A 54,990-nucleotide genomic window follows, 5' to 3' on the forward strand; every position below is an offset into this window, starting at 1 on the left:
CATAGGCCTTGAAGTCACCGTAATACTTCGTGATCGCAGCCGTCAGCGTCGTCTTGCCGTGGTCAACGTGGCCGATCGTGCCAACGTTCACATGCGGTTTCGTCCGTTCAAACTTTGCCTTTGCCATTTCGCGGGCGCCTCATGGTCTGGGGAGGGCCGTGGCCCCCCGTGTCAACATCGGGCGCTGGGTATCGGCAGACAGGGGAAAAATCAAGCGCCTGTTGGCGTTCCGACCACCGGCGGCGCCCCTCGACGCCCGTGAAATGCGCCGGAGGCGCCGGCCTACACGGGCCACCTGCCTTGGAGGCCGCGCGGCGGGCCTCTATATTGTCCGGGAAAGGATCGCGACATGGACGGTTCCGAGACCATCGCCATACCCGCCCGGGTCCCCCTCGCCAACACGCCGCTCGGCGTGATGGCGAGCCTCAGGACCGGACGGCGCAACGTGCTGGAGTTGATCCCGGAGATCGCGACCCGCCAGCCGATGGTCTCGGGCCGGACGGTCAAGCGCTGGCACATGGTGATGGACCCCGGCGCAAACCGGCGCATCCTGAAGGACCGGGTTGAGGACTATCCGAAATCCGACGTCACGAAGCTGATCCTCAAGCCCGCGATCGGCGACAGCCTGTTCATCGCCGAGGGCGCGCACTGGCTCTGGCAGCGCCGGGCGGCGGCGCCCGCCTTCTCGGTCCGGCATGTCCAGGCGCTCGCGCCGGTGATGACGGCAGCGGCCGAACGCGCGGCGGAGCGCATCGCGGCGCAATTCGGGCGCGCGGCCGACCTCTTCGAGGAGATGGTGACGGCGACCTTCGAGGTGATCTCGGACGTGACCTTCTCGGGCGACGAGGCCTTCGACCGCGACGCGGTCCACGTCGCGATCGGCGACTACATCGCCTCGACCGCGCGCGTGTCGTTCCTCGACATCATCGGCGCGCCGATGTGGGTGCCACGCCCCTCGCGCCTTTTTGCCGGCCGCGCGATGCGCGAGATGAAGACGATGGCCGACCGGGCGATCGACAGACGGCGCGAGACCGGCGCGCGGCCCATCCCCGACCTTCTCGACCTGCTGCTCGAGGGCGAAGATCCCGAGACGAAGCGGCGCATGAACACCGCGGAACTGCGCGACAACCTGCTCGCCTTCATCGTCGCCGGGCACGAGACGACGGCCCTGTCGCTTGCCTGGTCGCTCTATCTCTGCGCCTTCGATCCGGCGGTCCAGGCACGGGCGCGGGAGGAGGCGCAGGCGGCGCTCGGTGGACGGGCTGCGACGGTCGAGGACCTGCCGAAGCTCGGCTACTGCCGGCAGATCGTCGATGAGGCGCTCAGGCTCTATCCGCCCGCGGCCTTCCTGTCGCGCACCGCAAAGGCGCATGATACGCTCTGCGGGCGCGAGGTCCGGCCGGGCGACACGGTGATGCTTCCGATTTACGCGCTGCACCGCAGCCACAAGCTTTGGCCGAACCCCGACCGCTTTGACCCCGACCGCTTCGCCGATGCCGGCGCGATCGACCGCTTCGCCTATCTGCCCTTCGGCGGCGGCCCCCGAATCTGCATCGGCGCCTCCTTCGCGCTGCAGGAGGCCGTGATCGTGCTCGCCACGCTGCTGTCGCGGTTTCGCTTCTCGCAGGTGACGGGGCGCGAGCCGAAACCGGTGTTGATCGTGACGCTCCGTCCGGAGGGCGGCGTCTGGTTGAACGTCGCCGATGCCTGAGCGGTTTAGCCAATAGTTCCCCTCAATCCGGCCCGGCCGCCAGCCTAGGCTACGGCATGTGAATCAACGGGATGGGAATTCGGTGTGAGTCTCATGGGAACGCTCGCGAAGATCGCCATTGGACTCGCCGTGGCCAAGGGTGTCGGCGGCATGCTGAAGCGCAGTGGCGGGGCCCTCGGCGCCGGAGCGGGTGGCGCGCAGCCCCCAGGCGGGCTCAAAGGCATTATGGTTGATATTCTCGGCGGCCGCGATGCGCGCCAGAGCGGTGGAACGGGCCGTGGTGATGGCGGCCTCCTCGGCAGTTCGGGCGGCGAGCTCGGCGATTTCCTTGATGAGCTCGGCGACCACGCGCCGGCGGCGGGACGACGACGCGCGGACGGGCGGACGGGCTCGACGATCTGATCGGCGGGCTCGGCGACATCCTCGGCGGGATTCTCGGCGGCATTGCCGGAGGCGCAGCGGGACGGCGCGGAAGCTTCGGCGAGATCCTGAACCAGTCGTTCGGCAGTCGCGGAGAGCCGAACGTCCGGCCCAAGCGCGAACAGGATGCGGCGGCCGGCCCAATGCTGAGCGCCATAATCCAGGCGGCGAAGTCCGACGGAAAGATCGACGCGGCAGAGCAGAAGAAGCTCCTTGGCAATCTCGGTAGCGTCTCGGCCGAAGAGTGGCGCTTCGTCGAAAGCGAACTATCCAAGCCGATCGACGTACAGGGACTCGCGCGTCAAGTCCCGCGCGGGCTCGAGGCGTAGGTCTATGCGATGTCACTCATGGCAATCGACCTCGATAACCGGAACGAGGCGCAATACCTCCATCAGCTCGCCGGCGCGATGGACCTCGACCAGCGGCAGGCGAACAACATCCATTCGCGTTTAGGGGTGCCGGCGCTCTATTCCTGAGGGTGCACGCGCCGGTGGCACGGTGTCACCCGAGGTGGGGTCGAGCCCACCCCACGATCCGCGAGGCAGTCGCCTGCGCGGGGTTCGATGCCCCGCGCGGGACGCGCTCATTCTCAGGTGAACCTGTTGTCGCGCGGAAAACCGTGCGGCGGTGACTTACCCACGCCCGCGCGGCGCGCGATCCAGTCCGCGATCCCGGTTTCGGTGCGCGTATTGCCGTTGGGCATCGTCCAACTCAGCCCCTCGGCCAACGTGAAGGTCGTGATATCGGAGAGCCCGCCGTCGAGTTCCAGAACACCCTGACGACCACGCGCCATGTTGTATTTCTGCAAGCGAACGCCCTTCCCACGCCCCATTTCTGGCAAGTCCATGAGCGGAAATGCAAGAAATTTGCGATTCCGGGATATCACGGCGACATGATCGCCGGTCACCTTTCGGCAGGCGATCATGCGAGCCTCGCCACCGAAATTCATCACCTGCTTGCCCGCGCGGGTCTGCGCGACGACCTCGTCCGCCGGGACAACGAAGCCGTTGCCATCGCTGGATGCAACGACAAATTTCTCGCCCGGACGGTGGATGATAAGCGTCGTGACGTCGGCCTCGTTCGGCAGATCGACTATCAGGCGCACCGGCTCGCCCATGCCGCGCCCGCCCGGCAGGTTTGCACCGAGCAGCGTGTAGAAGCGGCCATTCGAGCCCGCGAGCAGTATCTTGTCCGTCGTCTCCGCGTGGAAGACGAAACGGCCCTCGTCTCCGTCCTTGAACTTGACCTCGGCATCCAGCGGCTGGTGCCCTTTCATCGCCCGGATCCAACCCATCTTCGAGCAGATGACGGTGATCGGCTCACGCTCGATCATCGCCTCCAAAGGCACCTCCTCGACCTCGCCCGCCTCGGCGAAGGTAGTGCGCCGTGCGCCACCAGCGGCATCCTTGCCGAACTGCTTCTGCATCTCGCGCAATTCGCCCGCGATCTTCTTCCACTGAAGCCCGTCGTCATTCAGAAGGTCGTCGAGTTCCGCGCGCTCGCGCATCAGCGCGTCCTGCTCTTTTAGAAGTTCCATCTCCTCGAGCTTGCGCAAGCTGCGCAGCCGCATGTTAAGGATCGCCTCGACCTGCACCTCGGAAAGCCCGTCCTCGGAATGGGGCAGCGCCATAGGCGAGACATAGTCATGCTCGGATGTCGCGCGCGCCTGCTTGCGGCCCCAGTCCTCCGCCATGAGCGCCGCCTTGGGATCGGCGTCGTAGCGGATAATGTCGATCACGCGGTCGAGGTTCAGGAAGGCAGTGATGAAGCCTTCGAGCACCTCCAGCCGGTGGTCGATCTTGTCCATCCGGTGCTTCGAGCGGCGGATCAAGACGTCGCGTCGGTGATCGAGGAAGGCCCGCAGCACCTCCTTCAGCGAGCAGACCTTGGGCACCCGCCCATCGATCAGCACGTTCATGTTAAGTGAAAACCGCGTCTCCAGGTCGGAGTTGCGGAACAGCATCCCCATCAGCATTTCGGGATCGACGTTCTTCGACCGCGGCTCGAGGACGATTCGGATGTCGTCGGCGCTCTCGTCGCGGACATCGGCGAGAAGCGGGACCTTCTTGGTCTGGATAACCTCGGCGAGGCGTTCGATCAGCTTGGATTTCTGAACCTGGTAGGGAATCTCGGTCACGACGATCGTCCACGTCCCGCGGCCCTGATCCTCGACCGCCCAACGCGCGCGCGTCCGGAAGCTGCCCCTTCCGGTCAGGTACGCCTCGCGGATCGCCTCCTGCGGCTCCACCATCACGCCGCCGGTCGGGAAGTCGGGCCCTTTGACCATCTCGATGAGTGTGTCGTCCCGGACAAGCTCGGAGTTCTTCGCCTTCGCCAAATGGATGCAGGCCTCGACCAATTCGTCGAGGTTATGGGGCGGGATGTTCGTCGCCATCCCAACCGCGATGCCCGACGCACCGTTGGCCAAGAGGTTCGGGAAGGCGGCAGGCAGCACGATCGGTTCCTCGAGCGTGCCGTCGTAGTTCGGGCGGAAGTCGACCGCATTCTCCGCGAGCCCTTCCATCAGCGCCTCCGCGGCGGCGGTCAGCCGCGCCTCGGTATAACGGCTGGCTGCCGGGTTATCGCCGTCGATATTGCCAAAGTTGCCTTGCCCGTCGACAAGCGGGTATCGGACGTTGAAATCCTGCGCGAGCCGCGCCATCGCATCATAGATCGCGGCGTCGCCGTGGGGGTGGTAGTTACCCATCACATCGCCCGAGATCTTTGCGGACTTTCGGAACCCCCCGGTCGAGCTGAGCTTCAGCTCCCGCATCGCGTAGAGGATTCGTCGGTGAACCGGCTTCAGCCCGTCGCGCGCGTCCGGGAGCGCGCGGTGCATGATCGTCGAGAGCGCGTAGGTGAGATATCGTTCGCCGATCGCGCGGGATAGCGGTTCGGCCACAGTCTCAGGCTGAATGTTGCGGTCGTCGTTGTCACTGCTCATGGATGTGGTGTAAATCGCCCGCGTGTGCCGGTCCAGCCGGAATATGGCGCTCGGGGGAGAACACAGCCGGTTTTCCCCGTTCGGCGGGACTGTGGGTTGTGTATTAAAGGGGCGTCACAAGGGGGTTCTGATGTTCCGTGTAGTGGTTTTTGTGTCTCTAGTATTGGTGCTATTTCAGCTTGGCGTGAGCGTCAGGACCGCGCCTGTCTCCACCGCTCAGGCGCAGACCGCAAGCCTCTCCGAATAGTGTCCGGCGCGTGCGTTTGTCGCCCGTTAGTCCGTCCGGATTGCCAGACCAGCGAAAACCGCCTAGGCAGAGACCGAGGCGGGAGACGGCATGTCAAAAAGCATCCTGATCACAGGCTGTTCATCGGGCATCGGCTATGACGCTGCGCATGGTCTGAAGCGCGCGGGCTGGCAGGTCTTTGCCACCTGCCGCAAGGACGAAGACTGCGCGCGCCTGCGGGACGAAGGCCTTGAGAGTTTCCGCCTTGACTATTCCGACACCAACAGCGTCGCCGCCGCTTTCGAAGAAGCGCTGAGGCGCACGGGCGGCACGCTCGACGCGGTGTTCAACAATGGTGCCTACGGCTGTCCGGGCGCGGTCGAGGATTTGCCGACAGAGGCGCTGCGCGAAATCTTCGAGACGAATCTCTTCGGCTATCACGAGCTGACGCGCCGGGTGATCCCGATCATGCGCAGCCAAGGACACGGGCGTATCGTCAACTGTTCTTCCGTTCTCGGCTTCGTGCCGATGCGGTGGCGCGGCGCCTACGTGGCGACGAAATACGCGATGGAGGGGCTGACCGACGTTCTCAGGCTCGAAATGGCCGACACGCCGGTCCGGATTATCCTGATCGAGCCGGGCCCGATTACCTCGAGGATCCGAGTCAACTCTATCCCGCATTTCGAACGCTGGATCGACTGGAAGAACTCGCCCCGCAAAGAGCAGTACCAGAAGACCCTTCTGAAACGGCTCTACGAGGAGCGCCCACCGGACCAGTTCGAACTGCCGCCGGCAGCGGTCACGGCAAAGCTCATCCGGGCACTCGACAGCCCCAATCCGAAGCCGCGCTACTTCGTGACCCTGCCCACCTATTTCATGGACATCGCACGCCGCATCCTTCCCTTCCGCGCGCTCGACTGGCTGATCGCGCGCGGCTGAGCCCCGCAATTGTGATGGACGGCCGGATCGGCGTGCTGGCGTCCCGCGTGTCGGCACTGTAGAACCGCGTCAAGCAAGGGAGACAGGCATGACCAAGGACCCGCTATTCCTTATCGCGGCAGGCGCCTGCCTGGTCGTGCTGGTGATCCTGATGATCGGCATAGGTGGTTTCGCCAAGGGCGGCGACTTTAACCGCAAGCACGCCAACCGGATCATGCGCTACCGGATCATCGCGCAGGCGATTGCCGTGGCATTGATCCTGATATTTGTCATATTCTCGGGCCGCGGGGGCTAGGAATGGTCGTCCTGAACAAGATCTACACCAAGACCGGAGACGCGGGCGAAACCGCGCTCGGCGACGGAAAGCGGGTGGCCAAACATGCCGTGCGCGTCGCGGCCTACGGCACGGTGGACGAAACCAATTCGGTCCTCGGCCTCGCCCGGCTTCACGCGGAAGGCGAAGTGGATCGGGCGCTGGCGCGCATTCAGAACGATCTCTTCGACCTCGGCGCCGATCTCTGCCGGCCGGACATGGAGAACGATGGAGAGGCGGGATATCCGGTGCTGCGGATGGTGGACGCGCAAGTTGGCCGGCTCGAATCCGAGATCGACGCGATGAATGCAAAGCTGGAGCCGTTGCGCAGCTTCATCCTGCCCGGAGGATCGGCGCTTTCGGCGCATCTGCATCTCGCCCGCACCGTCTCTCGCCGGGCCGAGCGGCTGACGGTCGAACTTGCGAAGGGCGAACCAGTCAATCCCGCCGCGTTGAAATATCTCAACCGGCTGTCAGACTGGCTCTTCGTCGCCGCACGCATGGCGAACGACGATGGCCGCGCCGACGTCCTGTGGGTTCCCGGCGCGAACCGGTAGCGGGGCGGCACTCCAACGCCGCCCGGATGTCGGGGTTGGCCCTCAATCGTCTCATCCGTGCGCCGCTATCGGTACCCAGACTTCGAAGCCTCCGCCGCCGGTCTTCGGATCGAATTCCGGCCCGTACCGCTCAAGCGTCGCGCCTTCGGCCAGCTCGCGATCCCACGCCGCGATCCAGTCGAGGATGCCCGTCATGACCTGATCAATGGCGGCGATGTGCTCCTTCGCCGAAAAGACGGCATAGACGGCGGCCGGTACCGTAACGGCAGTGTAGCCGTTCGGCACGGGGATCGGCCGCTTCACCTCGTTGCCGCAGAGGTAGTTCCATTCGCCGTCATCTGTGAAGCCGTGCACCACGCCGTAGCCTGCGCCGGGCAGCTGTCCCTCGAACTCCGGATCCTCGGTGTTGAACCGCGCCCACTGGCCTGGGATTCCTGGCCGGGTGGCCGCCGAATAGCGTGCCTGCAGTCCTACAAAATGGCGGGCCGGGCAGGATTTCGTCACGGGGTCTGGCAGTTGAACCTGGGTGGTCATGTCGAAATCCTTCGGATCAAGCGCCGGCAGGTGGGCGCTATTGCCCAGAGCCTGCGCAGATGAGGGTGGCATGCCGAACTCGGAACGAAAGGCACGCGTGAAAGCCTCATGCGAGCCGTACCCCGCATCGAGAGCGACCTGCACCACGTTCCCCTCCCGCGCGGCAAGCCTCGCGAGTGCGCGCGAAAGCCGGCGCCGGCGGACATAGCGCAATAGCGACGTGCCGGTCGCGGCGACGAAGGCACGCGCCAGATGCGACGGGGTGACACCGTGAAGTCCGGCGATCCCCGCAAGGCTGAGGTCATCGTCCAGATGGCTCTCCACATACCAGATCACCTTCTCGACCAGCGCCATGGGGACCTCGTTACAAGTCGCGGCTTTCAGAATGTCACGGGCCGCATGCAGCGTCTTGATCGCAGTTGATCCAAAGGTGGTTCATCGAATTCGCCTCCGCTCAGGCTGGCTCCCAAAGCTCGATCGGATTGCCCTCGGGATCGTTTAGCCAGGCGAAACGGCCGTTCGGATAGGGCGAATCCGGGTCGCGGCGCACTTCGATCCCCGCCGCTTCAAGCTGGGCGATCATCGCGTCGAGGTCCTTGACGCGGAAGTTCAGCATATAGGCCTTCTCTCGGCTGCCGAAATATTCGGTGACCTTCTCGAACGGCGCGAAGACAGTCGCACCCGCCTCCTGCCGCCAGGGCGGCGTCTCGTAGTCCCCGGGCACGCGATCTATCCCAAGATGTTCAAGATACCAGGCCGCGAGGCGCTCCGGGTCCTCGGCCCGAAAGAAGAAGCCTCCAATACCGTTCACCTTTTCCATGATCGCTCTCCTTTGGATCTGACCGCGGATGTGCGGCGCGGCCCGATATGGCTCGGCGCCATGCGGCAACGTGGCGTCGGTGCGACAAACCGCGTCGATTTTACACTGTTTTCGCCGCCGCAGAACCGCTAAGGGGACACCCGAGAGATTGTCTTGCCGCCCTCGCGGGGCGGTGTAGGTTTGAGGGAGATCGCGAACATGAAGGTGCTTGTGCCTGTGAAGCGCGTGATCGACTACAACGTGAAGGTCCGCGTGAAGGCGGACGGATCGGGTGTCGATCTCGCCAACGTCAAGATGTCGATGAACCCCTTCGACGAGATCGCCGTCGAAGAGGCGATCCGGTTGAAGGAGAAAGGCGCGGCGGAAGAAATCGTCGTGGTCTCGATCGGCGTGAAGCAGGCGCAAGAGACGCTTCGCACCGCTCTGGCGATGGGCGCGGACCGCGCGATCCTGATCGTCGCGGCCGACGACGTGCATAGCGACATCGAGCCTCTCGCTGTTGCGAAGCTTCTCAAGGCGGTCGTCGATGAAGAGAAGCCGGGCCTCGTGATCTGCGGCAAGCAGGCGATCGACAACGACATGAACGCGACGGGCCAGATGCTTTCGGCGCTTCTCGGCTGGAGCCAGGCGGCCTTCGCATCCGAACTTAACCTCGAAGGCGACCACGCGGTCGTCACGCGCGAAGTCGATGGCGGACTGCAGACGATCAAGGTCAAGATGCCGGCCGTCGTGACCGTCGATCTGCGCCTGAACGAACCGCGCTATGCCTCGCTGCCGAACATCATGAAGGCGAAGAAGAAGCCGTTGGACGAGAAGACCGCCGCCGACTACGGCGTCGATGTCGCGCCGCGCCTGACCATCGTCAAGACGACGGAGCCGGCGGGCCGCAAGGCGGGCGTGAAGGTGGGCTCGGTTGACGAGCTGATTCAGAAACTCAAGGACGAAGCGGGGGTGCTCTGATGGCTGTTCTTCTTCTTGGCGAAGTGACCGACGGCCAGCTTTCGGTCGATGCCACCGCAAAGGCGCTCACGGCGGCAAAGATGCTCGGCGAGGTGACGGTGCTCTGCGCCGGTGCCAAGGCTGCCGACGCTGCGGCCGAGGCGGCGAAGCTCGACGGCGTGAAGAAGGTCTTGTGCGCCGAGGACCCCTCGCTCGGGCATCGGCTGGCCGAACCGACGGCGGCGCTGATCGCGAAGCTCGCGGGCGACTACACTCATATCGTCGCGCCTGCGACGACCGATGCAAAGAACGTACTGCCGCGCGTTGCGGCGCTTCTCGACGTGATGGTGATCTCGGACGTCTCGGGCGTGGTCGATGGCGAGACATTCGAGCGGCCAATCTATGCCGGCAATGCGATCCAGACCGTGAAGTCATCGGACAAGATAAAGGTCGTCTCGGCCCGCACGTCGACGTTCGATCCGGCGGGCGACGGCGGCTCGGCCCCGGTCGAGACTATCTCGGCGACAGACAATCCCGGCCTTTCGGAATGGGTCGAGGACAAGGTGGCGGCCTCGGACCGGCCCGAGCTGACCTCGGCCGGCATCGTCGTCTCGGGCGGCCGCGGCGTCGGCTCGAAGGACGACTTCCACCTGATCGAGAAGCTTGCCGACAAGCTCGGCGCGGCCGTGGGCGCATCCCGCGCCGCGGTCGATTCAGGCTACGCGCCGAACGATTGGCAGGTCGGCCAGACCGGCAAGGTCGTGGCTCCGCAGCTCTACGTGGCGGTCGGCATCTCCGGCGCGATCCAGCACCTGGCTGGCATGAAGGATTCGAAGGTCATCGTCGCGATCAACAAGGACGAGGAGGCACCGATCTTCCAGGTGGCCGATTACGGCCTGGTCGCCGACCTCTTCACCGCCGTGCCGGAACTGATCGAGAAGCTCTGAGAGATTAAGGTTTCAGGGCTAGCTGGAGAACTAGCCAAGCTCTTCGAACCCGTGAATGGCCCGCCGACTGGCGGGCCTTTTCATTGACAGCTTCGAAAGCGGTGGTGCTCTTCTCCGCGTTTACTATGCCACGTCGGCATGGCGCGGCGCGTGCCCACATTGTGCACAACAATCGATGCGGTTTTGCTTCACGCCCGCTTTCGCGCGGCCTGTTGGTCCAGAAGGGCAGTCACCTGATCCTCGGGCAGTCGCGCCAGAACCGATTTCCTGAGCAACGCGGCCTGCGACTCGGGCGCGAGCCCCGCGACCGGCGGGTCAGTGTCGAGGTTAGTCGGAAAGGAATAGCCTTCGGCGGACGAAGCGATCACCGCATCGAGCCCGGCCTCTGAAAGATCGCCGGCGTCCCAGGCCGCATAGAGCGGGGCATAGAGCGCCTTGCACATGGCCACGCGATCTACGCTTTCCATCGCGCGTCCAAAGGCTGACGATACCTGCAGCAAGTTCACCATGCGGTGGACTTCCGCGCTGCGGTTTTCCCCGGCGGCGTGAAACAGCGCGGGATTGAAGAAGATCGCATCGCCTTTCCGCAGCGGTAGCTGAACGTAGTTCTCTTCGAAGTAGGCGCGGAAATCATCGCGCCGCCAGGCCGCATAGCCGGGGCGATAGAGCTGCGAGAACGGAAGCAGCTTCGTCGGACCGCTTTCTATCGTCATGTCGCAGTGGGCGAGACCGCCCTGCAGGGTCATCAGCGGCGACAGGACATGGACATGTGCGGGGTACGTGGCGCTGACCTCGGCGGTCTGAAAGCCCAGGTGATAATCGCGATGGGCCTGTTGCGCCTTGCCGCCCGGATGGACGAGGTTGACCTGTGCCGTCATCTGATAGTTCGGTCCAAGCCAGGCTTCGGACGCCGCGTCCATCGCAGGAGAGTCGAAATACCGGACGAAGGTCTCGGGGGCTGCAAGGCAGAGCTTTTGCAGCGAATTCCAGATCCGGTCATTGCTGCCCGCCGTGGCGAAGTGATCGGCCCCGTCGCGTCCGGCCCGCTTTTCCTCGGCGATCATCTGCTCGTATGCGGTTGTCGCGTCGTCGATCGCGCCGTGATCCGGCTGCGCCTGCATCAGCACGAACACGCCAGCACCGCCGTTCAGGACCGACGCCCATTCGGCCATCAGCGTCCTGCGCTCGTTCGGGTCTTCTAGTCGATCCGCCAGGGCCGGAACCTCATAGGCCGGGATGTTTTGCTGGATATCCGAGGCGTTCGGCACCTCTGCCGGGGCCATCTGGCGCGCAACGAGGGATGCGAACTCGCTCAGATCGCAGAGATCCGACGCGTAGTAGCCGCTCTGCCGGTTTGGCGGGGTATTCATGGAAGCCCTCCTTCATTTGCGATCAGGCTACACTTTTCCAAAGCTTGAGTGCGGGCCAAGATACATCAATAGGCCATCAAATGGCCCATCGACTGTTAGTCAAGAAAATCGCCCGTCATGTGCGGATTGTCGCGCGGCATACCCTTTCTCCGACGGGCGGCGGGCAGAGGCGGGTCGTCACGCGACACGTCTGGACACTTATGTCTATACAGATCGCCCGACCGTTCGTAATCTCTTCGGGACAGGCGGATTCGGGAGGCCGGGGATGAAATCTCACTACAGGGCCGTCGTGATCGGTGGAGGCGTCGTTGGCTCCTCGGTACTTTATCACTTGGCGAAGTTCGGCTGGACCGACGTCGCGCTAGTCGAAAGGTCGATTCTGACGGCGGGGTCGAGCTGGCACGCGGCAGGCGGCATCCATGCCCTGAACGCCGACCCGAACATCGCGGCGCTGCAGGCCTATACGATCGACCTTCTGAGCGAGATCGAGAAGGAAAGTGGCGTCAATATCGGGCTGCACATGACCGGCGGGCTGACGATGGCGGGCACGCCCGACCGCTGGGAATGGCTGCAATCGGCCTACCGGGTCTTCCAGTCGATCGGGATCGAGGATTGCCGGCTGGTGACGCCCAAGGAGGCGCAGGAGCTTTGCCCGATCATGTCGACAGACGCGCTTCTCGGCGGCATGTGGGCCGACCGCGAGGGCTATATCGACACGACGGGCACCGTCCATGCCTACGCCGCCGCCGCCAAGAAGCGCGGCGCGACGGTGATCGAGCACAACCGGGTGCTGGAGTTGCACCAGTTGCGTGACGGCTGGAAGGTGGTGACGGAGAAGGGCGATGTGACCTGCGAACACGTCGTCAACGCCGCCGGGCTCTGGGCCAAGCAGGTCGGTCGCATGGCGGGGATCGAGCTGCCGGTCAGCCCGCTCAAGCACCATTACCTCGTCTCCGACACGATCCCCGCGCTGGAGAAGCTCGACTTCGAGGTGCCCATGACGGTCGATCTCGAAGGGTTCACCTATATGCGGCAGGACCAGAAGGGCCTGCTGCTCGGCATCTACGAGATCGACCACGAGCATTGGGCGATGGATGGCGCGCCCTGGGACTACGGGATGGAGCTCTTTCAGGAGCAGACCGACCGGATCGAGAAAGAGCTGGTGATGGGGTTCGAGCGCTATCCGGCCTTGCAGGACGTGGGCGTCAAGACCTGGGTCAACGGCGCCTTCACCTTCTCGCCGGACGGCAACCCGCTCGTTGGCCCGGTGTCGGGCAAGAAGGGCTACTGGTGCGCCTGCGCGGTCATGGCGGGGTTCCTGCAAGGGGGTGGCGTCGGCAAGTCCTTGGCAGAATGGATGATCCACGGCGAGCCTGAGGCCGATGTCTACGGCATGGATGTCGCGCGCTACGGGGATTACGCGCAGAACCGGCGCTATATCCGCGAGACGACGGGCCAGTTCTATTCGCGCCGCTTCGTGATGACCTATCCCAACGAACAGCTGCCCGCCGGGCGGCCTCTGAAGATGGCGCCTGCGCATGACGCGATGACGGAGGCGGGGTGCAAGTGGGGGGTGAGCTGGGACCTGGAAGTGCCGCTTTATTTCGCGCCGAAGGGGTTCGAGGAGGTGCCGACGCTGAAGCGGTCGAACGCGCATGAGGTTGTCGCCGAGGAATGCACGGCGATCCGCGAGGGCGTGGGGCTTCTCGATATCACCGGCTTCTCGCGCTACGAAGTGACGGGGCCGAAAGCGGAGGCCTGGCTGAACCGTCTGATGGCGAGTAAGCTGCCAGGGCCGGGCCGCGCGCGGCTCGCGCCGATGCTGAGTGAGACGGGCAAGCTCAAGGGCGATCTGACGGTCCTGAACTGGGGCGACGGAACGTGGTGGATCATGGGGTCCTACTACCTGCGCGCCTGGCATATTCGGTGGTTCCGGGATCATCTGGAGGACGGCGTCAGCGTCCGCGATCTGGGCGAGGAGGTCTGCGGCTTCGGCCTGGCCGGACCGAAGTCGCGGGCGGTGATCGAGAAGGTGGCGGAGGGCGACATCTCCGCCCTGCCCTTCATGGGCTGCGGATCGTTCGACGTGGGGCTTATCCGGGCCCGCGTGGCACGGATGTCTGTGACGGGCGAGATGGGCTACGAGATAAACTGCCGCTATGGCGATCATGTCGCGCTCCGCCGGATGCTTCTGAAGGCCGGCGCGGATCAGGGCATCCGCGAATGCGGCTTCAACGCGATGCTGTCGACGCGGCTCGAAAAGAGCTTCGGCATCTGGAGCCGCGAGTTCACGCAAGGCTACACGGCGGGAATGACCGGCATGGACCGCTGGATCGATTGGGAGAAGGAATTCATCGGCCGGGAGGCGGCGCTGGCCGAGCGCGACGGCAACGGGCCGGCGCAGATCCAGGTGACGCTGGAAGTGGACGCGGAGAACGCCGATGCGAGTGGATTCGAGCCGGTCTGGGCCAATGGCGAGAAGGTCGGTTTCGTGACCTCGGGCGGCTACGGGCACCATTTGCAGACGTCGCTCGCCATGGCGCTCGTGAACCGCGAGCAGGCGGAGGTCGGCACGGAACTCAGCGTCCATGTCGTCGGCGTCGAGCGGCGGGCGCGCGTGCTCGCGCCGTCGCCCTACGATCCCGACGGCAAGGCGATGCGGGGATGAGCGCGACCCGCGCGCGGCGAAGGCGTGGCGGCGCGGAGGACGGGCCGACGCGCGCGGTCGACTACCGGCGGCTCAGGAACCCTTTCCCGCCGGTGCCGGTCTTTTCCGAGGACCGGGTGGAGGCGATCCACGCAGCGGCGCTGACGGTTCTGGAAGAACTGGGGATGAAGGTGCTTCTGCCCGAGGCGCGGACGATCTTCCGGGCGGGCGGCGCAATTGTGGACGACGCAAGCCAGATGGTCCGCATCGGGCGCGATATGGTCGCGGCTGCCGTCGCCTCCGCGCCCCGCAGTTTCCCGTTGCGCGCCGGATCGCGCGACCGGGACCTCGTGATGGAACTCGGCACGCTCGCCATTCAGTCGGGCGCGGGCGCGCCGCACGCGACCGATCTTCTGCGCGGGCGACGCCCGGCGACGCTCAGCGACTACCGCGAGTTGACTCGGCTGACGCAGCATTTTGACGTCCTCCACATGCTGAACCCGCTCGTGGAGCCGCAGGACGTGCCGGTCCATCTGCGCCACTACGCGGTGACGGAGGCACAGTTGACGCTGTCGGACAAGTTCCCCTTCGTCTTCTCGCGCGGCACACCGCAAGTAGCGGACTGTTTCGAGATGATCCGCGATTTCCGTGGACTGACGGAGGCGGAGTTCGCGGCCAAGCCGCACTGCTACACGATCATCAACACCAACTCGCCGCGCCAGTTGGACGTGCCGATGGCGCAGGGGCTGATCGACTTCGCGAAGGCCGGGCAGATGTCGGTCGTCACACCCTTCTGCCTGATGGGCGCGATGGCGCCGGTGACGGTGGCGGGCGCGCTCACGCTTTCCCATGCCGAGGCGCTGGCGGCGATCGCGCTGACGCAGCTCGTCCGGCCCGGCGCGCCGGTCTGCTACGGGGCCTTCGCCTCGAATGTCGACATGAAATCGGGCGCGCCCGCCTTCGGCACGCCAGAGGAGGTCAAGGCGAATCTCGGCGCAGGGCAGCTCGCCCGCAAGCTCGGCCTGCCGTGGCGCTGTGCGACCGGGAGCGCGGCAAATGTCAACGACGCGCAGGCGGCGAACGAGACCCAGATGGGCGCTTGGGGGGCGGTGTTGGCGGGGGCCACGATCCTGATCCATGGCGCGGGCTGGCTCGAAGGCGGGCTGACAGTCAGTTACGAAAAGCTCATCACCGATCTGGAGGTCATACAGAGCTTCGCGGAGCTTTGCGCGGAAACGCCCGCCACCGACGCCGACATCGCGCTCGACGCTCTGCGCGAGGTTCAGCCGGGCGGGCATTTCTTCGGCTGCGCCCATACGATGGAGCGCTACGCGACGGCATTCTATGAACCGCTCGTCGCCGACTGGTCAAATTTCGGCACCTGGACGGAGCGCGGGGCGAAGGATGCGAGTGAGCGTGCGACGGGCATCTGGCGGCGCCTGATTGACGAACCGCCAGGCTTTTCGCCCGACCCGGACCGGCAGGCGGCTCTTGCCGCCTTCATCGTGCGGCGGAGCGCGGCGGGCGGCGCACCTCCGGAAAGCTGAGGAGAGATCATGAGCGATCCCGAAGCGGAACCCATCCTGCTCGGCAACACCAAGGTCACGCGTGAGGACTGGCTGACGGTCGCGATGGACCTGCTGGTCAGCGAAGGCGTCGCGGAGGTCAAGGTCCTGTCGATTGGCGAAAGACTCGGCGTCTCGCGGTCGAGCTTCTACTGGTACTTCAAGAGCCGTAAGGATCTCCTCGATGCGCTTCTCGACGCGTGGGAGCAGACAAACACTGCCGCGCTCATCCGCCATGCAGCACTGCCGGCGCACACGATCACCGCGGCGGTCTGCAACGTCTTCCGCTGCTGGGTCGATGCGCGGCTGTTCAACCACCGGCTCGACTTCGCGATCCGCGAATGGGCGCGGCGCGACGGCGCGGTCCGGCGGATCATCGATCGGACCGACGCGACGCGCCTTGGCGCCTTTCAGGCGATGTTCGAGCGCCACGGCTATGAGGCCGCCGAGGCCGAAGTCCGCGCCCGCATCCTTTACTACATGCAGGTCGGCTACTACGCGCTGGAGCTTTCAGAACCCTTGGAGGAGCGACTGAAGCGGGTACCCAGCTACCTGCTTGGCTTCACCGGCGCCGAGCCGCGGGAGGAGGAGGTCGCGGCCCTTGTCGCCTATGCGCGCAAGTCCGCACCCAGCGCCTGATCGTGCCCCGGCCCATTACTGCACCAGGAGATGACCGGCCAGGCCCAGAAGAAATCCCGCCACGGCCCCGAGCGCCGGCGCGCCGCGGTTCTTCAGAACGGCGGCGGGCGCGATATCCTCGAAGATGAGGTAGAGGATGCCGCCGCTCGCGAAGATCATGATGCCGCCGAGGATCTCCGGCAGATCGCCGAGCACGGCGAATCCGGTCCAGGCGGCGAGCGGACCGATGGGCACGAGCGCCGCGAACAGGAGGACGACGCGCCGCCCGGTCACGTCGAAGGCCGCCCGGATCTCTCGGCAGGCGTTGAAGGATTCCGGCAGGTTCTGAAGCGCGATCAGGGCTGCGAGCACATAGCCCGCGCCGACATCTTCCACGAGAAGCGCGCCGAGCGCGGCGGCCTCGGGCACGAAGTCCAGCATCATGGCCAGGAACTGCGCCATCTGCCCGCCAAGGGAGCGCAGCAACCGATCAACGCCGTAGAAAACGACCCCGCCCAGCGCGAAGAGGATGAGCGTCCAGATCGCGGGCAGACGCGCCGCGCCTTCTGGCACGAGAACGAGGGCGATGGCGGAAAAGAGCGCGCCGCCGCCGAAGGCGATCGCGCTGTGCCGGAACTCTTCGTCCAGCCATCGCGGTCGGATTGACGTGTGTTCGGCAAGGAAGGCGCCGAGCGGAATGGTGGCGCCCGCCAGTGTCGCGAGCGCAAGGGCGAGTAGTTGCGACGCCGAGGCGTCAGACAACCCGCTCCACCATCAGCTTTTTGATCTCGGCGATTGCCTTGGCTGGGTTCAGCCCCTTGGGGCAGGTCTTGGTGCAGTTCATGATCGTATGACAGCGGTAAAGCTTGAACGGGTCTTCGAGCTGATCGAGCCGCTCGGGCGTCGCCTCGTCGCGGCTGTCGATGATCCAGCGATAGGCGTGCAGGAGCGCGGCCGGACCGAGATAGCGGTCGGCGTTCCACCAGTAGCTGGGGCAGGCGGTCGAGCACGAGGCGCACATCACGCACTCATATAGCCCGTCGAGCTTCTTGCGGTCCTCGATCGACTGCTTCCACTCCTTCCTCGGGCGATTGGTCTTGGTCTCGAGCCACGGCATGATCGAGGCGTGCTGAGCGTAGAAATGGGTGAGGTCGGGGATGAGGTCCTTCACCACCGGCATGTGCGGCAGCGGATAGATCTTCACGTCGCCCTTCACCTCGTCGAGCCCGTAGATGCAGGCGAGCGTGTTGATCCCGTCGATGTTCATGGCACACGACCCGCAGATGCCTTCCCGGCACGACCGGCGGAACGTGAGCGTCGGGTCGATCTCGTTCTTGATCTTGATGAGCGCGTCCAGAATCATCGGCCCGCAGTTGTCCATGTCGACGAAATAGGTGTCGACGCGGGGGTTCTCGCCCGTGTCCGGGTCCCAGCGGTAGATCTGGAACTTGCGGACATTGGTAGCCCCCTCGGGCTTCGGCCAGGTCTTGCCGACGCGCATCTTCGAGTTCTTGGGAAGCGTGAACTGGACCATGATTTATCCCTTCCAATCGGGGCGGTCATAGAGCTGACGGCGGGGGAAACTGCCGGATTTCCTGTGAACGCAGGAAATGTAGAGCGCAGATGGGTCCTTGCCCTGGATCCATTCGGTGGAAAGCTCGAGGCGCACCTTGCTCGCCGCGCCGCCCGAGCCGCCACCGACCGCGATCAGCCCGCGCGGACCTGCCGCGAGCCGCGCGCGTTCGAAACACACGTCCTCCGCGCGCTCGACCGACATCGGCCCGCAGGCAGCGAGCAGCGCCATCGCCGGTAGACCGATATGGTGGCCGTTCTGGATCACCCGGCGGCCTCCGTCGCCGCCAGAGCGTCAAGGCACGCCACGGCATCAGGTCGCTGGGCATATTCAAGAATGCGATCGCGGTTCGCGGCGCTGACCACGGAGGTATCGCCGAGTCCCATCGTACCAGTCTCGACTACGGACATCGCCTTCTGCACGCAGACCGCGGCCGCTTCCGCGTCGACGCCGGGGCGTTCGGCGGCCATGACCTTTGCAATAAGCGCCCGGGTTTCTTTCCGCGTCGCATCCGCTGCAACGACGCCGGCGCAGCCGGGAAGCGTCATCGCGGCGGCGAGCAGGATCGCAATCGGCAATTTCATCAGTATACCCTCGCTTTCGGTGCGATTTTCTTGAGATCGATCCCGCCGTCCTTCTGGGGCGTCAGCGGGTCGAGATGGACGGGGCGGTAATCGAGCCGGACTGTCGTGTCATCGACCCAAGCGAGCGAATGCTTCCGCCACGTCTTGTCGTCGCGGTTGGGATAGTCCTCATGCGCGTGTGCGCCGCGGCTTTCCTTGCGCGCCTCGGCAGCGACGATGGTGGCCAGCGCATTCGGCATCAGGTTCGCGAGTTCCAGCGTCTCCATGAGGTCGGAGTTCCAGATGAGCGAGCGGTCGGTGACCTTGAGGTCGTCGATCTTGGCCGCGATCTTTCTCATCTTCCCGACACCCTCGGCGAGCGTCTTGTCGGTGCGGAAGACGGCGGCGTCCTGTTGCATCGCCTTTTGCATCTCGAGCCTGAGGTCGGCCGTCGGCACGCTGCCATCCGCGTTGCGGAATCTGTCGAAGCTGGACAGCGCTCGATCCACCTCGGATTCGTTCACTGGCTGGTTGCGTTCCTTCGGGTCCACGACCTCGCCTGCGCGGATCGCGGCGGCACGGCCGAAGACGACGAGGTCGATGAGCGAGTTTGACCCGAGCCGGTTGGCGCCGTGAACGCTCGCGCAGCCCGCCTCGCCCACGGCCATCAGGCCCGGGAAGACGGCGTCGGAGTTGTCCTTGGTCGGGTTCAGCACCTCGCCCCAGAAATTGGTCGGGATACCGCCCATGTTGTAGTGCACGGTCGGCAGGACCGGGATCGGCTCTTTCGTGACATCGACGCCGGCGAAGATTCGGGCGGATTCGCTGATGCCCGGCAGGCGTTCGTGCAGCGTCTCGGGCGGCAGATGATTGAGGTGCAGGTGGATGTGGTCCTTCTCTGGCCCAAGGCCCCGGCCCTCGCGGATCTCCATCGTCATGCAGCGGCTGACCACGTCGCGCGATGCGAGGTCCTTGTAGGTCGGCGCGTAGCGTTCCATGAAGCGGTCGCCTTCGGAATTCGTAAGATACCCGCCCTCGCCGCGCGCGCCCTCGGTGATGAGGCAGCCCGAGCCGTAGATGCCGGTCGGATGGAACTGCACGAACTCCATGTCCTGAAGCGGCAGGCCCGCGCGCGCCACCATGCCGCCGCCGTCGCCGGTGCAGGTATGGGCGGAGGTCGCCGAGAAATAGGCCCGCCCGTAGCCTCCGGTCGCCAGGACCACCATTTTCGCGTTGAAGACGTGCATCGTACCGTCATCGAGCTTCCAGGCCACGACCCCGGTGCAGGCGCCGTCGGTGATGATAAGGTCGATGGCGAAGTATTCGACATAGAACTCGGCATTGTGCTTCAGGCTCTGGCCGTAGAGCGTGTGCAGGATCGCGTGGCCGGTGCGGTCAGCGGCGGCGCAGGTTCGCTGCACCGGGGGACCTTCGCCGAATTCGGTCGTGTGGCCGCCGAAGGGGCGCTGGTAGATCTTGCCCTCTTCGGTGCGGCTGAACGGCACGCCGTAGTGTTCGAGCTCGTAGACCGCCTTCGGCGCTTCCCGCGCGAGGTACTCCATCGCGTCGGTATCGCCGAGCCAGTCGGAGCCCTTGACCGTGTCGTACATGTGCCACTGCCAGTGGTCCGGCCCCATATTCGACAGCGACGCGGCGATGCCGCCCTGCGCGGCGACTGTGTGCGACCGGGTCGGGAAGACCTTGGTGACGCAGGCGGTCCGCAAGCCCTGTTCGGCCATGCCGAGCGTCGCGCGAAGACCCGAGCCCCCGGCGCCGACCACAACCACGTCGTATTCATGAACTTCGTAAGGATAGGCGGTCATGTATCAGTCCCTCAGAGCGCAAGCCGGATCAGCGCGTAAAGCCCGGTGCCCATCAGGCCGTAGGAAAAGCAGATCACGGCGATGACGGCCGCCTTGCGGGCGAAGCCGTGGGCATAATCCTCGATCATCATCTGCGCGCCGTTCTTGAAGTGATAGAGCCCGACAAGGAGCGTCAGGCCCGCGACGATCGCCGGGAACGGGCGCGTGTAGTAGGCCACGACCTCTTCGTAGGGCGCGCCGAGGACGCGACCGAAGGTGAAGATGAAGAGCGGGATCAGGATGGCGAGGCCGACGGAGCTGACCTGCATGTGCCAGTGATGCATCGTGCCGGATTTTCCGGCGCCGAGTCCGACAGCGCGCTTTCGGTCGGTGAGGTAACGCATGTCGGGCCCCTCAGAGAATGATGATGGTGATGAGCGTGAGAAGGGCGGAGCCAATGAGGCAGGCCCACCCGAGCTTCTCTGCTGTCTCGATCTCGAGGCCCCGGCCACTGTCATAGTAGAGATGCCGGAGCCCAGCGAGGAAGTGATACCAGATTGCCCAGATCGAGCCGAGGAAGACGAGCTTGCCAAACCACGAGGTCAGGACCGCGTCTGCGGTCGCGAAGTAATCGGCACTGGTCGCCGCCGCGAGAAGCCACCAGACGATCAGGAAGGCCGCCACGATCAACGCGTTGCCCGTGATCCGCGTCAGGATCGAGGTGAGCATCGGCACCTGCCAGCGGTAAATCTGCAGATGCGGCGACAGCGGACGCTTGCCCTGATTGACATCGGCCATGGTGGGTCCCTCTCTTGCCTTGCCCTCCGGCAGCGCGGCGACACGCGCGGACATCGAGTTCTTCATGACGGCAAAAGCGGTCGGTGTCACGCCGTGAATGACAGATTTGCGGCGATTCCGGGAGTGTTAGCGGAAAACCTGGCGTTTGTGATCGCGGATTTTTTTCTTGTGATCACAAACTAGCGGCCAACTCCGCCCAGCTCCTCACTCGCGCCACCGGATGGGAATCGGATGCGACCGGACGGGCATCGAAATCTGCCGCTCCGTCTCGCGCCTGAGCTTGCGGCGCATGCGCTCGGGATATTCGTCATAGTTCTCCGCCGTCACGACGAAGGCGTTGCCGCCGGTCATGACGTTCTTGGCGAAATAGTCCGGCAGCCCCTCGTCGTCGCCGCGAATGACGAGCGCGTTCACAGTGATCGCGAAGGCCTCGAGCTCGGGCCGGACGTCGATGGGCTCGGCGCCTTCGTTCGAACGTCCGTCGCCCGAGATGTCGATGACCCGGCGCTTGCAGGCCGGAGCGTCATCGAAGACACGGATGCCGTAGGTCAGCGCTTCACCAATCGCGGTCGAAAATTCGGTCCAGAGGCGCGGCGCGGATTCAATCTTCCGGGCCAGGCCCTCCACATCGGCGCGTGCGCCGACCGGGTGCCAGCCGATTGTCAGGTCCTGCCGCGACGATCCCGTCCACTGCATCAGCGCAATGACCGCCTGCCCGCGCACCAGCGCCTCGGCGACGACCGGATCACGCAGACCTTCGGCGAGACCCTGCATCTGGGTCGCGTATTCGTAGCGGTCGACCGAGCCCGAGACGTCGACCGCCAACAGGAGCGCAAGCTCGCACGCGGGCGCAGGACCGGTTGTCCCGGCGATGAGAAGCGTTGCGGCAAGGGCGGATCGAACGAGCGACATGGGCGAAGCTTAGCCGCATCCCCCGGTGCCGGTCCATCGCCCGCGCATCACATCGGCACGAGCGCCCAGTAGTCGAGATCGAGGAGCACATTTCGCCGGTACTTGCCGTCCTCGCCCTTCACCGCGAAAGGCTCCGCGCCGTGCTTCACCGCGACCAGCCGCAGCCGCAGCGCGCCGACGCCGGGCGCGGGCGTCTCCGCCTTGTCCAGCACTTCGGACCAGGCCCTGACCGTATCGCCCGAAAAGCACGGATTAGCATGGGCGCCCGCGTTCAGCGCGACGATCATCTGTGCATTCGCGAGCCCATTGAAGCTGAGCGCACGGGCGAGCGAGATGACGTGGCCGCCGTAAATAAGCCGCCTGCCATCCTCGCGGTTGGTCGCGTCGAAATGGACCTTGGCGGTGTTCTGCCAGAGCCGCGTGGCGAGCATGTGCTCGGATTCCTCGACCGTCACGCCGTCGACATGGTCGATCTTTTCGCCCATCGCGTAGTCGCCCCAGCGATGCGGCTCACCGGCCAACGTGAAGTCGTAGCGCGTGAAGTTGAGGCCTTCGGGCACGACGAGGTCTGCGGCGGCGACGGTGGGTGCAAGCTTGGGGATCGCCGTATCCGGCGCGGAGGCAGCGGGGTCGCGCTTGCGGACCATCACCCAGCGGACATAGTCCATGACCGCCTCGTCCCGCTGGTTGAGCCCGCGCGTCCGGACCCAGACGACGCCCGAATTGCGGTTCGAGTTCTCCTTGAGACCGATGACCTCGGATTCCGATCTGAGCGTATCGCCCGGCCAGACCGGCTTCAGCCAGCGCCCCTCGGCATAGCCGAGATTGGCCACCGCGTTCAGCGAGATGTCGGGCACGGTTTTGCCGAAGACTATGTGGAAGGCGATGAGGTCGTCGATCGGCGCGGCGGAAAGCCCCGAGGCGCGGGCAAATTCGTCGGAAGAATAAAACGCATGCCGCGCCGGGTAGAGCGCGTGGTAAAGCGCCCGCTCGCCGCCCGAGACGGTGCGCGGCACGGCATGGGCGATCACCTCGCCCAGCCGGTAATCCTCGAAGAAGCGGCCAGGATTGGTCTTCATCACAGTCCCTGCATTCGTTCTGAAAGTCGGCCGCGTTCAGCCATAGGTGCCGAGGAACGGGTTGTGCCCCAGCCAGATATGGATCGCCGCGATGACCGCGAAGATCACCACCGAGATGCCCAGCCCGATTGCATCCGACCGGATGCGCCCCGGCACGGGCGGCGTCCAGCTGTCCTGCGCGTTGATGAGCACCATAGAGGCGACGGCCCAGAGCCCGAGCCCGCCGAAAAGGACGACCGAGGCGAGGTCGCCGTTGACGAGAAGATGCGCCACGGCCCAGACGATGACGCCCGTCAGCATCGGATGACGGAGCTTCGACTTCACGATGCCCTTCGAATGAGACACGCCGAACAGGAACACGGAGCCAAGCATCAGGAGATTGTTTAGATGCCCCATGCCAGGCCACGGGGTATAGATCGGTTCAAACTCAGCCCGGCGAAAGCCGATCACCATCAGGAAAACGGCGGCGAGCGACAGGACCGTCACGAGCAACTTACCCGGAATGTCGCCCATCCGGGCGCGCAAGCCCGGCGCGACGCGCTTGAAGAGGTGCGCGGCAGTCCAGAGGATGAGGCCGAGGATCATGAGCTGCATGTGGAACCCTTTCGCGCCGCTGCATCGGTGCGCAGTCTGGCCTAAATCGCGCGCTCTGCAATAGCTTCCGCCCGGGCGAGGATCTGGCGGGCGGTCGCGGCGTGGAGGTTCTCGACGATCTTGCCGTCGACGACGGCGACGCCCTGGCCATCGCGCTTTGCGGCCTCGAAGGCGTCGATCTGGCGTCGGGCAAGTTCGACATCGGCGTCCGACGGCGCGAAGGCGGCGTTGGTAATCTCGATCTGTGCCGGATGGATCAGCGTCTTGCCGTCGAAGCCCATGTCGCGGCCCTGTTCGCATTCGGCCTTGAGCCCCTCGTCGTCCTTGAAGGCGTTATAGACCCCATCGACGATGATTAGGCCATGCGCCTTCGCGGCCAGCAGGCAAAGCTGAAGCGAGGTCAGCATGGGCAGCCGGTCGGGGCGGAAACGGGCGCCGAGATCTTTGCCTAGGTCGTTGGTGCCCATCACCATGCCAGCGAGCCGCGGATGAGCGGCGATGGCGGCGGCGTTCAACATTCCCCCGGGCGTCTCCATCATCGCCCAGAGCGGCACGTCAGGCACCCGCCCGGCCACCGCGTCGAGATCGGCGGGCGCGCCGACCTTTGGAACGAGGATCGCGTCGATGGCCGCGCCCGCGAATTCGGCGATGTCGTCCGCGCCCCAGTCGGTGTCGAGCCCGTTGACCCGGACAATTCTGGCGCGGGGACCGTAGTCGGCCTCGGACAGCACGCGGGAGAGAAGCGCGCGGGCATTGGTCTTTTCATCCGCCGCAACAGCGTCCTCAAGGTCGAAGATGATCGCATCGACCGGCAGGCCGCGCGCCTTTTCCAGCGCCCGCTCGCGCGCGCCGGGGATATAGAGCACCGAGCGATAGGGGCGCATGCGGTCGTCGGAAATGGGCATGATCGTCTCCTCGCAACAATGTTTCGCAAGTGACCACATCCGCCGCACATTCGGCAAGGCCATAAATGCCGCAACGCAGAAATATCCCTGTGGCTGCGTGCGAGACGTCGCGTCAGGCGTGCCAAGGCTGTCCGAAGCGCGAACAGAACGGCGCGTTAACCAGAATCTTCCGCTTCGCCGCGCAGAATCTGTCTGTCGCAGCCACAGACGGCCGATCGGCGAAGTCACCGGCAACAGGCGCGCATTCGCAAACGAAAGTCAGGGGAGCGTGCAGGCCGCCGGACATCCGCCGCGGGGCGCCGTGCGCTTGCCGCAACCGAACGGGTCAACACATGAAACAGCAGCTATTCGCACTGTCCCTGGGCTTCGGTGGCCTCGTCTTCGCCGCCCACCAGGCCTTCGGTCAAGCCGCGCCGCAATGCGCCGACCGCAGCGCCGTGGTAGCCGAACTTGCCGCCCGCTACGGCGAGACGCGCCGGGGGATCGGACTTGCGGCCGGCAACGCGGTGATGGAGATCTTCGCCTCGGACGACACCGGCACGTGGACGATCACCATGACGACGGCGGGCGGGCTGACATGCCTCGTCGCTTCAGGCGAAAACTACGATCATCTGGCCGAGGACCTGCCCGCAAGCGGCAAGGGCGCCTAGGCGAAGGCACTCCAGAGATGCTTGAGCGAGATCGCGAGAAGCGTCCAGGTCACGAGCCGGAAGAACAGCTCTTCCGGCAGCACTCGGACCAGCCAGACACCGGCGAAGACCGCGAGTACCGATGGCGGCAATAGCATCGCCGCCACCTTCAGATTCGCGGCCGAGAGCTGCCCGAGCGCCGCGTAGGGGATCAGCTTGACCGCGTTCACGAAGGCGAACAGCACCGTCGTCGTGCCAGCGAAGACAATTTTCGTCAGGCGAAGCGGCAGCACATATACCTGGTAGGGCGGCGCGCCCGCATGGCTCACGAAGCTCGTGAACCCGGTGAGCACCCCCCAGAAGAGTCCGGGCGCGACATGCGCGTGTCGCGCCGGCATTGGCGGCCCCCGGCGCAGGAGCAGATTCAGCGCGAAGGCCGCCCCGATCACACCGACGAGTCCGGTGACCGCGCTGTCCGACACATGCGCCGCCGCGAGCCAGCCGACCCCGATGCCGAGGACCGCCGCCGGAGCAAGAATCGCCAGCACGCGCTTATCGAAGGCATGGCGGTAGGCGTAAAGCCCGAACATGTCCGAAACGACATAGACCGGCAACAGGAGTCCTGCCGCCGTGACCGGCGGCAGGACGAGCGCCAGGACCGGCACCGACAGCATCGCCACGACCGGAAGCCCGCCCTTCGACAGCCCGACGGAGACTGAGGCGAGTACGGCGAGCGTCCAGAAAAGAGGCCCTTCCATCCCGCCCACTACTCCGCATCCAGCTCACGGACGAGCCGGAACGTGGAGCCTTGGCCGTCGTTGCTGGGAGGCGGCCCGACCCGCATCGCCGATCGCGCCTGCCACGGCCCGGCGAGCGCGGTGCCGCCCTTGAACACGACGAATTCGCGGCTCTCGAACCGGAGCGCGCCGCCCGTCCGCTTCTCAGGATGATGCCAGGGCATGAAGCAGTCCTCGACCCATTCCAATACGTTGCCATGCATGTCGTGAAGGCTGAATCCACTCGGCCGGTGCAGCCCCGACGGCGGATTCGGCCCGATGTGACGAACAGTCGTGACAGGCAGCGTTATTCCGCCCGATCCGGTCGCCCCGGGGATAGGCCGTCACGGTGCCGGCGCGGGCGGCGTATTCCCACTCCGCCTCGGTCGGCAGCCGGTAGGCCTTGCCGGTCGTGGCGCTCAGCCAGCGCGCAAAGGCCCGCGCATCGCCCCAGTCGACGCCGGTTCCCGCGCGGTCTGGCACGTCATCCGAATCGTACCGCGGTGGCTTCGGCACGTCGCTGGAAAATCGTTGCCAGTCCGGGTCGGACTGCGCCGCCATCCACTCGCCATGCGTCAGTTCGCGGCGCGCGATCGCGAAGGGCCGCGAGATCTGGACGAGCCGACGCGGCCCCGCGCGGTTGGCAATGCGAAACTGCCTGCGGAAGGGCCCGCGCAGCCAGACATACCGGTAGCACCCGACTTCAAAGAGCGGCGAGCCCATGAGAAAGGCGCCCGCCGGATTTTCCACCATTTCGGGACAGGCGGCACAATCGCGGAAGACCCGGCCGGACGCCACGTTTTCCGCACCGGGCTGACGAAGCGGCAGGACCTGCGCCACGCCGAAGTGTACCGCCGTCTTCACCGGCGAAAGCCGTGACTCGACCCACCCCTCGGCCGGCGCCCGGTCGAATTCGCCGAGCGCCCAGAGCGCGAGCGCGTAGGCGAACGCCGTCACGGCGGCGAGCCCCACCGGCGTGCGGAAGGTCCAGCGCGGGGTAAGGCGCAGCGCGCGCCGGATCACCGGTCCGAATCCCGGGCCGATCCACCCCTCACCTGTCCCATTCCGCACGTCTCCTCCGGTCCGCCCGCCCCAGCCCTACGCCAAGTCATAGCTCCTGCAAAGCGACTCATGCCGCAGCGCAGCGGGCTTGCACGGCGGGCGGCGAGCGATTACCCAATGGCGCGACATTCACCTGGACCCGGAGACTAATCATGGCCAGACCCAAGATCGCCCTCATCGGTGCGGGGCAGATCGGCGGCACGCTCGCCCATCTCGCCGCGATCAAGGAACTGGGCGACGTCGTCCTTTTCGACATCGCCGAAGGCATCCCGCAAGGCAAGGCGCTCGACCTCGCTCAATCCGGGCCCGTCGAAGGCTTCGACGCGGCGCTGAAGGGCGCAAACGACTATGCCGACATCTCGGGTGCCGATGTCTGTATCGTCACCGCCGGCGTCCCGCGCAAGCCCGGCATGAGCCGCGACGATCTTCTCGGCATCAATCTCAAGGTCATGAAATCGGTGGGCGAGGGCATCAAGGCCAATGCGCCCGACGCGTTCGTCATCTGCATCACCAATCCCCTGGATGCGATGGTCTGGGCCTTGCGCGAATTCTCCGGCCTGCCGCACGAAAAGGTCGTCGGGATGGCGGGCGTGCTCGATTCGGCCCGCTTCCGGCACTTCCTCAGCGTCGAATTCGGCGTCTCGATGCGCGACGTCACCGCCTTCGTCCTTGGCGGCCACGGCGACACGATGGTGCCATTGACCCGCTACTCGACCGTCGCCGGCATCCCGCTGCCCGATCTCGTCGATATGGGCTGGACAACCCAGGACCGGCTCGACGCAATCGTCCAGCGCACCCGCGACGGCGGGGCCGAGATCGTGGGGCTTCTTAAGACCGGCTCGGCCTTCTACGCACCCGCCGCCTCGGCGATCGAGATGGCCGAGGCCTATCTCAAGGACCAGAAGCGGCTCCTGCCCTGCGCGGCTTATGTCGACAGCGCCTTCGGGCTGAGCGGTATGTATGTCGGAGTGCCGACGATCCTCGGCGCGGGCGGCGTCGAGCGCGTCGTCGACATCAAGCTGAACAATGCCGAACAAGCGATGTTCAACAAGTCCGTCGAGTCGGTGAAGGGACTTGTCGAGGCCTGCAGGGGGATCGACAGCTCTCTCGGCTGATCTGACTGAGGTTTCACCAAGGGGGCGCTTCGGCGCCCCTTTTTCGTTTCGAATCTTTGCGAAGCCGTGTTTCGGACCCAGACATCAAATATGTGATCACACTATTTCCTGCTGTGATCACAAAAATCACAATTCTCACGCAACGACCGCAAATCCAACATTTCCCCCTTCGTTCGCGGCTGTGCCTGTGCCATCACCGGCGACAGACCGAACGGAACCGGGGGACATGCGATGAACATCCACGAATACCAGGCCAAGGCGCTTCTGCGCAGCTACGGCGCGCCGGTGTCGGACGGCCGGGCGGTCCTCCGGGCCGAGGAGGCCAAGACTGCGGCCGGGGAGCTCGACGGCCCCCTGTGGGTCGTCAAGGCCCAGATCCATGCGGGCGGGCGCGGCAAGGGCAATTTCAAGGAGGCCGAGGCAGGCGAGAAAGGCGGCGTGCGGATCGCCAAGTCGGTCGAAGAGGCCGCCAACGAAGCGCGCAAGATGCTCGGCCGGACGCTCGTCACGCACCAGACTGGCGCCCCCGGCAAGCAGGTCAACCGAATCTATATCGAGGACGGCTCCGACATCGCGCGCGAGCTTTACCTCGCGCTCTTGGTCGACCGCCAGACCTCGCGCATCGCCTTCGTTTGCTCGACCGAAGGCGGCATGGACATCGAGGAGGTGGCCCACAAGACGCCCGACAAGATCCTGTCGTTTAGCGTCGATCCCGCCTCGGGCCTTTCGGACTTCCATGGCCGCCGCGTGGCCTTCGCGCTGGGACTGGAAGGGGCGCAGGTCAAGCAATGCGTGGGCCTGATCCGGACGCTCTACAAGCTCTTCGTCGAGAAGGACATGGAGATGCTTGAGATCAATCCTCTGATCGTCACCCCCGGCGGCCAGCTCAAATGCCTCGACGCCAAGATGGGCTTCGACGGCAACGCGATCTACCGCCACCCCGACATCGCCGCCCTTCGCGACGAGACCGAGGAGGACCCGAAGGAGCTCGCCGCCTCGAAGTTCGACCTGAACTACATCGCGCTCGACGGCGAGATCGGCTGCATGGTCAACGGCGCAGGGTTGGCCATGGCGACGATGGACATCATCAAGCTCTACGGCGCGGAGCCCGCCAATTTCCTCGATGTCGGCGGCGGGGCCACGAAGGAGAAGGTGACCGAGGCCTTCAAGATCATCACGTCCGACCCGAACGTGAAGGGCATCCTCGTCAACATCTTCGGCGGCATCATGCGCTGCGACATCATCGCCGAGGGCGTGATCGCCGCGGTCAAGGAGGTGGGGCTTCAGGTGCCCTTGGTGGTGCGGCTCGAAGGAACCAATGTCGAGAAGGGCAAGGAGATCATCAAGGGCTCCGGCCTCAACGTCATCGCGGCGGACGACCTGTCGGACGCGGCCGAAAAGATCGTCAAGGCGGTGAAGGGGTAAGACATGTCAGTACTCGTGGACAAGAACACCAAGGTCATTTGCCAGGGCCTCACCGGCAGCCAAGGCACCTTTCACACCGAACAGGCCGTCGAATACGGCACCAAGATGGTTGGCGGCGTGACGCCGGGCAAAGGGGGGCAGACCCATATCGGCCTGCCGGTCTTCAACTCGGTCCACGAGGCGAAGGCCGCGACCGAGGCCAATGCCAGCGTCATCTACGTGCCCCCGCCCTTCGCCGCCGACTCGATCCTCGAGGCAATCGACGCCGAAATGCCGCTCATCGTCTGCATCACCGAAGGAATCCCGGTCCTCGACATGATGCGCGTCAAGCGCGCCCTTCAGGGCTCTAAATCCACCCTCGTCGGCCCGAACTGCCCCGGCGTCATCACGCCCGACGAATGCAAGATCGGCATCATGCCCGGCCATATCCACAAGAAGGGCTCGGTCGGCGTCGTCTCGCGCTCTGGCACGCTGACCTACGAGGCGGTGAAGCAGACGACCGATGTGGGCTTGGGGCAAAGCACCTGCGTCGGGATCGGCGGCGACCCGATCAAGGGGACGGAGCATCTCGACGTCCTCGAATGGTTTCTCGCCGATGACGAGACCGAAAGCATCATCATGATCGGCGAGATCGGCGGCTCGGCCGAGGAAGAGGCGGCGCAGTTCCTGAAAGACGAGGCCAAGAAGGGCCGCAAGAAGCCGGTCGCGGGCTTCATCGCCGGCCGCACCGCGCCTCCGGGCCGGCGCATGGGCCATGCCGGCGCCATCGTCGCCGGCGGCAAGGGCGGCGCAGAGGAGAAGATCGAGGCGATGCGCTCGGCCGGCATCGTCGTGGCCGACAGCCCGGCGACGCTTGGCGAGGCGGTTCTGAAGGCGATAGGTTGATTGTCCTCCCGCCCCGGCGCAGTCTGGGGCGGGGTTAGCAAGGTGACGGGTATGCCGATTTTCCGGGTTGTCGAAAAGCTTCACTACTACGCCCACGTCCCGAAATGCGGCGGGTCGTCGGTCGAGGCGTACCTCCGGCAACGCTTCGGCGCGCTCGCCTTTCTCGACACACGCCATCTGGAACTGCCTGAAGCCAAGCGCTGGACGAAGTCTTCGCCCCAGCACCTGCCCTGGTCCGCGCTCATGCGGCTGGTCCCGCCCGACTGGATCGCCTCGTCCTTCGCGGTCGTGCGCCACCCGGTCAAGCGGCTCGTCAGCGCGTTCCAGTACCAGGTGGAGGTCGAGGGCACCGTCGCCGCGCTCTGGTCGATCGACGAGTGGTTCGACGACTGGGTCGGCCGTGCCGAGGACGAGCCGTTCCTCTACGACAACCACCTCTGCCCGCAATCGAAGATCGTGCCCGACGACGCGACTGTCTTCCGGTTGGAGGACGGGTTGTCCACGCTCGTCGGCCATATCGACGGGCTCGCGGGCGACACCCAAGGCCCGCGGGCCATCCCGAAGGAAAACGTGCGCAAGAAGAACATGGCGCCCGACGCCGAACGCCTCACGCCGTCGGCGGAGACGCTGACGCGGATCGCCGAGGTCTATGCCGAGGACTTCGCCCGCTTCGGCTATGGCGCCGAGCCGCCCGCGAACGCGTCTGTCGATGCAGACCGGCGCGGCCTTCTTGGCCGCCTGACCGACAGCCTCACGGGGAAGCGCGCATGAGAGCCGCCCCCATCACCCCGGCCGCGCCTGCCACGATCCGCGGCCCCAACCATGACGACAGGAGCGGCCGGAACGCCAACCGGCCGATAGGATCATGACGGAACAATCCCCCAACGGCCAGTTCCACGCCTCGAGCTTCCTGCAAGGCGCGAATGCCGAATATGTCGAACAGCTCTATGCCCGCTATGCCAATGACCCAGGCGCAGTCGATGCGACGTGGGCCGCCTTCTTCCGTTCGCTCGGGGACGCGGAGAACGACGTCCGGAAAGAGGCGAAGGGCGCCTCGTGGGAGCGTGCTGACTGGCCGCCGATGCCGGCGGACGAATTGACCTCGGCGCTGACCGGGGAATGGCCGATCGCGGCCAAGGAGATGAAGGGCGCCGGCGACAAGATCAAGGCGAAGGCCGCCGAGATGGGCGTCGCGGTCAGCGACGACCAGGTCAAGCAGGCGGTGCTCGATTCGATCCGCGCGCTGATGATCATCCGCGCCTATCGGATCCGCGGCCATCTCGTCGCCGAGCTCGATCCCCTGGGCATGCGCGCCGAGACGCCGCATCCCGAGCTCGACCCCCGCTCCTACGGTTTCGCCGAGGCCGACATGGACCGGCCGATCTTCATCGACAAGGTGCTGGGTCTCGAACATGCCTCGATGCGCGAGATCCTCGAGATCGTGAAGCGCACCTATTGCGGCACATTCGCGCTCCAGTACATGCACATCTCCGATCCCGAACAGGCGTCCTGGCTGAAGGAGCGGATCGAGGGCTTCGGAAAGGAGATCGCGTTCACGCGAGAGGGCCGCAAGGCGATCCTCAACAAGCTCGTGGAGGCCGAAGGCTTCGAGAAGTTCCTCCACGTCAAGTATATGGGCACCAAGCGCTTCGGCCTCGACGGCGGCGAGGCCCTGATCCCGGCGATGGAACAGATCGTCAAGCGCGGCGGTGCGCTCGGCGTCGAGGACATCGTCTTCGGCATGCCGCATCGCGGCCGGCTCTCTGTGCTTGCCAACGTGATGGGCAAGCCCTACCGGGCGATCTTCAACGAGTTTCAGGGTGGAAGCTTCAAGCCCGAGGACGTGGACGGCTCGGGCGACGTGAAATACCACCTCGGGGCCTCGTCGGACCGGACATTCGACGGCAACGAGGTGCACCTCTCGCTGACCGCCAACCCCTCGCATCTCGAGGCGGTGAACCCGGTCGTCCTTGGCAAGGTCCGCGCCAAGCAGGCGCAGATCAACGACACGACCCGCACGAAGGTCCTGCCGATCCTCCTGCACGGCGACGCGGCCTTCGCCGGTCAGGGCGTCGTGGCCGAATGCTTCGGCCTTTCCGGCCTCGCCGGGCACCGCACCGGCGGCACGATGCACATCGTCGTCAACAACCAGATCGGTTTCACGACCGCACCGCATTTCTCACGCTCCTCGCCCTACCCGACGGATATCGCGCTGATGGTCGAGGCGCCGATCTTCCACGTTAACGGCGACGACCCCGAGGCGGTCGTCCACGCCGCCAAGGTCGCGACCGAGTTCCGGCAGAAGTTCCGCAAGGACGTGGTCATCGACATGTTCTGCTACCGCCGTTTCGGTCACAACGAGGGCGACGAGCCGATGTTCACCAATCCGCAGATGTACAAGCGGATCAAGACCCACAAGACGACGCTTCAGATCTACACCGAACGGCTCGTCCGCGACGGTCTCATCCCCGAGGGCGAGATCGAGGACATGAAGGCCGCCTTCCAGGCGCATCTCAACGAGGAATTCGAGACCGGCAAGAGCTACAAGCCCAACAAGGCCGACTGGCTCGACGGACGCTGGTCGCATCTCGACCGCGAGAGCGAGGAATACACCCCCGGCAAGACCGCGATCACCAAGAAGCTGATGGCCGAGATCGGCGACGCGCTGACTCGCGCGCCCGATGACTTCGACATTCACAAGACCGTCGCGCGCCAGCTCGAGAACAAGGCCGCGATGTTCAAGTCCGGCAATGGCTTCGACTGGGCCACCGCCGAAGCCTTGGCCTTCGGCTCCTTGCTGACCGAGGGCTTCCCGGTGCGCCTCTCCGGGCAGGACTGCACGCGCGGAACCTTCAGCCAGCGCCATTCGGCCTTCATCGATCAATCGACCGAGGAACGCTACTACCCGCTCAACCACATCAAGACGGGCCAGTCGCGCTACGAGGTCATCGATTCGATGTTGTCGGAATACGCCGTCCTCGGGTTCGAGTACGGCTATTCGCTCGCCGAGCCCAACGCGCTCGTGATGTGGGAGGCGCAGTTTGGCGACTTCGCCAACGGCGCCCAGATCATGTTCGACCAGTTCATCTCGTCGGGCGAATCGAAATGGCTGCGCATGTCGGGCCTCGTCTGCCTCCTGCCGCATGGGTTTGAGGGACAGGGGCCGGAACACTCCTCCGCCCGGCTCGAACGCTTCCTGCAGCAATGCGCGCAGGACAACTGGATCGTCGCCAACTGCTCGACACCCGCGAATTACTTCCACATCCTGCGCCGTCAGCTTCACCGGACGTTCCGCAAGCCCCTTATTCTGATGACGCCGAAATCGCTGCTGCGGCATCCGATGTGCGTCTCGGACGCGGACGACTTTACCACCGGCTCGACCTTCCACCGTTGCCTTTGGGACGACGCGCAGAAGGGCCATTCGGACACCAAACTGGTGGCCGACAAGAAGATCCGCCGCGTCGTGATGTGTTCGGGCAAGGTCTATTTCGACCTGCTCGCAGAACGCGACGCGCGCGGGATCGACGACGTCTACCTCCTCCGGCTCGAACAGTTCTACCCGTTCCCGGCGCAATCCGTGGTGAAGGAGCTTGGGCGCTTCAAGGAAGCCGAGGTGATCTGGTGCCAGGAAGAGCCCAAGAACCAGGGCGCCTGGACCTTCGTGGAGCCGAACATCGAATGGGTGCTCACCCGGATCAAGGCCAAGACCCAGCGCCCGCGCTATGTCGGCCGGCACGCCTCGGCCTCGCCCGCGACCGGCCTCGCCTCGCGTCACAAGGCCGAACAAGACGTGATCGTGAACGAGGCGCTGACTCTGGAGGATGGCAAGAAATGAGCATCGAGGTCCGCGTCCCAACGCTCGGCGAAAGCGTCTCGGAGGCGACCGTCGCCACCTGGTTCAAGCAACCGGGCGACAGCGTCGCGGAGGATGAAATGCTCTGCGAGCTCGAGACCGACAAGGTGACGGTCGAGGTCCCCTCGCCGGCCGCCGGCAAGCTCGCCGAGATCGTAGCCAAGGAGGGCGACACAGTCGGCGTGAACGCGCTTCTGGCGCAGATCGCCGAGGCGGGCGATGCCAGTCCCGAGAAAGTGACCCCCAAGAAAAGCGCCGAAGCCGCGCCAAAAGCCGAAGAGGGAAGTGATAGCAAGATGTCTGGTAAGAATATCGACGTGATGGTTCCCACGCTCGGCGAAAGCGTGACCGAGGCGACCGTCTCCACCTGGTTCAAGAAGGTTGGCGACGCCGTCCAGCAGGACGAGATGCTCTGCGAGCTTGAGACCGACAAGGTCTCGGTCGAGGTGCCGGCCCCTGTCGCCGGGACGCTCGCCGAGATCGTGGCCGAGGAAGGCGCGACCGTCGACGCCAAGGCCCGCCTCGCTGTCATCAGGGAAGGCGCGGGCGCCGGCTCTGCCCCCGCAAAGGCTGACACCGCGGTGGAACAGGCCGAAGCGGTGGAATCGCCCGGCGCCGGGCCGGAGACGGTCAAGGAGCGCAAGGATGTCGAGGACGCGCCGTCGGCCAAGAAGGCGATGGCCGAAGCCGGGCTCACGGCCGATCAGGTCACCGGCACCGGCAAGGACGGCCGCGTCATGAAAGAAGACGTGGCCAAGGCCGCCGCGGGCAAAGCCGATGCCGCCCCCGCCGCGGCCGCCGCAACCCCGGCCCCCGCCGCAGCACCTCGCGCCCCGATCCCGGCCGAGGATGCCGCGCGCGAAGAGCGGGTGAAGATGACGCGGCTGCGCGCCACCATCGCCCGCCGCCTCAAGGACGCCCAGAACACCGCCGCCATGCTTACGACCTACAACGAAGTCGACATGTCCGCGGTCATGGAGCTTCGCAACCAGTACAAGGCCGAATTCGAGAAGAAGCACAGCGTCAAGCTTGGCTTCATGTCCTTCTTCGTCAAGGCGTGCTGCCACGCGCTGAAGGAGGTGCCCGAGGTCAATGCCGAGATCGACGGCGGCGACATCGTCTACAAGAACTACGTCCACATGGGCGTGGCCGTCGGCACGCCCTCGGGCCTCGTCGTGCCCGTCGTGCGCGACGCCGACCAGATGGGCTTCGCCGCGATCGAGAAGAAGATCGGCGAACTGGGCCTCCGCGCCCGCGACGGCAAGCTCTCGATGGCCGAAATGCAGGGGGGCAGCTTCACCATCTCGAACGGCGGCGTCTACGGCTCCTTGATGTCCTCGCCGATCCTCAACCCGCCGCAATCGGGGATCCTCGGGATGCACAAGATCCAGGAGCGCCCGATCGTGGTGAACGGCGAGATCGTGATCCGCCCGATGATGTACCTCGCGCTTTCCTACGACCACCGGGTCGTCGACGGCAAGGGCGCCGTCACGTTCCTCGTCCGGGTGAAGGAGGCTTTGGAGGATCCGACAAGGTTGCTGATGGATCTGTGAGCAACGAACGTGGCATCTTTGGCCTCATCTTAACTGGGAGATCGGTATGACTGCGGACGATCTCGGACGCATTCTTCGCGCCGAGTATGACAAAGCGGAGCAGCGACAAAAAGCGGTCGCAGTTGTTTGCTTTGGCATTAAGTATGCCCAACAACTAAAGTCTCAATCTGTAGCTGCGGTGAGTGCATGCGCCGATATTGGTAAGTGGGCTCCACAAATTAGCCTGGGGGTAAACCTCGCCGAGCATGTTGAACTGAAAAAGCCATAGAGTGTGTATGGCGCACAGCTTCAGCCCGGTAATACATTCGAGAGGACCCACACCATGCAACTCCTCTGCCGCAACGACATCGACGACTACGAAACCTGGAAGGACGTCTTCGACGCCGACCGCGAGGCGCATGGCCAGGCGGGTCTCAGCCTCCTCCAGCTCTGGCGCGAGGACGGCGAGCCCAACCGCGTCTGGTTCCTCTTCGAGGTCAACGACCACGCCAAGGCGCAGGCTTTCCTCGACGCGCCGCAGTCGGAAATGCACGCGAAGCGCGCCGGGGTGCGGGACGGCGATTACCATTTCCTCCGCACTGCCTGAGCCCAGACCCGGAAAGGATCCGCTCCCATGTCCAGCGAACTCAACATCCTCGCGCTCTACGGGCTCTTCACCGCGCTCATCCTGATCCTCAAGGTGACGGGCTCGATGGGCCAGCTCGGCATGGGCTACCTGATCTCGTCGCGCGACGACCACCGGACACTGAAAGGCATCACCGGCCGGCTCGACCGCGCGCTGACGAACTCGATCACCGCGATGGCGCTCTTCGCGCCGGCGGTCCTGATCCTCGCGCTGAAGGACGCATTCGGCGCCGCCACGCTGACCGCCGCGCAGGTCTTCCTGCTCGCACGCATCCTCTACGTCCCTGCCTACGGTTTCGGCATCACCGGCATTCGCACGCTCCTCTGGCTCGTGGGCTTCGCCGCCACCGTGCTTCTCTATCTCGCGGCGCTGATGGCGTAATGACCGGTGGTTCTTCTTCTGTTCCGAAATACCTTCGGGGGGCGCGGCCGGAACGGCCGCGGCGGGGGGCAGACGGCCCCCCGTCCGGCACCGCCGCCCGGCACGACACGTGTCGGGACGGATGTCATACGCTTGCCATACGTCTTGCCGACGCCCGGCAAACACCGGAAATGACCAAAGGAGTGACCCATGGCTGAGTTCGACGTGATCATCATCGGCGCCGGTCCGGGCGGCTATGTCTCGGCCATCCGCTGCGCGCAACTGGGATTGAAGACCGCCGTCGTCGAGGGCCGCGAAACCTTGGGTGGCACTTGCCTCAACGTCGGTTGCATCCCGTCCAAGGCGCTGCTGCACGCCAGCCACATGCTGCACGAGGCCGAGGAGAACTTCGCCAAGATGGGGCTCAAAGGGAAGGCGCCCTCTGTCGACTGGAAGCAGATGGTCGCCTACAAGGACGACGTCATCGGCCAAAATACCAAGGGCGTCGAATTTCTCTTCAAGAAGAACAAGATAACCTGGCTCAAGGGCTGGGGTTCGATCCCCGGACCGGGCAAGGTCAAGGTCGGCGACGAGACCCACGGGGCGAAGCACATCGTGATCGCAACGGGGTCCGAGGCCTCCAGCCTGAAGGGTGTCGAAGTAGACGAAAAGGCCGTCGTGACCTCCACCGGCGCGCTAGAGCTTGTGAAAGTGCCGAAGACCATGGTCGTGATCGGCGCGGGGGTGATCGGTCTGGAACTCGGCTCCGTCTATGCCCGCCTCGGCACCGAGGTGACGGTCATCGAATTCCTCGACCAGATCACCCCCGGCATGGACGGCGACGTCCAGAAGACCTTCCAGAGAATTTTGAAAAAGCAAGGACTTGAGATCATCCTCGGTGCGGCCGTTCAAGGTGCCGATGTCAAGCGCGGCAAAGCGACCGTCACCTACAAGCTCCGCAAGGACGACAGCGAGGCGACGCTCGACGCCGACTGCGTGCTCGTCGCCACAGGTCGCCGCCCCTTCACCGAAGGGCTCGGCCTCGACAAGCTCGGGGTGGAATTGGAGAAGGGCGGCCAGGTCAAGACCGACGGCCATTTCGCTACGAATATCAAGGGGATTTACGCGATCGGCGACGCGATCGCCGGCCCGATGCTCGCACACAAGGCCGAAGACGAGGGCATGGCCCTGGCCGAGATTCTCGCGGGCAATGCCGGCCACGTTAACTACAACGTAATCCCCGGCGTGATATACACCACGCCCGAAGTCGCGACCGTCGGCAAGACCGAGGAGCAGCTGAAAGAGGAAGGCCGCGCCTACAAGGTCGGCAAGTTCTCCTTCATGGGCAACGGCCGCGCGAAGGCGGTGTTTCAGGGCGAGGGCTTCGTGAAGCTGCTGGCCGACAAGGAAACAGATCGCATCCTCGGCGCCCATATCATCGGGCCCGCGGCAGGCGATCTGATCCACGAGATCTGCGTCGGCATGGAATTCGGTGCGGCGGCGGAGGACATCGCGCTGACCTGTCACGCTCACCCGACCTTTTCGGAAGCCGTGCGCGAAGCCGCACTCGCCTGTGGAGACGGGCCCATTCACGCCTGATCCAACGGGCGACACAGGCGTCGCACTGACCCGGTATCAGCAAGGGAAACGCGCCGCGCTACTCGCGGAAGTTGTGGTAAGACTTATCCTGTCTGTTCATTCCGAATGCAGAGGATGACTCATGGCCTATCTCAAGCTTCTCAGTCTCTCAGCCACCCTCTTCGCCGCCGCTGCGCTCGCCCAGGAAGCAGCCGACGCCGTCAACCCGGAAGCGGCGGGCGACGGCGCGGACGCCGTCACGCTGAGCGAGGCAGCCGGCGCCGCTCTGGCCGCCAAGACCGAAGGGCGGCCGGTCGAGGCGCAGGACTGGATGGTCGCCGCAGCCAGTCCCCTTGCTGTCGAGGCCGGCGCGCGGGTTCTGCGCGCGGGTGGCAGCGCCGCGGACGCGATGGTCGCGGTTCAGGCGGTGCTCGGCCTCGTCGAGCCGCAGTCCTCCGGCCTCGGCGGCGGGGCATTCCTCGTTTGGTATGACAGCGCGACCGGCGGGTTGACAACGCTCGACGGCCGCGAAACCGCCCCTCTCGCCGCGACGCCCACGCTCATTCAGGACGCGGCAGGCGCGCCCCTGGATTTTTTCGACGCGGTGGTGGGCGGCCTCAGCGTCGGCACGCCCGGCACACCCGCGCTGCTGCAAGCGGCGCATGACCGGTGGGGCCGACTCGACTGGGCAGGGCTGTTCGACGACGCGATCGCCCATGCCGACGAGGGCTTCACCGTTTCGGGCCGCCTCGCGTCGCTGGTTGAGGAGGACGCCGACCGCTTGTCGCGGTTCGGGCCGACGCGCGACTATTTCCTGCCGGGCGGCACCCCGATCGCCGAGGGCGACTCACTCAGAAACCACGCCTATGCGGAGACGCTCAGAACCATCGCGGCACTCGGCGCCGGGGCGTTCTATTCCGGCGGAATCGCCGAGGGCATCGTGACGACGGTGCGCACGGCGCCGGGCAATCCGGGCCACCTGGCGCTTAACGACCTGGCGCTCTACCGGGTCAAGGAACGGCCCGCCGTCTGCGCCAGCTATCGCGCGCATGAGATCTGCGGCATGGGGCCGCCATCATCGGGCGCACTGACCGTGGGCCAGATCCTCGGGATGCTCGACAATTACGACCTTGCGTCACTCGATCCGCAATCATCCGAAGCCTGGCGGCTCATTGGCGACGCCTCGCGTCTCGCATTCGCGGACCGAGGCCGCTACATGGCCGACAGCGACTTCGTGCCAGTCCCAACGAAGGGCCTCGTGGACCGGGAATATCTCGCCAGCCGGGCGGAGCTTCTTTCCGGCGACGACGCGCTGCCCGAAGTGGCGCCGGGCGCCCCGGCCTTCGATCACGCGCTTCTCTGGGCCGACGACGTACCAATCGAGATGCCTTCAACCTCGCATATCTCGATCGTCGACGCCGACGGCAACGCGCTGTCGATGACCACGACCATCGAGAACGGCTTTGGCTCGCGCCTGATGGCGCCGGGCGGGTTCCTTCTGAACAACGAACTGACCGACTTCTCCTTTGAGAGCCATTCGGATGGTGTGCCGATCGCCAATCGGGTGGAGCCGGGCAAGCGCCCGCGGTCGTCCATGGCGCCGACTATCGTGCTGAAGGACGGCGCGCCAGTTCTGGTCGTGGGCTCCCCAGGTGGCAGCCGGATCATTGGCTATGTGGCGCAGGCGATCATTGCCCATCTCGACTGGAGCATGGACGTGCAGGCGGCCGTCGCGATGCCGCATCTGGTGAACCGCTTCGGGACGTACGATCTCGAGGAAGGCACCGATGCGGCCGCGCTTGAAGCCGAGCTTCAGGCGATGGGATATGAGACCAACCAGAGCGACCTGACCTCTGGCCTTCACGCGATCTCTCTCGGTCCGGACGGTCTGAAGGGCGGGGCCGATCCGAGGCGCGAGGGGATCGCGCTCGGGGAGTGACATCGAAGCGACCGGCCCTCACGCTGCGAGGTGGCGCAGTCCTTGCGTGACATCCGTGCGGATCGCAAGCCGCAGCGCCGGCTCGTCGCCGGCCTTGAGCGCGGCGATGATCATGCGGTGATGCTGCGGCGGCTCGGACCGGGACAGGCGGGAATAAAGTGCGCGCATCGTGGGGCCGAGCTGTAGCCACACGGTTTCGGCGATCGCCAGCATCGCCGGCGCCTGGGCGCGCAGGTAGAGCGTGCGGTGAAACTCCAGATTGGTGCGGATATAGCCGACCGCGTCGCGTTTCACCGCCGCCTCGGCATTGGCCATGTTGATCGCCTGCAAGCGCTCGATCAGCGCGATATGGGCGCGCGGCAGGGCGCGGCTGGCAAGCTCGGTCTCGATCAGCGAGCGCAGAGTCGCAAGCTCCTCGATCCGGTCGTTGGAAAGGTCCGGCGTCGACACCCGGCCCGAGGAGGACAGCGTCAGCGCGCCTTCCGCGGCGAGCCGCCTCAGCGACTCGCGTGCCGGGGTCATGGACACACCGTAGCTCTTGGCGAGCCCTCTCAGTGTCAGCGCCTGTCCCGGAGCAATCTCGCCATGCATGATCTGCTGGCGAAGCGACCGGTAGAGCCGGTCATGCGCGGGCTGGCCGGGATCGGCGGCGCGGGACGGGATCAGCATGGCGGGATGTGATCACGGCAACCCGACGCCGTCAATCGGCCATTGCGCATCACCGGCCGACGAAATCCCACCTGTGCAGCGCCGCGCCGTTCCGTTTCAGCCATTGCCGGTGGCGCGCGTATCCCGGCAGGAGCTCGGCGACCGTGCCCCAGAACGCGGGCGAGTGGTTCATCTCGGCCAGATGCGCGACTTCGTGCGCCGCGACATAGTCGAGCACCTCGGGCGGCGCCATGATTAGCCGCCAGGAATACATCAGGCCGCCGTCTTGCGTGCACGACCCCCAGCGCGACCGCGTGTCACGCAGCGTGAGCCGTGAGAACGGCCGCCCGAGCCGCCCGGCATGAACCCGGCTTGCCACCCAGAGCCGGTCACGCGCAAGGAGCTTCAGGAAGGCCTGTACGCGGCGACCCGCGCGGTCTGCGGTTCCCGGCACCAAGAGCGCCCCACCCTCGGCCCGGACTGCGCGCACCGGTGCCGCGGTGACGGCCAGAGGCCGGCCTTCGACCGGCAGCCGCGTGCCGATTCCCACGGTCTCCCGCTCGCCCGCCTCTGAGATCATCGCGCGCAGCCACGCCGCCTTTGAGCGGGCGAAATCGAGCGCCTCGGCCTCGTGCGCGCGGGCTGGCATCGACAAGGTCACGCGCCCGTCGAGCCGCGAGACACGAAGAGAGAATCGCCGTGCCCGCGCCGACCGGCGAAGCGTGATGGCAAGGGGCGGTTCGCCGTCCAGGATGTGCTCGGGCATGGATGTCCTTCCGCTCGGGCGCACTCTAGCCGCTTTCGGCCCGGTGGGAAGCCCCCCGAGCGGCGCGCCGCCCGGTCGAAACCGAAAGGCTTTGACAGGCCCCCGCTCATGTGGCAGAGCGCACCGACTTTCGAATAGACGCGCACGGAGGGAGATTTCCATGCCCAAGGACGAATGGGGCGTCAAGCGCCTTTGCCCGCACTGCGCGAGCCGGTTTTACGACCTGCAGCGCGACCCGATGACCTGCCCCGAATGTGGGCATACCTTCACCGCCGAAAGCCTGACCTCCGGCCGCGGCCGCGCAGTGATCGCGGAAAAGAAGGCCGCGAAGAAAGAGGATGTCGAAGTCGATGATCTGACCGACGACGAAGATCTCGACGATGATAGCAGCGACACCGATCTGGACGACGATCTGCTTGAGGATGATGACGACGACGACGACGTCTCGCTCGACGAGATCGCGGATGTCGCGAGCTCCGACGACGACAGCTGAGACGTCGGAGCTGTCCAATCCGCCGATCCGCCGGTGCCGGGCGCGGGCATCCGCGCCCGTTTGCATTTCAATCTCTCGACCCACTTTTTTCCTTGCGCCCCCGCGCGGCCTTGCCTATATCGCGCCTCACGCGGGCCAAGGTGCCCGGACCTCCGGTGGGGCCATAGCTCAGTTGGGAGAGCGCTTGAATGGCATTCAAGAGGTCAGGGGTTCGACTCCCCTTGGCTCCACCAAATCCTGAGCGTTTTCCCGGCATGACTTGATAGCGTGTAGCCCGCCGTCGCCTGGGTTCATTCGCGCGCCTGAAGCGTACTGTAGAAGCGATTCATGAGAATCGGCGTCAGGTACATAGGGATTTGATAGCAGCCGATAAACAGGAGAATCGGGTCGGTGGCGCTCGCCGGCAGCGCGACGAGGAAGAGCGCGATGTTCCGGTTGCCTGCGATGATCGACAGCGCAGTCCTGTCCGCCGCAAGCCCGGTTCGACCAAGGGCCAGAGCGGCCGCTATCTGAAGCCCGAGATTGGCGGCGAAGGCTGCGACGAGCCATCCGGCAAAGGCCGCCGGGTCGGTTCTGAGCGCGGGGCCGACCGCCGACATGAGCCCCACGACAACGACGGCCATAACGATTGCGGACACACCGTCCATCGCGGCGATCGCCTCGGGGCTCGGCGTCCCAAAAAGCATGCGGCGCAGAAGAAACGCGACGGAGGCGGCAAGGAGGATCACGCCCATCAGCCGTGTCGCCGCCGCAAGAACTGACGCCACGCCGCCAAAGCCGCCGGCGACGAGAAAGACCGGAACCACCGTCAGCGGCAGGAGCGCGGTGCCGATGATGACGAGTCGAAGCGCCGGGGCGGGGTCGCCGCCGACCAGAATCGTCAGGTTGGGGCTGCCCGAGATCGAAGGCGCCGCCGCCATGAGAATGAGCGCGGTCGCGATCGCTATGCCCTCGAAGCCAGCGAGCCAGAAAACGACCGCGACGGCAATGGGCAAGGCCACCTGATAGGCCAGCACGACGCCGATAAGCTGCGGTAGCTGGCGCACCGCGCCCAGTGCCTGCCGCGGCCCGATCCGCAGAGCGGCGACACCGATCATCAGCGCGATGAGATCCGGAAGCCAGGGCCGCATCGCCAGCGCGAGGCCGGGCAGGCCGAGCCCGGCCAAAAGCCCCGCGACCAAAAGCAGCCGCCCGAAGCGCCCCGCAGCCGCGAGGACCCGGCCCACCCGTCTCAACTCAGCCGCCTGGTCGCTGTCGGATGTTATCAGGCAGCCAGGTGGCCAGTTCGGGGAAGGAGATCAGGACGAAGACCATTACCACCATGATCAGGAACATCGGTATAGCGGCACGGGCGATGAAATTCATCTCATGCCCGGTCATGCCCTGCAGTACGAAGAGGTTAAACCCGATCGGCGGCGTGATCTGCGCCATCTCCACCACCACGACGATGAAGATACCGAACCAGATGATGTCGATGCCCGCCTCGCGGATCATCGGTTCGACCACGGCCATGGTCAGCACGACCGAGGAGATGCCGTCGAGGAAGCAACCGAGCACGATGTAGAAGACGAGAAGCGCCATCAGAAGCTCGAACCGGCTGAGATTAAGCGAGGCGATCAGGTCGGCGAGCCCGCGCGGTAGCCCCGTGAATCCCATCGACAGCGACAGAAACGCCGCCCCCGAGAGGATCAGCGCGATCATCGCCGAGGTGCGCACCGCGCCCATCAGGCTGTCGATAAACGTGGCGAGAGTCAGGGAGCCTTGGCCCGCGGCGAGGATCAGCGATCCGATCACGCCGAACGCCGCCGCCTCGGTCGCCGTCGCATAGCCGAGATACATCGAGCCGATCACCACGAGGATGAGGCAGATGACCGGGATCAGGAACCGCGAGTTCTTGAGCTTTTCGAGGATCGACATCGGCGGCTCTGCCGTGGGCGAGAACTCGCGCGAAAAGACCGACATCAGAGCGACATAGGTCATGAACATGAGCGCGAGCACGAGGCCCGGGAACACGCCCGCCATGAAGAGCTTGGTGATCGATTCATTGATCGTGACGCCATAGACGATCAGCGTCAGCGAGGGCGGGATCATGAGGCCAAGCGTGGCCGCGCCGGCGAGCGTGCCGATGATCATCGTCTCGGGATACTCGCGCTTGCGCAGTTCCGGGATCGACATCTTGCCAACCGTCGTCAGCGTCGCAGCCGATGAGCCGGAGACGGCCGCGAAGACGGTACATCCGACAATGTTGGTGTGCACGAGCCCCCCGGGCAGCCGCGCCATCCAAGGCGCGAGACCACGGAACATGTCCTCCGACAATCGGGTCCGATAAAGAATCTCACCCATCCAGATGAACAGCGGCAAGGCACTCAGTGTCCACGAAGAGGACGAGGTCCAGATCTTGGTGATCATCGCGTCGCCAGCGGGGCGCGTGGTGAAAAGGTCCATCCCCACATATGCAACGCCGATGAGCGCAAGCCCGACCCAGACGCCCGACCCCAGAAGAAAGAAGAGGACGAAGAGGAATATCCCGATCGGTACGAGCTGTTCCATCTTCGGCCCCTATTCTGCGTGGCTCTGGTCGACGAGGTTCGTCCGGATGCCGTGCTCGCCGGTGAATATGAGCCGCAGGAGGTGGTCCCAGAACGCCACCGCCAGCAGGATCGTCCCGGTCGACATCGCCAGCTGAGGTATCCAGATCGGCGTCGCGTCGAGACCCTGGCTGATCTCGTTCAATTTCCAGGACCAGTAGTTTCCCTTGACCGCGTAGCGCGCGAAATATGTGGTGATGACCGCTCCGATGCCAAAGCACCAGATCTCCGCCCAGCGGCGCTTGTCGCCGAGCGCGTTCAGAAACAGCGAAACGCGGATATGCGCGCCGTGGTTCAGCGCGTAGGCGAAGGCGAAGAAGGATGCCGTCGCCATGCAGTAGCCGACATAATCCGTCGCACCGGGAAACACCTGCCCTGTCCACCGCGCGAGCATCTGAAGCACGATGAGAACGAGGATTGCGATCAGGAAAAAGGCGGCGATCACGCCGCCCGCGAGATAGAGAAAGTCAAGAAAGCGCCTGAGCGCCCGCATCGCGGCCATCGATTGTCCCCCGGAGAAGTCCGGCAGGCCGGTTGGACCCGGCCCGCCGGGCGGGCCTAGCCGCCCTTGTACGCGTCAACAATGGCCCGGCCTTCGTCACCGGCCCGTTCCAGCCATTCCTCGGTCATCGTGGCGCCGATGGCTTTCAGCTCCTCCACGAGCGCGTCGCCCGCACGACCGACGGTCATGCCGCCCTCCTTGAGGCCGTTCAAAGTGAACTCGGTGTATTCCTTCGACCGCTGCAACCCCTCGGCCTTGGCCTTGGCGGAGCAATCTTCCAACACTGCCTTGGTCTCGTCCGACAGGCCGTTCCAGGCGTCCATGTTCACCATGACGGCGTTGCGCGGCAGCCAGGCGTCCACCTCGTAGAAGTGCGAGAGATGTTCCCACACCTTGCGGTCATAGCCGGTCGCGCCCGAGGAGATGAAGCTTTCGGCCACGCCGGTCGCCAGCGCCTGGCTGAGCTCGGCCGCCTCGACCTGCACCGGCAGCATGCCGGTAAGCTCGGCCATGCGCGCCGTCGCGGTGGAGTAGGAGCGGAACTTGATTCCGGCCATATCGGCGACCGAGTTCACCTCCTTCTTGAAATAAAGGCCCTGCGGAGGCCACGGCACCGAATAGAGATAGTGAAGGTTCTCCTCCGCCAGCGCCGCAGCGACTTTCGGCCCGGCGATCTCCCACAGCTTCTCGTGCTCATCGAAGGACGAGACGAGGAATGGGATCGAGTCGACTCCGTAAAGCGGGTTCTCGTTCTCATGCGCCGACAAGAGGCGCTCGCCGATATTGGCCTGGCCAGTTTGCACCGCCCGCTTGATCTCGTTGCCCGCGAAAAGCGAGCCCGACGGATGGGTGACGATTTCCAGCTCCCCCGCCGTGCCTTCGGTCACGCAGGCGCCGAAATTCGCGCCGACCTCGGAATGGAAATTCGTCGCCGCATAGGCCATGGGCATATCCCATTTCTCGGCCTGGGCGCCGGTCGCTCCGGCCACGGCAACGGCCGCGGCGGCGAAGAGTTTCGCCGATGTGTTCATGGTTCACTCCCTTTGTCGGTTCTGCGGTTTTTTGGCTTGTTCGTCAGTTAAAGCGGTCGGGGGCATATGGGGCAAGGCTTATGTTCGGCGTCCGGCCCGCGATGAGCTGCGCCAGAACGCGCCCGGTCTTCGGCCCGCCCGTCAGCCCGACATGGTCATGGCCAAAGCCCGCATAAGCGCCCTGGATACCCGGAATCGCCCCGATCAAGGGGATCGAGTCGGCGACGGACGGGCGGTGGCCCATCCATTCGACGGTTCGATTCCACGAAATTCCCGGGATCGCGGCGCGGATACTGCGCTCCAGAAGCTTGATGGGCGCGCGGGACGGCGGCGCGTCGAGTCCGCCGAACTCGACGATCCCGGCGAGCCGCAGCCGCCCGTCCATCGGCGTGACGACGAACTTGCCCGACGCGACCATTACCGGCGAACGCGGCATCACTGACGGCTCCCAAAGTTCCAGGTGATAGCCGCGTTCGGTCTCGATCGGCACATTGAGGCCGAGCTTGCGGGCGAGCGGGCCGGACCAAGCCCCGGTGGCGATCACCGCGGCGTCGCATGGGATGGTCTCGCCACCCGCACGGACGCCCGTCACACGGCCACCGTCACGCACGACATCCTCGACATCGGACCGAAGGATGCGCGCGCCCTGCCCCTCGGCATGGGCGGCGAGGTCCTTTACGTATTGGCCCGGATCGGCGATGCGGCCGTGACCCGCCAGCTTGACTGCGAGGCCCAGCGTTGGCCCGAAGCTCGGGTCGTAGTCGCGGAACGCCTGGCCCTCCAGGACCTCCCAAGTGAACCCGTGCGCCTCGCGCACCGACCAGCCGAAGGCATCGCCGTCGAAATGGGCGCGGTCTTTGTAGAGAAAGAGATAGTCCGACGCCACGATCCACCGCTCGGCGCCAGTACGTTCGGCCAGCGCCTGGTGATCGGCGAGACTATCACCAATGATCGGATACAGCGCGGCCGCGCGGCGGTGCACCGCGGCGTCATTCGCAGTGCGCAGGTAGCGAAAAAGCCACGGCATCAGGCGCGGTAGGTAGCGCCATTTCATGAAGAGCGGCTGGTTCGGATCGAAGAGCATCCGCGGCGCCTTGCGAAGAAGTCCTGGCACCGTCACCGGAATGATCGAGCTGGAGGCTAGCACACCGCCATTGCCGTGGCTCGTCCCTTCGCCCGGCCCCTTGCGGTCGACCAGGACGACATCGTGGCCGTCGCGCTGTAGCCAGATCGCAGTCGAGACGCCGACGATCCCGGCCCCCACGATCACGACAGTCTTCCTTTCGCCGCTCATGCGCCACCCCTCCCCGGCCCCGCGATCGCGTATTTCACGACCCGCTCCATGTCGGGATCGCAGCCGAGCCCCGGCCCGTCCGGCACGACAACGCATCCGTCCTCGATCGGAAAGGGTTTCGACAGCAGGTCCTCAACGAGAAAATAGCGCGCCTGGTAGAATTCGCAGCCGAGCGTGATCTCGGGTGTCGCCGCGATCATGTGCGCGCCCGCGAGATGCGCGAGGCCGGTTTCGAACATGTCACCGCCATAGGCAACAAGCCCCGCCGCCCCGGCGATGCGCGCGACGTCCTGTGCCCGCGCGAGGCCGCCGGCCTTCATGATCTTGACCGACACGCCGTCGCAGATGTCCTGATCGATAGCACTCGCCATGTCATCGGGCCCGAAGACGCTTTCATCCGCCAGAAGCGGCACGTCGATGAGGTTTCGAAGCGTCCACATCGTCGCCCAGTCGCCCGCGGCGACGGGCTGCTCGATGAAATCGGGACCATAGGCGGCGATCTCGGGCACGTCGCGCAAAGCCGCGTTCCGGCTGAGGCCTTGGTTGTAGTCGACGCGCACTGCGAAATCGGGGTGATGCTCGCGGATGTGATCGAGCCGCATGCGGTCGAAGTCCGGTCCGGCGAAGCCCGCCTTGAGCTTCACGATGCGCACGCCGTCCGCTTCGAGCCGCTTCAGGAGCGCCTTGTCAGATTCGAAATCCGGGCTCGCGATCGAGCACGACAGCGGGATCAGCGCAGGCCCGTCTCCGCCCAGAAGTGCCCAGACCGGCCGGCCCGTCAGCTTGCCCGCAAGATCCTGAAGGGCTGTGTCGAGCGCGGCCTTCGCCTCGGTACAGTGGACGATCGCGCGGCTCGCCTCGGCGAGAATGGCGGCATGATCGGCGACGGCGCGTCCGACGACGTGGGGACGAATATAGCGGTCGAGCGCCGCGTAGCTCGCTTCGGGCGAGCCGGTGAAGACGACCCAGGGCGCGGCCTCGCCGAAGCCCTCGACGCCGCCTTCCGTGGTCAGCCGCAGGATCACGACCTCGACCGCGCCCGCAACGGTTCCGATGCCGTGATCGCGGCGTCCCGACACCGGCAACGCGCAGTGCCAGAGATCCATCGCAACGATCCGGTCGTCGAGTTCGCTCACATCAAGCCACCCATTCCGAAACCGGTGCCGCCGCCTCATGCAGCGGCTGGGAAATCACGTCGACCAGCGTCGGTCCGTCATGGGCCAGCGCATCCTTCAGGACCGTGTCGAGGCTCTCGGGATCCTCTACCCGCCACGACTTCACGCCGAATGCGCTGGCGACGGCCGCATGGTCGGTGCGGCCGAAATCGACGTTGTAGAACCGATTGCCGAAACCAACGTTCTGGCCCGCCTTGATCCAGCCGAAGGTCGCGTTGGAGAACACGATCGAGGTGATCGGCATCCGGTGACGGACGATCGTCTCGAACTCGCCGCAGCAGAAGCCGAACGACCCGTCGCCCATCACCGCGACCGTCTTCACGCCCGGCCGCGCCGTGTGCGCTCCCATGGCGGCGGCGAGTGCGTAACCCAGGGCCCCGTGGGCGCGATTCGTGATGAAATGTCGGCCCGCTTCGCGCCACCGGTAGTGGGCCGAGAAATAGGGGCACGGCGTTCCCGGGTCGGCAGCGACAATCGCGTCGACGTCGAGCCGCGCGTACAGGGCGGCAATCACACGTTCGGGTCGTATCGGTATCTCGGCGCTGGCCGCCAGCGGCTGCATAGCTACAAGCTTGATTTGCCAAGCAGCGGCAGCACGTACCTTGCCGTCCTGACCTTTTGAGTGACCGCGCCGCTCAAGTTCGTCGAACAGCGCCGCCAGCACCAGTTTCGCATCCGCCGGAATCGCGACGTCGGTCGGATAGTTCGCGCCAATCACCATCGGATCGCTGTCGATATGGATGACCTTCACGCCCGGCTTGGGCGAACGCCAGCGCTCGGTCGTCACCGAGCCTGCGCGGCAACCGATGAATATGACCAGATCGGCCTCGTCCACCACCGCGCGCGTGGCCGGAACACCGCCGTTCGATCCGACGACGCCGACCGCCTGAGGATGCGTCTCGGCGATCGCCCCCTGCCCCGAGACGGTCGTGGCGATAGGCAGGTCCAGCAATTCGGCCAGCGCCGCGACTTCGTCACACGCGCCCGACAGGACCGGCCCGCCGCCGCAGATCGCCACAGCGCGCATTGCGGCGTCAAGAAGATCGGCCGCCGCCCCAATCGCTGCCGGATCGGGCCCGCTGCGTTCGGCAGGATACGCCCGGTGCCGCGGGTCGGCCCAGATCTCGGCCGGATCGACAGGGGCTTTCTGAGTATCGAACGGAAGGGCGAGGTGCGCAGCACCCGGCCGCCCCGTCGTCATGGCCCGAAACGCCGCCCGGACCATCGACGGCAGCCGGTCAGGCTGGTCGAGCGACGCGTTCCACTTCGTCAGCGGCCGGAACAGCGCCACCTGATCAAGCTCGGTCAGCGGGTAGCGCCCGCGCGAGGTGGTCGCGACATCGGTTGTGATCGCGAGCACAGGCACCGAGCTTTCGTTGGCCTCTACCACGCCAGGCAGGATGTATGTCGCGCCGCCGCCCGAAGGGCCTTCACAGATGCCGGGCTTGCCGCTCATTCGCGCGTAGCCGTCGGCCATGTAGGCCGCGTGCCGCTCGTCGCGCGTCAAGATATGGGTGATGCCGTGATCGAGCCGGGCGAGCGCGTCGTAGAACGGCAGCGTCGTGTCGCCGCACAGGCCGAACATATGGGTAGCACCATGTGCCTGAAGCATACGCACCATCGCCTCGGCGCCGGTCATCTGGTTTCCGCCCTGTTCTGGCACCTCGGACACTCCCTGGACGCTCCCGCTCCGATGCGAAGCTTGTTTGGCCACGTCCACTGTGTCAACGAATAGCGAAGCTTCGGTCAGGGAGGCGCGGAAGGTGGTCAAGGTTCAGGGCGGCAAATCCATCTACGGCGCGGCAGTCGGCATCCTGATGTTGGACGCGCGCTTCCCCCGCATACCGGGCGACATGGGCAACGCGCTGACCTGGCCCTTTCCGGTGCTCTACCGCGTCGTTCGCGATGCGACGCCCGACCGGGTGGTGCGACGTGGCGCAGAAGGCACGCTACCCGCCTTCATCGCCGCCGCCCGCGATCTTGCCCGCGACGGCGCCGACGGGATCACCACGAACTGCGGATTCCTGTCGCTCTTCCAAGATGAGCTTGCCGAGGCGGTGGGCGTGCCGGTCGCGACCTCGTCGCTCATGCAGGTCGGACTCGTGAACCGGCTGCTGCCCAAGGGTCGGCGTGCCGGGATCCTCACGATTTCGGGCTCGACGCTGACGCCGGCTCATCTCGACAAGGCCGGGGTCCCGCCGGGAACGCCCGTGGGATCGACCGAGGGCGGGCGCGAGTTCACTCGGGTCATTCTGAATGACGAGGCCGAGCTCGACACCGAACTCGCTCGGCAGGACAATGTCGAGGCCGCGTTGGCGCTTCGGGCGGCGAATCCCGATTTGGGGGCGATCGTTCTCGAATGCACCAACATGGTGCCCTACGCGGCCGATATCAGGGCCGCGTGCGGCCTGCCGGTCTTCTCGATCTTCAGTTTCATCAGATGGTATCAGGAAGGCCTTGCGCCTGCGCGCCATTGACGCGCACCTGGGCGCTCGGTTCTCGGCTACTGCGGATGACCGCCGCGGGACGCACCCCCCCCGGCCCGCAAACTTGCGGCATCGGGGATCGTGCTATATGAGGTGCGGTGAAAGCACGGGACTACACAGTGTCGTACCGGTAGCGGAATACGAGTGATGCGGATATTGAAGCTTTTCGGAAAGTTTTCTGTTGCTGCGGCCTGCGGTCTCCTGCCCGGCTGTGGCTCAACTTGGTCGGTTTCCTATGACGAATCCGTCGACGCATCAGTTTCTGACGGCTGGCATGCCGGGGCGGTGCAGGTCGAGGTGCCCGAGGACCTGACAGTTACCGACATCAACACGCTGGTTCCGGATGCCGACATCGTCTGGCACGGCGATCCGCCGGGCGACCGCAAGGCACAGGTCGCCGAGATCGTGAGAGCGGGCGTGACCGAGGGCGCCGACGGTCTGGACGGGACGCGAGAGGTCGATTTTCACGTCCTCCTGTCGAGATTCCACGGCGTGACGCCGGCCGCTGTCGCCCTGGCTCCCTCAGCGGTCCACAACATCGACTTCACGATCCAGGCGGTCGACTCTGATACCGGAGAAGAGCTTACCGAACCGGTGGAAATCAGCGCCGATGTCGAAGCCAATCTGGGTGCCATTGCGGTCTTCGCGGCGATGCAGGGCGAAGCCGAAAAGGACCGTATCATCGAACGGATTGCCGAGGTGACGGCAGGCTGGCTTGGCATCGGCCCCGACCCGAGGGGAGAGTTCAAGACGCTAGGCCAGTGAGTATGCCGCGTGTGCAACGGCGCTCAGCGATCGCCGATCGTCGTCTCTTCGCGGGCGATTGACCAGTCGATAATGCGCCGCCAGAGCATTTCGGCGAGCGCCGGGTCGAGCCCTTCCAGCCGCGCTGCCGCACGGATCTTTGTGAAAACTTCTTCCACCCGCGCGTCGATTCGCGCGGGCAAACCCAGCGCCGGCTTCAGCTCGGCCGCGCGATCGATGTAGCCCGAGCGCTCAGCCAGAAGCGCCACCAGCGCGCGGTCGATCCTGTCGATCTCGGCGCGGACGTCGGTCATCGTTGCGCAGTCAGCCGCCTTCATTCCGCCCTCCGTCCGTTTCGCTCGGCGGCCTCATAGCGTGTGCAGCGGGCGGCGGCAATGAGGCCGGAGCGGGCAGCGCGACCGGCCCCGAGGCGTCAAAGCCACTTGGCAAGCGGCGGCAGGCTCATCAACACCGCATTCGCGTCATGTCCTGTCTCCAGGCCAAACTTCGTGCCCCGGTCGTAGACGAGATTGTATTCCGCGTAGAGCCCGCGATGGATGAGCTGCGTTTCGCGGTCGGCCGTGTCCCAGGGGTGCTTCAGTCGCCGTTCGACAATCGGAAGGAAGGCCGGCAAGAAGGCGCGCCCAACATCGCGCGCAAAGGCGAAGTCCGCCTGCCAGTCACCTGTATTCAGGTCGTCGAAGAAGATTCCGCCCACGCCCCGTGCGCGGCCTCTGTGCGGCACGAAAAAATATTCGTCCGCCCAGGACTTGAAGCGCGTATAGTAGTTGGCGTCGTGCGGGTCGCAGGCCGCCGCCAGCACTGCGTGAAAGTGGCTCGTATCCTCGGCATACTCGATGCAGGGATTGAGGTCCGCGCCGCCGCCGAACCACCAGGCATTCGGGGTCCAGAACATGCGCGTGTTCATGTGCACGGCCGGTGCATGAGGGTTCTGCATATGGGCGACCAGGCTGATGCCGGAGGCCCAGAACCGCGGGTCCTTTTCCATTCCCGGCACACCACGCGCGGCCATTGCGGCCTGTGCGCGCTGGCCCAACTTGCCGTAGACCGCCGAGACGTTCACACCGACCTTTTCGAAGACACGGCCGCCGCGCATCACGCTCATGCAGCCGCCCCCTGCGTCGGTGCCGTCATCGCTATCGCGAAGGGTCTGGCTGCGTTCGAAGCGGCCCGGCGCGCGATCGGACAAGGGGCCTGACTCGTGCCGCTCTTCGATCGCCTCGAAGGCTGCGAGAATTTCGTCGCGCAGTGCGCGGAACCATGCAGTCGCGCGCGCCTTTTCCTCTTCAAGCTCCAATGCCTGCATACTCACCCCAGTCACGACCCGCCCTCTTCTGCCTAGCAGACCCGTCGACACCATACCAGAACGACGAAGGTGGCGTCCCGCCCCGCTGGCTCCGGCCCGACAAAACTGTATGCTGACAGGAGTTTCTCTCGTCGCGAGTCGCCTCATGGTTTTATCCTTCCGCCTAATGTTTCGTCCCGCACTACTTTGCCTGTCGCTCGCGAGTGCCTGCGCCGACACGACCACGCATTGCGCCGGTTCAGAGACTCGTGAGCTTCGGATTGTCGAGCGGCTTATCGAAGAAACCCGTGCTGATATCTCGCGAGGCTACCGACGCGAGCGGGTCGACAGCGGGGCCACCGTGAACTTCTGCGTCGGCGGACACGAATCCAATGTCGGTGTGAGTTTCTGCACCGACCCCGGTAGGCGGTCCCGGCCGGTCGCGATCGACGCGGAGGCCGAGGCGCGCAAGCTCGATGCACTTCTGGCGCGCCGCGATCGGCTTCGGGCCGCGATTGCGGCAAGTCAGTTTGCCTGCGGTGGTTCGGTATGAGAGGGCGACGATGCGCACGGCATATCTAATCGCAGCATTTGTCCTAATGGTTGCAGCATGCGGCACGAAGCAAGAGCAATGCATACGCACAGCAACGCGCGAAATCCGGACGCTCGATCATCTGACTGCCGAAGCCGAGGCCAACCTGGCGCGCGGCTACGCGTATGAGGAACGGGAGATCGTGCGCCATGTCTGGCAGCGCTGCGACAACGGCCTGTTCGATCCGGGCCATCCGCGTCGCATGTGTTTCGAACCGGTCTTCGACACGGTTCGCCGGCCCGTTGCCATCGATCCGGCAGCCGAGACCCGAAAACTTGATGGCCTGAAAGCGCGGCGTGCGGCACTCGTTGGCCCTGTCAGCGCCCGGATCGAAAGCTGCCGTGTGACCTATCCCGAAAGCTGAGCCTGATGCTCAGTAAGCCGGCACCTGAACAGGATCGAGAAGCCCACGCCCGCCATCGACGGTCAGGATCTGCCCGGTCACGAAGCCGGAGCCATCGGAGGCGAGGTACTGCACGGAGTCGACAAGCTCGCTCGCCGCGGCGATGCGGCCGAGCGGCGTCCCCTCCGCAATCGCGTCACGCCAATCGGGATTATCCTTCAGCCGGGCCTGCAGGCTTGCGGTCATGACGCTGGCAAGTGAGACGGCGTTGACCCGGATACGGTGGGAAGCGAGAGCCACCGCGAGCGACCGCGTCGCCTGGTTGAGCGCCGCTTCGGCGATCGAGTAGGCCAGAAGATCTGGCTGGGCGCGATGGGCGGCCAGCGTGGAGACGTTGACGATGGCGCCGATCGGTCCTTCGATCTGCTCCTCCTTCTGTGCCTGCA

57 protein-coding genes, 1 tRNA gene and 2 pseudogenes (1 of these 60 only partly in view) are annotated in these 54,990 nt (G+C 65.3%); 29 read left to right on the plus strand and 31 right to left on the minus strand.

The features are described 5' to 3' along the window. Positions 1-127 (minus strand): GTP-binding protein (locus DEA8626_RS18910; protein ID WP_245890935.1); only part of this gene is annotated, 127 nt, incomplete at its 3' end. A 222-nt stretch (positions 128-349) separates the two neighbouring features. On the opposite strand from DEA8626_RS18910, the gene DEA8626_RS18915 reads away from it, so the two are divergent. The 3 genes and pseudogenes from DEA8626_RS18915 to DEA8626_RS21490 all read left to right on the plus strand — a co-directional run bounded on the left by DEA8626_RS18915 (position 350) and on the right by DEA8626_RS21490 (position 2,607). Beyond that, complete coding sequence (locus DEA8626_RS18915; protein ID WP_108854814.1) at positions 350-1,711, plus strand: cytochrome P450; 1,362 nt, start codon at positions 350-352, stop codon at positions 1,709-1,711. Positions 1,712-1,795: 84 nt separating this feature from the next. Continuing rightward, positions 1,796-2,113 (plus strand): hypothetical protein, encoded by a 318-nt coding sequence (locus DEA8626_RS21180; protein ID WP_181366525.1) that lies wholly within the window; start codon positions 1,796-1,798, stop codon positions 2,111-2,113. A 29-nt stretch (positions 2,114-2,142) separates the two neighbouring features. After that, positions 2,143-2,607, plus strand: a pseudogene (locus tag DEA8626_RS21490) (DUF533 domain-containing protein). A 113-nt stretch (positions 2,608-2,720) separates the two neighbouring features. Here the strand turns inward: DEA8626_RS21490 and DEA8626_RS18935 are convergent. Then, a complete protein-coding gene (locus tag DEA8626_RS18935) occupies positions 2,721-5,075 on the minus strand; it encodes a DNA topoisomerase IV subunit A (RefSeq protein ID WP_108854817.1) in 2,355 nt (784 codons plus the stop codon). Positions 5,076-5,412: 337 nt separating this feature from the next. Here DEA8626_RS18935 and DEA8626_RS18940 point away from each other — a divergent pair, with 337 nt between their 5' ends. The 3 genes from DEA8626_RS18940 to DEA8626_RS18950 all read left to right on the plus strand — a co-directional run bounded on the left by DEA8626_RS18940 (position 5,413) and on the right by DEA8626_RS18950 (position 7,110). Continuing rightward, on the plus strand, positions 5,413-6,240 hold the full coding sequence (locus DEA8626_RS18940; RefSeq protein WP_108854818.1) for an SDR family NAD(P)-dependent oxidoreductase: 828 nt from the start codon (positions 5,413-5,415) through the stop codon (positions 6,238-6,240). Positions 6,241-6,328: 88 nt separating this feature from the next. Beyond that, positions 6,329-6,535, plus strand: a complete 207-nt coding sequence (locus DEA8626_RS18945; protein WP_108854819.1) for a twin transmembrane helix small protein — start codon at positions 6,329-6,331, stop codon at positions 6,533-6,535. A 2-nt stretch (positions 6,536-6,537) separates the two neighbouring features. Further along, on the plus strand, positions 6,538-7,110 hold the full coding sequence (locus tag DEA8626_RS18950; protein WP_108854820.1) for a cob(I)yrinic acid a,c-diamide adenosyltransferase: 573 nt from the start codon (positions 6,538-6,540) through the stop codon (positions 7,108-7,110). A 51-nt stretch (positions 7,111-7,161) separates the two neighbouring features. On the opposite strand, the gene DEA8626_RS18955 is transcribed toward DEA8626_RS18950, so the two are convergent. Together DEA8626_RS18955 and DEA8626_RS18960 are read right to left on the minus strand one after the other, a co-directional pair. Next, positions 7,162-7,998 (minus strand): AraC family transcriptional regulator, encoded by an 837-nt coding sequence (locus tag DEA8626_RS18955; protein ID WP_108854821.1) that lies wholly within the window; start codon positions 7,996-7,998, stop codon positions 7,162-7,164. 100 nt (positions 7,999-8,098) lie between these two features. Then, positions 8,099-8,464, minus strand: a complete 366-nt coding sequence (locus DEA8626_RS18960) for a VOC family protein (protein WP_108854822.1) — start codon at positions 8,462-8,464, stop codon at positions 8,099-8,101. Positions 8,465-8,662: 198 nt separating this feature from the next. Between DEA8626_RS18960 and DEA8626_RS18965 the strand changes: the two genes are divergently transcribed. Both DEA8626_RS18965 and DEA8626_RS18970 read left to right on the plus strand, forming a co-directional pair. Continuing rightward, positions 8,663-9,424: an electron transfer flavoprotein subunit beta/FixA family protein gene (locus DEA8626_RS18965; protein WP_108854823.1), complete on the plus strand. Its 762-nt coding sequence runs from the start codon at positions 8,663-8,665 to the stop codon at positions 9,422-9,424. Continuing rightward, complete coding sequence (locus DEA8626_RS18970; RefSeq protein ID WP_108854824.1) at positions 9,424-10,350, plus strand: electron transfer flavoprotein subunit alpha/FixB family protein; 927 nt, start codon at positions 9,424-9,426, stop codon at positions 10,348-10,350. The genes DEA8626_RS18965 and DEA8626_RS18970 overlap by 1 nt, the downstream gene beginning before the upstream one ends. Before the next feature lie 188 nt (positions 10,351-10,538). Here DEA8626_RS18970 and DEA8626_RS18975 read toward each other — a convergent pair whose 3' ends face one another. Further along, the gene (locus tag DEA8626_RS18975; protein WP_108854825.1) at positions 10,539-11,720 is read right to left on the minus strand and encodes a phytanoyl-CoA dioxygenase family protein; all 1,182 of its coding nucleotides are present in this window, start codon (positions 11,718-11,720) and stop codon (positions 10,539-10,541) included. 265 nt (positions 11,721-11,985) lie between these two features. Between DEA8626_RS18975 and DEA8626_RS18980 the strand changes: the two genes are divergently transcribed. From DEA8626_RS18980 to DEA8626_RS18990, 3 genes are read left to right on the plus strand one after another with little or no spacing between them, the layout of a single operon-like run. After that, complete coding sequence (locus DEA8626_RS18980) at positions 11,986-14,388, plus strand: GcvT family protein (RefSeq protein WP_108854826.1); 2,403 nt, start codon at positions 11,986-11,988, stop codon at positions 14,386-14,388. Continuing rightward, positions 14,385-15,914, plus strand: coding sequence for a trimethylamine methyltransferase family protein (locus tag DEA8626_RS18985; RefSeq protein WP_108854827.1), 1,530 nt, complete (start codon positions 14,385-14,387; stop codon positions 15,912-15,914). Before DEA8626_RS18980 ends, DEA8626_RS18985 begins: the two co-directional genes overlap by 4 nt. Positions 15,915-15,923: 9 nt before the next feature. Next, positions 15,924-16,571, plus strand: a complete 648-nt coding sequence (locus tag DEA8626_RS18990; RefSeq protein ID WP_108854828.1) for a TetR/AcrR family transcriptional regulator — start codon at positions 15,924-15,926, stop codon at positions 16,569-16,571. Positions 16,572-16,586: 15 nt separating this feature from the next. On the opposite strand, the gene DEA8626_RS18995 is transcribed toward DEA8626_RS18990, so the two are convergent. The 11 genes and pseudogenes from DEA8626_RS18995 to DEA8626_RS19045 form a co-directional block, all read right to left on the minus strand. Next, positions 16,587-17,312: a ZIP family metal transporter gene (locus DEA8626_RS18995; RefSeq protein WP_108854829.1), complete on the minus strand. Its 726-nt coding sequence runs from the start codon at positions 17,310-17,312 to the stop codon at positions 16,587-16,589. Then, on the minus strand, positions 17,305-18,084 hold the full coding sequence (locus DEA8626_RS19000) for a succinate dehydrogenase iron-sulfur subunit (protein WP_108854830.1): 780 nt from the start codon (positions 18,082-18,084) through the stop codon (positions 17,305-17,307). Before DEA8626_RS19000 ends, DEA8626_RS18995 begins: the two co-directional genes overlap by 8 nt. A 3-nt stretch (positions 18,085-18,087) precedes the next feature. Then, positions 18,088-18,390 (minus strand): hypothetical protein, encoded by a 303-nt coding sequence (locus tag DEA8626_RS19005; RefSeq protein WP_245890931.1) that lies wholly within the window; start codon positions 18,388-18,390, stop codon positions 18,088-18,090. Then, positions 18,387-18,707 (minus strand): hypothetical protein, encoded by a 321-nt coding sequence (locus DEA8626_RS19010; protein ID WP_108854831.1) that lies wholly within the window; start codon positions 18,705-18,707, stop codon positions 18,387-18,389. Before DEA8626_RS19010 ends, DEA8626_RS19005 begins: the two co-directional genes overlap by 4 nt. Beyond that, positions 18,707-20,509 (minus strand): succinate dehydrogenase flavoprotein subunit, encoded by a 1,803-nt coding sequence (sdhA, locus tag DEA8626_RS19015; protein WP_108854832.1) that lies wholly within the window; start codon positions 20,507-20,509, stop codon positions 18,707-18,709. Before sdhA ends, DEA8626_RS19010 begins: the two co-directional genes overlap by 1 nt. An 11-nt stretch (positions 20,510-20,520) precedes the next feature. Next, positions 20,521-20,892, minus strand: a complete 372-nt coding sequence (gene sdhD / locus DEA8626_RS19020) for a succinate dehydrogenase, hydrophobic membrane anchor protein (protein WP_108854833.1) — start codon at positions 20,890-20,892, stop codon at positions 20,521-20,523. A 10-nt stretch (positions 20,893-20,902) separates the two neighbouring features. Further along, on the minus strand, positions 20,903-21,286 hold the full coding sequence (gene sdhC, locus DEA8626_RS19025; RefSeq protein ID WP_108854914.1) for a succinate dehydrogenase, cytochrome b556 subunit: 384 nt from the start codon (positions 21,284-21,286) through the stop codon (positions 20,903-20,905). A 204-nt stretch (positions 21,287-21,490) separates the two neighbouring features. After that, positions 21,491-22,198, minus strand: a complete 708-nt coding sequence (locus tag DEA8626_RS19030) for a DUF1194 domain-containing protein (protein WP_108854834.1) — start codon at positions 22,196-22,198, stop codon at positions 21,491-21,493. A 47-nt stretch (positions 22,199-22,245) separates the two neighbouring features. Continuing rightward, positions 22,246-23,289, minus strand: a pseudogene (locus tag DEA8626_RS19035) (MaoC family dehydratase); the annotation flags it as partial. Between the two features lie 24 nt (positions 23,290-23,313). Beyond that, positions 23,314-23,871, minus strand: a complete 558-nt coding sequence (locus tag DEA8626_RS19040; RefSeq protein WP_108854836.1) for an NnrU family protein — start codon at positions 23,869-23,871, stop codon at positions 23,314-23,316. A gap of 41 nt (positions 23,872-23,912) precedes the next feature. Beyond that, complete coding sequence (locus DEA8626_RS19045; RefSeq protein ID WP_108854915.1) at positions 23,913-24,755, minus strand: HpcH/HpaI aldolase/citrate lyase family protein; 843 nt, start codon at positions 24,753-24,755, stop codon at positions 23,913-23,915. Between the two features lie 353 nt (positions 24,756-25,108). Here DEA8626_RS19045 and DEA8626_RS19050 point away from each other — a divergent pair, with 353 nt between their 5' ends. Further along, a complete protein-coding gene (locus tag DEA8626_RS19050; RefSeq protein WP_108854837.1) occupies positions 25,109-25,426 on the plus strand; it encodes a hypothetical protein in 318 nt (105 codons plus the stop codon). On the opposite strand, the gene DEA8626_RS19055 is transcribed toward DEA8626_RS19050, so the two are convergent. The 3 genes from DEA8626_RS19055 to DEA8626_RS21665 are packed head-to-tail and all read right to left on the minus strand — an operon-like array spanning position 25,423 to position 27,252. Continuing rightward, on the minus strand, positions 25,423-26,163 hold the full coding sequence (locus DEA8626_RS19055) for a sulfite exporter TauE/SafE family protein (RefSeq protein WP_108854838.1): 741 nt from the start codon (positions 26,161-26,163) through the stop codon (positions 25,423-25,425). The genes DEA8626_RS19050 and DEA8626_RS19055 overlap by 4 nt on opposite strands. A gap of 8 nt (positions 26,164-26,171) precedes the next feature. Then, positions 26,172-26,405 carry an SUMF1/EgtB/PvdO family nonheme iron enzyme gene (locus tag DEA8626_RS21660; RefSeq protein ID WP_108854839.1) on the minus strand — a complete coding sequence of 78 codons (234 nt, stop codon included), beginning with the start codon at positions 26,403-26,405 and terminating at the stop codon, positions 26,172-26,174. Beyond that, positions 26,347-27,252 (minus strand): formylglycine-generating enzyme family protein, encoded by a 906-nt coding sequence (locus DEA8626_RS21665; RefSeq protein WP_108854840.1) that lies wholly within the window; start codon positions 27,250-27,252, stop codon positions 26,347-26,349. The genes DEA8626_RS21660 and DEA8626_RS21665 overlap by 59 nt, the downstream gene beginning before the upstream one ends. 143 nt (positions 27,253-27,395) lie before the next feature. On the opposite strand from DEA8626_RS21665, the gene mdh reads away from it, so the two are divergent. The 11 genes from mdh to ggt all read left to right on the plus strand — a co-directional run bounded on the left by mdh (position 27,396) and on the right by ggt (position 40,576). Continuing rightward, positions 27,396-28,358: a malate dehydrogenase gene (gene mdh / locus DEA8626_RS19070; protein ID WP_108854841.1), complete on the plus strand. Its 963-nt coding sequence runs from the start codon at positions 27,396-27,398 to the stop codon at positions 28,356-28,358. A 231-nt stretch (positions 28,359-28,589) separates the two neighbouring features. Further along, positions 28,590-29,783 carry an ADP-forming succinate--CoA ligase subunit beta gene (gene sucC / locus DEA8626_RS19075; RefSeq protein ID WP_108854842.1) on the plus strand — a complete coding sequence of 398 codons (1,194 nt, stop codon included), beginning with the start codon at positions 28,590-28,592 and terminating at the stop codon, positions 29,781-29,783. 3 nt (positions 29,784-29,786) lie between these two features. Continuing rightward, positions 29,787-30,668 (plus strand): succinate--CoA ligase subunit alpha, encoded by an 882-nt coding sequence (sucD, locus tag DEA8626_RS19080; protein ID WP_108854843.1) that lies wholly within the window; start codon positions 29,787-29,789, stop codon positions 30,666-30,668. Positions 30,669-30,719: 51 nt separating this feature from the next. Further along, positions 30,720-31,439 (plus strand): sulfotransferase family 2 domain-containing protein, encoded by a 720-nt coding sequence (locus DEA8626_RS19085; protein WP_108854844.1) that lies wholly within the window; start codon positions 30,720-30,722, stop codon positions 31,437-31,439. A 94-nt stretch (positions 31,440-31,533) separates the two neighbouring features. Then, a complete protein-coding gene (locus DEA8626_RS21255; protein WP_219929225.1) occupies positions 31,534-34,503 on the plus strand; it encodes a 2-oxoglutarate dehydrogenase E1 component in 2,970 nt (989 codons plus the stop codon). Continuing rightward, entirely contained in the window at positions 34,500-36,074 is a 1,575-nt protein-coding gene (odhB, locus tag DEA8626_RS19105) for a 2-oxoglutarate dehydrogenase complex dihydrolipoyllysine-residue succinyltransferase (protein ID WP_108854846.1), read from the plus strand. Before DEA8626_RS21255 ends, odhB begins: the two co-directional genes overlap by 4 nt. Before the next feature lie 46 nt (positions 36,075-36,120). Further along, positions 36,121-36,342 (plus strand): HTH-like domain-containing protein, encoded by a 222-nt coding sequence (locus DEA8626_RS20915; protein ID WP_146188906.1) that lies wholly within the window; start codon positions 36,121-36,123, stop codon positions 36,340-36,342. Between the two features lie 54 nt (positions 36,343-36,396). Continuing rightward, positions 36,397-36,660 carry a hypothetical protein gene (locus tag DEA8626_RS19110; protein WP_181366527.1) on the plus strand — a complete coding sequence of 88 codons (264 nt, stop codon included), beginning with the start codon at positions 36,397-36,399 and terminating at the stop codon, positions 36,658-36,660. A 27-nt stretch (positions 36,661-36,687) separates the two neighbouring features. Continuing rightward, positions 36,688-37,080 carry an MAPEG family protein gene (locus DEA8626_RS19115; RefSeq protein ID WP_108854847.1) on the plus strand — a complete coding sequence of 131 codons (393 nt, stop codon included), beginning with the start codon at positions 36,688-36,690 and terminating at the stop codon, positions 37,078-37,080. Between the two features lie 189 nt (positions 37,081-37,269). Beyond that, positions 37,270-38,658 (plus strand): dihydrolipoyl dehydrogenase, encoded by a 1,389-nt coding sequence (lpdA, locus tag DEA8626_RS19120; RefSeq protein ID WP_108854848.1) that lies wholly within the window; start codon positions 37,270-37,272, stop codon positions 38,656-38,658. A 121-nt stretch (positions 38,659-38,779) separates the two neighbouring features. Continuing rightward, on the plus strand, positions 38,780-40,576 hold the full coding sequence (gene ggt, locus DEA8626_RS19125; RefSeq protein ID WP_108854849.1) for a gamma-glutamyltransferase: 1,797 nt from the start codon (positions 38,780-38,782) through the stop codon (positions 40,574-40,576). Between the two features lie 18 nt (positions 40,577-40,594). Here the strand turns inward: ggt and DEA8626_RS19130 are convergent, their stop codons facing one another. After that, entirely contained in the window at positions 40,595-41,245 is a 651-nt protein-coding gene (locus DEA8626_RS19130) for a GntR family transcriptional regulator (protein ID WP_108854850.1), read from the minus strand. A 49-nt stretch (positions 41,246-41,294) separates the two neighbouring features. Next, positions 41,295-41,990, minus strand: coding sequence for a M48 family metallopeptidase (locus DEA8626_RS19135; protein WP_108854851.1), 696 nt, complete (start codon positions 41,988-41,990; stop codon positions 41,295-41,297). Between the two features lie 160 nt (positions 41,991-42,150). Between DEA8626_RS19135 and DEA8626_RS19140 the strand changes: the two genes are divergently transcribed. Both DEA8626_RS19140 and DEA8626_RS19145 read left to right on the plus strand, forming a co-directional pair. After that, a complete protein-coding gene (locus DEA8626_RS19140) occupies positions 42,151-42,483 on the plus strand; it encodes an FYDLN acid domain-containing protein (protein WP_108854852.1) in 333 nt (110 codons plus the stop codon). Between the two features lie 157 nt (positions 42,484-42,640). Next, a tRNA-Ala gene (locus tag DEA8626_RS19145) sits at positions 42,641-42,716 on the plus strand. A 57-nt stretch (positions 42,717-42,773) separates the two neighbouring features. Here the strand turns inward: DEA8626_RS19145 and DEA8626_RS19150 are convergent. The 7 genes from DEA8626_RS19150 to DEA8626_RS19180 are packed head-to-tail and all read right to left on the minus strand — an operon-like array spanning position 42,774 to position 50,712. Next, on the minus strand, positions 42,774-43,709 hold the full coding sequence (locus DEA8626_RS19150) for a hypothetical protein (protein WP_108854853.1): 936 nt from the start codon (positions 43,707-43,709) through the stop codon (positions 42,774-42,776). Between the two features lie 10 nt (positions 43,710-43,719). Next, positions 43,720-45,033, minus strand: a complete 1,314-nt coding sequence (locus DEA8626_RS19155) for a TRAP transporter large permease (RefSeq protein WP_108854854.1) — start codon at positions 45,031-45,033, stop codon at positions 43,720-43,722. A gap of 9 nt (positions 45,034-45,042) precedes the next feature. Beyond that, positions 45,043-45,573: a TRAP transporter small permease gene (locus tag DEA8626_RS19160; RefSeq protein WP_108854855.1), complete on the minus strand. Its 531-nt coding sequence runs from the start codon at positions 45,571-45,573 to the stop codon at positions 45,043-45,045. Positions 45,574-45,629: 56 nt separating this feature from the next. After that, positions 45,630-46,604, minus strand: coding sequence for a TRAP transporter substrate-binding protein (locus DEA8626_RS19165; RefSeq protein ID WP_108854856.1), 975 nt, complete (start codon positions 46,602-46,604; stop codon positions 45,630-45,632). A gap of 43 nt (positions 46,605-46,647) precedes the next feature. Beyond that, positions 46,648-47,898 carry an NAD(P)/FAD-dependent oxidoreductase gene (locus DEA8626_RS19170; protein ID WP_108854857.1) on the minus strand — a complete coding sequence of 417 codons (1,251 nt, stop codon included), beginning with the start codon at positions 47,896-47,898 and terminating at the stop codon, positions 46,648-46,650. Then, a complete protein-coding gene (locus tag DEA8626_RS19175; RefSeq protein WP_245890932.1) occupies positions 47,895-49,034 on the minus strand; it encodes an enolase C-terminal domain-like protein in 1,140 nt (379 codons plus the stop codon). The genes DEA8626_RS19170 and DEA8626_RS19175 overlap by 4 nt, the downstream gene beginning before the upstream one ends. 1 nt (position 49,035) lies before the next feature. Then, positions 49,036-50,712: a thiamine pyrophosphate-binding protein gene (locus tag DEA8626_RS19180; protein ID WP_108854859.1), complete on the minus strand. Its 1,677-nt coding sequence runs from the start codon at positions 50,710-50,712 to the stop codon at positions 49,036-49,038. Between the two features lie 124 nt (positions 50,713-50,836). Here DEA8626_RS19180 and DEA8626_RS19185 point away from each other — a divergent pair, with 124 nt between their 5' ends. Continuing rightward, positions 50,837-51,550, plus strand: a complete 714-nt coding sequence (locus DEA8626_RS19185) for an aspartate/glutamate racemase family protein (protein ID WP_108854860.1) — start codon at positions 50,837-50,839, stop codon at positions 51,548-51,550. Between the two features lie 156 nt (positions 51,551-51,706). After that, positions 51,707-52,324: a DUF6778 family protein gene (locus tag DEA8626_RS19190; protein WP_108854861.1), complete on the plus strand. Its 618-nt coding sequence runs from the start codon at positions 51,707-51,709 to the stop codon at positions 52,322-52,324. Between the two features lie 23 nt (positions 52,325-52,347). Here DEA8626_RS19190 and DEA8626_RS19195 read toward each other — a convergent pair whose 3' ends face one another. Continuing rightward, the gene (locus DEA8626_RS19195; RefSeq protein ID WP_108854862.1) at positions 52,348-52,641 is read right to left on the minus strand and encodes a chorismate mutase; all 294 of its coding nucleotides are present in this window, start codon (positions 52,639-52,641) and stop codon (positions 52,348-52,350) included. A 95-nt stretch (positions 52,642-52,736) separates the two neighbouring features. Further along, a complete protein-coding gene (hemF, locus tag DEA8626_RS19200; RefSeq protein WP_108854863.1) occupies positions 52,737-53,630 on the minus strand; it encodes an oxygen-dependent coproporphyrinogen oxidase in 894 nt (297 codons plus the stop codon). 145 nt (positions 53,631-53,775) lie between these two features. On the opposite strand from hemF, the gene DEA8626_RS20920 reads away from it, so the two are divergent. Further along, positions 53,776-54,162, plus strand: coding sequence for a hypothetical protein (locus tag DEA8626_RS20920; protein ID WP_146188907.1), 387 nt, complete (start codon positions 53,776-53,778; stop codon positions 54,160-54,162). 10 nt (positions 54,163-54,172) lie between these two features. Then, positions 54,173-54,565, plus strand: coding sequence for a hypothetical protein (locus tag DEA8626_RS19210; protein ID WP_108854865.1), 393 nt, complete (start codon positions 54,173-54,175; stop codon positions 54,563-54,565). Positions 54,566-54,574: 9 nt separating this feature from the next. On the opposite strand, the gene DEA8626_RS19215 is transcribed toward DEA8626_RS19210, so the two are convergent. Beyond that, positions 54,575-54,990: the 3' portion of an SDR family NAD(P)-dependent oxidoreductase gene (locus tag DEA8626_RS19215; RefSeq protein WP_108854866.1), read on the minus strand. Its footprint extends 394 nt past the window's final position; 416 of the gene's 810 nt are visible here — the last part of the coding sequence; its start codon lies beyond the right edge, outside the window — the gene reads right to left on this strand; the stop codon is at positions 54,575-54,577.

This window comes from Defluviimonas aquaemixtae (assembly GCF_900302475.1).
Lineage (GTDB): Bacteria > Pseudomonadota > Alphaproteobacteria > Rhodobacterales > Rhodobacteraceae > Albidovulum > Albidovulum aquaemixtae.

Bases quoted from the DNA above. Each gene is read 5' to 3' on its own strand.
- DEA8626_RS18945 (WP_108854819.1), top strand. From the start codon at position 6,329: ATGACCAAGGACCCGCTATTCCTTATCGCGGCAGGCGCCTGCCTGGTC.
- sucD (WP_108854843.1), top strand. From the start codon at position 29,787: ATGTCAGTACTCGTGGACAAGAACACCAAGGTCATTTGCCAGGGCCTC.
- sucC (WP_108854842.1), top strand. From the start codon at position 28,590: ATGAACATCCACGAATACCAGGCCAAGGCGCTTCTGCGCAGCTACGGC.
- DEA8626_RS19040 (WP_108854836.1), bottom strand. From the start codon at position 23,871: ATGCAGCTCATGATCCTCGGCCTCATCCTCTGGACTGCCGCGCACCTC.
- DEA8626_RS18940 (WP_108854818.1), top strand. From the start codon at position 5,413: ATGTCAAAAAGCATCCTGATCACAGGCTGTTCATCGGGCATCGGCTAT.
- DEA8626_RS18935 (WP_108854817.1), bottom strand. From the start codon at position 5,075: ATGAGCAGTGACAACGACGACCGCAACATTCAGCCTGAGACTGTGGCC.
- DEA8626_RS19210 (WP_108854865.1), top strand. From the start codon at position 54,173: ATGCGCACGGCATATCTAATCGCAGCATTTGTCCTAATGGTTGCAGCA.
- DEA8626_RS19050 (WP_108854837.1), top strand. From the start codon at position 25,109: ATGAAACAGCAGCTATTCGCACTGTCCCTGGGCTTCGGTGGCCTCGTC.
- DEA8626_RS19170 (WP_108854857.1), bottom strand. From the start codon at position 47,898: ATGAGCGGCGAAAGGAAGACTGTCGTGATCGTGGGGGCCGGGATCGTC.
- DEA8626_RS19000 (WP_108854830.1), bottom strand. From the start codon at position 18,084: ATGGTCCAGTTCACGCTTCCCAAGAACTCGAAGATGCGCGTCGGCAAG.
- sdhC (WP_108854914.1), bottom strand. From the start codon at position 21,286: ATGGCCGATGTCAATCAGGGCAAGCGTCCGCTGTCGCCGCATCTGCAG.
- DEA8626_RS19030 (WP_108854834.1), bottom strand. From the start codon at position 22,198: ATGTCGCTCGTTCGATCCGCCCTTGCCGCAACGCTTCTCATCGCCGGG.
- hemF (WP_108854863.1), bottom strand. From the start codon at position 53,630: ATGCAGGCATTGGAGCTTGAAGAGGAAAAGGCGCGCGCGACTGCATGG.
- DEA8626_RS18955 (WP_108854821.1), bottom strand. From the start codon at position 7,998: ATGGCGCTGGTCGAGAAGGTGATCTGGTATGTGGAGAGCCATCTGGAC.
- DEA8626_RS19055 (WP_108854838.1), bottom strand. From the start codon at position 26,163: ATGGAAGGGCCTCTTTTCTGGACGCTCGCCGTACTCGCCTCAGTCTCC.
- DEA8626_RS21255 (WP_219929225.1), top strand. From the start codon at position 31,534: ATGACGGAACAATCCCCCAACGGCCAGTTCCACGCCTCGAGCTTCCTG.
- DEA8626_RS19110 (WP_181366527.1), top strand. From the start codon at position 36,397: ATGCAACTCCTCTGCCGCAACGACATCGACGACTACGAAACCTGGAAG.
- DEA8626_RS18980 (WP_108854826.1), top strand. From the start codon at position 11,986: ATGAAATCTCACTACAGGGCCGTCGTGATCGGTGGAGGCGTCGTTGGC.
- DEA8626_RS20915 (WP_146188906.1), top strand. From the start codon at position 36,121: ATGACTGCGGACGATCTCGGACGCATTCTTCGCGCCGAGTATGACAAA.
- DEA8626_RS19135 (WP_108854851.1), bottom strand. From the start codon at position 41,990: ATGCCCGAGCACATCCTGGACGGCGAACCGCCCCTTGCCATCACGCTT.
- DEA8626_RS19190 (WP_108854861.1), top strand. From the start codon at position 51,707: ATGCGGATATTGAAGCTTTTCGGAAAGTTTTCTGTTGCTGCGGCCTGC.
- odhB (WP_108854846.1), top strand. From the start codon at position 34,500: ATGAGCATCGAGGTCCGCGTCCCAACGCTCGGCGAAAGCGTCTCGGAG.
- ggt (WP_108854849.1), top strand. From the start codon at position 38,780: ATGGCCTATCTCAAGCTTCTCAGTCTCTCAGCCACCCTCTTCGCCGCC.
- DEA8626_RS19140 (WP_108854852.1), top strand. From the start codon at position 42,151: ATGCCCAAGGACGAATGGGGCGTCAAGCGCCTTTGCCCGCACTGCGCG.
- sdhA (WP_108854832.1), bottom strand. From the start codon at position 20,509: ATGACCGCCTATCCTTACGAAGTTCATGAATACGACGTGGTTGTGGTC.
- DEA8626_RS19010 (WP_108854831.1), bottom strand. From the start codon at position 18,707: ATGAAATTGCCGATTGCGATCCTGCTCGCCGCCGCGATGACGCTTCCC.
- DEA8626_RS18975 (WP_108854825.1), bottom strand. From the start codon at position 11,720: ATGAATACCCCGCCAAACCGGCAGAGCGGCTACTACGCGTCGGATCTC.
- DEA8626_RS18985 (WP_108854827.1), top strand. From the start codon at position 14,385: ATGAGCGCGACCCGCGCGCGGCGAAGGCGTGGCGGCGCGGAGGACGGG.
- DEA8626_RS19115 (WP_108854847.1), top strand. From the start codon at position 36,688: ATGTCCAGCGAACTCAACATCCTCGCGCTCTACGGGCTCTTCACCGCG.
- DEA8626_RS19180 (WP_108854859.1), bottom strand. From the start codon at position 50,712: ATGACCGGCGCCGAGGCGATGGTGCGTATGCTTCAGGCACATGGTGCT.
- DEA8626_RS19160 (WP_108854855.1), bottom strand. From the start codon at position 45,573: ATGGCCGCGATGCGGGCGCTCAGGCGCTTTCTTGACTTTCTCTATCTC.
- DEA8626_RS18970 (WP_108854824.1), top strand. From the start codon at position 9,424: ATGGCTGTTCTTCTTCTTGGCGAAGTGACCGACGGCCAGCTTTCGGTC.
- DEA8626_RS19045 (WP_108854915.1), bottom strand. From the start codon at position 24,755: ATGCGCCCCTATCGCTCGGTGCTCTATATCCCCGGCGCGCGCGAGCGG.
- DEA8626_RS21660 (WP_108854839.1), bottom strand. From the start codon at position 26,405: ATGCATGGCAACGTATTGGAATGGGTCGAGGACTGCTTCATGCCCTGG.
- DEA8626_RS19130 (WP_108854850.1), bottom strand. From the start codon at position 41,245: ATGCTGATCCCGTCCCGCGCCGCCGATCCCGGCCAGCCCGCGCATGAC.
- DEA8626_RS18960 (WP_108854822.1), bottom strand. From the start codon at position 8,464: ATGGAAAAGGTGAACGGTATTGGAGGCTTCTTCTTTCGGGCCGAGGAC.
- DEA8626_RS20920 (WP_146188907.1), top strand. From the start codon at position 53,776: ATGGTTTTATCCTTCCGCCTAATGTTTCGTCCCGCACTACTTTGCCTG.
- DEA8626_RS19195 (WP_108854862.1), bottom strand. From the start codon at position 52,641: ATGAAGGCGGCTGACTGCGCAACGATGACCGACGTCCGCGCCGAGATC.
- DEA8626_RS19085 (WP_108854844.1), top strand. From the start codon at position 30,720: ATGCCGATTTTCCGGGTTGTCGAAAAGCTTCACTACTACGCCCACGTC.
- sdhD (WP_108854833.1), bottom strand. From the start codon at position 20,892: ATGCGTTACCTCACCGACCGAAAGCGCGCTGTCGGACTCGGCGCCGGA.
- mdh (WP_108854841.1), top strand. From the start codon at position 27,396: ATGGCCAGACCCAAGATCGCCCTCATCGGTGCGGGGCAGATCGGCGGC.
- DEA8626_RS19165 (WP_108854856.1), bottom strand. From the start codon at position 46,604: ATGAACACATCGGCGAAACTCTTCGCCGCCGCGGCCGTTGCCGTGGCC.
- DEA8626_RS18965 (WP_108854823.1), top strand. From the start codon at position 8,663: ATGAAGGTGCTTGTGCCTGTGAAGCGCGTGATCGACTACAACGTGAAG.
- DEA8626_RS18990 (WP_108854828.1), top strand. From the start codon at position 15,924: ATGAGCGATCCCGAAGCGGAACCCATCCTGCTCGGCAACACCAAGGTC.
- DEA8626_RS19155 (WP_108854854.1), bottom strand. From the start codon at position 45,033: ATGGAACAGCTCGTACCGATCGGGATATTCCTCTTCGTCCTCTTCTTT.
- DEA8626_RS18950 (WP_108854820.1), top strand. From the start codon at position 6,538: ATGGTCGTCCTGAACAAGATCTACACCAAGACCGGAGACGCGGGCGAA.
- DEA8626_RS18915 (WP_108854814.1), top strand. From the start codon at position 350: ATGGACGGTTCCGAGACCATCGCCATACCCGCCCGGGTCCCCCTCGCC.
- lpdA (WP_108854848.1), top strand. From the start codon at position 37,270: ATGGCTGAGTTCGACGTGATCATCATCGGCGCCGGTCCGGGCGGCTAT.